The 57,077-nt window shown below is 52.1% G+C and carries 56 protein-coding genes, 3 tRNA genes and 2 pseudogenes (1 of these 61 running past the window's edge); 22 read left to right on the top strand and 39 right to left on the bottom strand.

The window, feature by feature from the left end:
* Together GF617_RS16015 and GF617_RS16010 are read right to left on the bottom strand one after the other, a co-directional pair.
* On the bottom strand, positions 1–282 hold the 5' portion of the coding sequence (locus GF617_RS16015; RefSeq protein ID WP_203452072.1) for a helicase-related protein. Its footprint begins 2,997 nt before the window's first position; only the first 282 of its 3,279 coding nucleotides appear in the window; it begins with the start codon at positions 280–282; its stop codon lies off the left edge, out of view.
* Positions 282–1,187: a YafY family protein gene (locus GF617_RS16010; RefSeq protein WP_203452071.1), complete on the bottom strand. Its 906-nt coding sequence runs from the start codon at positions 1,185–1,187 to the stop codon at positions 282–284. The genes GF617_RS16015 and GF617_RS16010 overlap by 1 nt, the downstream gene beginning before the upstream one ends.
* Before the next feature lie 423 nt (positions 1,188–1,610).
* Here GF617_RS16010 and GF617_RS16005 point away from each other — a divergent pair, with 423 nt between their 5' ends.
* The 10 genes from GF617_RS16005 (at position 1,611) to GF617_RS15960 (ending at position 7,462) form a co-directional block, all read left to right on the top strand.
* Positions 1,611–2,474 carry a GTPase family protein gene (locus GF617_RS16005; protein WP_203452070.1) on the top strand — a complete coding sequence of 288 codons (864 nt, stop codon included), beginning with the start codon at positions 1,611–1,613 and terminating at the stop codon, positions 2,472–2,474.
* Between the two features lie 91 nt (positions 2,475–2,565).
* Positions 2,566–3,387, top strand: coding sequence for a DUF932 domain-containing protein (locus GF617_RS16000; RefSeq protein ID WP_203452069.1), 822 nt, complete (start codon positions 2,566–2,568; stop codon positions 3,385–3,387).
* Positions 3,388–3,603: 216 nt separating this feature from the next.
* Positions 3,604–4,305, top strand: a complete 702-nt coding sequence (locus GF617_RS15995; RefSeq protein ID WP_203452068.1) for a WYL domain-containing protein — start codon at positions 3,604–3,606, stop codon at positions 4,303–4,305.
* A gap of 36 nt (positions 4,306–4,341) precedes the next feature.
* On the top strand, positions 4,342–4,581 hold the full coding sequence (locus tag GF617_RS15990; protein ID WP_203452067.1) for a hypothetical protein: 240 nt from the start codon (positions 4,342–4,344) through the stop codon (positions 4,579–4,581).
* Positions 4,578–5,273: a hypothetical protein gene (locus tag GF617_RS15985; RefSeq protein ID WP_203452066.1), complete on the top strand. Its 696-nt coding sequence runs from the start codon at positions 4,578–4,580 to the stop codon at positions 5,271–5,273. The genes GF617_RS15990 and GF617_RS15985 overlap by 4 nt, the downstream gene beginning before the upstream one ends.
* 21 nt (positions 5,274–5,294) lie before the next feature.
* Positions 5,295–5,765, top strand: coding sequence for a hypothetical protein (locus GF617_RS15980; RefSeq protein ID WP_203452065.1), 471 nt, complete (start codon positions 5,295–5,297; stop codon positions 5,763–5,765).
* Between the two features lie 243 nt (positions 5,766–6,008).
* Positions 6,009–6,488, top strand: a complete 480-nt coding sequence (gene radC / locus GF617_RS15975; protein WP_203452064.1) for a DNA repair protein RadC — start codon at positions 6,009–6,011, stop codon at positions 6,486–6,488.
* A gap of 11 nt (positions 6,489–6,499) precedes the next feature.
* Complete coding sequence (locus GF617_RS15970) at positions 6,500–6,721, top strand: DUF987 domain-containing protein (protein ID WP_203452063.1); 222 nt, start codon at positions 6,500–6,502, stop codon at positions 6,719–6,721.
* Positions 6,722–6,743: 22 nt separating this feature from the next.
* Positions 6,744–7,094, top strand: a complete 351-nt coding sequence (locus tag GF617_RS15965) for a type IV toxin-antitoxin system YeeU family antitoxin (protein ID WP_304605061.1) — start codon at positions 6,744–6,746, stop codon at positions 7,092–7,094.
* A gap of 26 nt (positions 7,095–7,120) precedes the next feature.
* Positions 7,121–7,462, top strand: a complete 342-nt coding sequence (locus tag GF617_RS15960) for a TA system toxin CbtA family protein (protein ID WP_203452061.1) — start codon at positions 7,121–7,123, stop codon at positions 7,460–7,462.
* A gap of 365 nt (positions 7,463–7,827) precedes the next feature.
* On the opposite strand, the gene GF617_RS15955 is transcribed toward GF617_RS15960, so the two are convergent.
* The 3 genes from GF617_RS15955 to proB form a co-directional block, all read right to left on the bottom strand.
* Positions 7,828–7,903: transfer RNA gene (locus GF617_RS15955), tRNA-Thr, on the bottom strand.
* Positions 7,904–8,015: 112 nt separating this feature from the next.
* Positions 8,016–9,269 carry a glutamate-5-semialdehyde dehydrogenase gene (gene proA / locus GF617_RS15950; protein ID WP_181622380.1) on the bottom strand — a complete coding sequence of 418 codons (1,254 nt, stop codon included), beginning with the start codon at positions 9,267–9,269 and terminating at the stop codon, positions 8,016–8,018.
* 10 nt (positions 9,270–9,279) lie between these two features.
* A complete protein-coding gene (proB, locus tag GF617_RS15945; protein WP_181622379.1) occupies positions 9,280–10,383 on the bottom strand; it encodes a glutamate 5-kinase in 1,104 nt (367 codons plus the stop codon).
* Between the two features lie 304 nt (positions 10,384–10,687).
* On the opposite strand from proB, the gene phoE reads away from it, so the two are divergent.
* Positions 10,688–11,740: a phosphoporin PhoE gene (gene phoE / locus GF617_RS15940; RefSeq protein WP_181622378.1), complete on the top strand. Its 1,053-nt coding sequence runs from the start codon at positions 10,688–10,690 to the stop codon at positions 11,738–11,740.
* 124 nt (positions 11,741–11,864) lie between these two features.
* Here phoE and crl read toward each other — a convergent pair whose 3' ends face one another.
* The 3 genes from crl to gpt form a co-directional block, all read right to left on the bottom strand.
* Positions 11,865–12,266 carry a sigma factor-binding protein Crl gene (gene crl / locus GF617_RS15935; protein ID WP_203452060.1) on the bottom strand — a complete coding sequence of 134 codons (402 nt, stop codon included), beginning with the start codon at positions 12,264–12,266 and terminating at the stop codon, positions 11,865–11,867.
* A 57-nt stretch (positions 12,267–12,323) separates the two neighbouring features.
* Complete coding sequence (gene frsA, locus GF617_RS15930; protein ID WP_203452059.1) at positions 12,324–13,568, bottom strand: esterase FrsA; 1,245 nt, start codon at positions 13,566–13,568, stop codon at positions 12,324–12,326.
* A 107-nt stretch (positions 13,569–13,675) separates the two neighbouring features.
* On the bottom strand, positions 13,676–14,134 hold the full coding sequence (gpt, locus tag GF617_RS15925) for a xanthine phosphoribosyltransferase (protein WP_181622375.1): 459 nt from the start codon (positions 14,132–14,134) through the stop codon (positions 13,676–13,678).
* Positions 14,135–14,394: 260 nt separating this feature from the next.
* Between gpt and pepD the strand changes: the two genes are divergently transcribed.
* Positions 14,395–15,852: a cytosol nonspecific dipeptidase gene (pepD, locus tag GF617_RS15920; protein WP_181622374.1), complete on the top strand. Its 1,458-nt coding sequence runs from the start codon at positions 14,395–14,397 to the stop codon at positions 15,850–15,852.
* A gap of 74 nt (positions 15,853–15,926) precedes the next feature.
* On the opposite strand, the gene dinB is transcribed toward pepD, so the two are convergent.
* The 8 genes from dinB to GF617_RS15880 all read right to left on the bottom strand — a co-directional run bounded on the left by dinB (position 15,927) and on the right by GF617_RS15880 (position 23,158).
* Positions 15,927–16,985, bottom strand: coding sequence for a DNA polymerase IV (dinB, locus tag GF617_RS15915; protein ID WP_203452058.1), 1,059 nt, complete (start codon positions 16,983–16,985; stop codon positions 15,927–15,929).
* 129 nt (positions 16,986–17,114) lie between these two features.
* Entirely contained in the window at positions 17,115–17,318 is a 204-nt protein-coding gene (nqrM, locus tag GF617_RS15910) for a (Na+)-NQR maturation NqrM (RefSeq protein WP_203452057.1), read from the bottom strand.
* Positions 17,318–18,541, bottom strand: a complete 1,224-nt coding sequence (nqrF, locus tag GF617_RS15905; RefSeq protein WP_181622371.1) for an NADH:ubiquinone reductase (Na(+)-transporting) subunit F — start codon at positions 18,539–18,541, stop codon at positions 17,318–17,320. The genes nqrM and nqrF overlap by 1 nt, the downstream gene beginning before the upstream one ends.
* Positions 18,542–18,551: 10 nt before the next feature.
* Positions 18,552–19,148: an NADH:ubiquinone reductase (Na(+)-transporting) subunit E gene (gene nqrE / locus GF617_RS15900; RefSeq protein ID WP_181622370.1), complete on the bottom strand. Its 597-nt coding sequence runs from the start codon at positions 19,146–19,148 to the stop codon at positions 18,552–18,554.
* Positions 19,149–19,154: 6 nt separating this feature from the next.
* Positions 19,155–19,793 (bottom strand): NADH:ubiquinone reductase (Na(+)-transporting) subunit D, encoded by a 639-nt coding sequence (locus GF617_RS15895; RefSeq protein WP_203452056.1) that lies wholly within the window; start codon positions 19,791–19,793, stop codon positions 19,155–19,157.
* On the bottom strand, positions 19,786–20,580 hold the full coding sequence (locus GF617_RS15890; protein ID WP_181622368.1) for a Na(+)-translocating NADH-quinone reductase subunit C: 795 nt from the start codon (positions 20,578–20,580) through the stop codon (positions 19,786–19,788). Before GF617_RS15890 ends, GF617_RS15895 begins: the two co-directional genes overlap by 8 nt.
* Positions 20,573–21,811, bottom strand: a complete 1,239-nt coding sequence (locus tag GF617_RS15885) for an NADH:ubiquinone reductase (Na(+)-transporting) subunit B (protein WP_203452055.1) — start codon at positions 21,809–21,811, stop codon at positions 20,573–20,575. The genes GF617_RS15890 and GF617_RS15885 overlap by 8 nt, the downstream gene beginning before the upstream one ends.
* Positions 21,812–21,814: 3 nt before the next feature.
* A complete protein-coding gene (locus tag GF617_RS15880) occupies positions 21,815–23,158 on the bottom strand; it encodes a Na(+)-translocating NADH-quinone reductase subunit A (RefSeq protein WP_181622366.1) in 1,344 nt (447 codons plus the stop codon).
* A gap of 300 nt (positions 23,159–23,458) precedes the next feature.
* On the opposite strand from GF617_RS15880, the gene dpaA reads away from it, so the two are divergent.
* Positions 23,459–24,199 carry a peptidoglycan meso-diaminopimelic acid protein amidase gene (gene dpaA, locus GF617_RS15875; RefSeq protein ID WP_181622365.1) on the top strand — a complete coding sequence of 247 codons (741 nt, stop codon included), beginning with the start codon at positions 23,459–23,461 and terminating at the stop codon, positions 24,197–24,199.
* Here dpaA and GF617_RS15870 read toward each other — a convergent pair.
* Positions 24,170–24,937, bottom strand: coding sequence for a class II glutamine amidotransferase (locus tag GF617_RS15870; RefSeq protein WP_181622364.1), 768 nt, complete (start codon positions 24,935–24,937; stop codon positions 24,170–24,172). The two genes, dpaA and GF617_RS15870, sit on opposite strands and share 30 nt — an antisense overlap.
* 136 nt (positions 24,938–25,073) lie before the next feature.
* On the bottom strand, positions 25,074–25,652 hold the full coding sequence (gene lpcA / locus GF617_RS15865; RefSeq protein WP_028017728.1) for a D-sedoheptulose 7-phosphate isomerase: 579 nt from the start codon (positions 25,650–25,652) through the stop codon (positions 25,074–25,076).
* A 240-nt stretch (positions 25,653–25,892) separates the two neighbouring features.
* Here lpcA and fadE point away from each other — a divergent pair, with 240 nt between their 5' ends.
* Both fadE and GF617_RS15855 read left to right on the top strand, forming a co-directional pair.
* Positions 25,893–28,337: an acyl-CoA dehydrogenase FadE gene (gene fadE / locus GF617_RS15860; protein WP_181622363.1), complete on the top strand. Its 2,445-nt coding sequence runs from the start codon at positions 25,893–25,895 to the stop codon at positions 28,335–28,337.
* 108 nt (positions 28,338–28,445) lie between these two features.
* Positions 28,446–29,216 (top strand): amidohydrolase, encoded by a 771-nt coding sequence (locus GF617_RS15855; RefSeq protein ID WP_203452054.1) that lies wholly within the window; start codon positions 28,446–28,448, stop codon positions 29,214–29,216.
* A 51-nt stretch (positions 29,217–29,267) separates the two neighbouring features.
* Here the strand turns inward: GF617_RS15855 and GF617_RS15850 are convergent, their stop codons facing one another.
* From GF617_RS15850 to dnaQ, 9 genes are all read right to left on the bottom strand, one after another.
* Positions 29,268–30,869 (bottom strand): gamma-glutamyltransferase family protein, encoded by a 1,602-nt coding sequence (locus GF617_RS15850; protein ID WP_203452053.1) that lies wholly within the window; start codon positions 30,867–30,869, stop codon positions 29,268–29,270.
* 9 nt (positions 30,870–30,878) lie between these two features.
* Positions 30,879–31,754, bottom strand: a complete 876-nt coding sequence (locus GF617_RS15845) for an ABC transporter permease (RefSeq protein WP_181622361.1) — start codon at positions 31,752–31,754, stop codon at positions 30,879–30,881.
* 2 nt (positions 31,755–31,756) lie between these two features.
* Positions 31,757–32,698, bottom strand: coding sequence for an ABC transporter permease (locus GF617_RS15840; protein ID WP_181622360.1), 942 nt, complete (start codon positions 32,696–32,698; stop codon positions 31,757–31,759).
* A 21-nt stretch (positions 32,699–32,719) separates the two neighbouring features.
* Positions 32,720–34,234 (bottom strand): ABC transporter substrate-binding protein, encoded by a 1,515-nt coding sequence (locus tag GF617_RS15835; protein ID WP_181622359.1) that lies wholly within the window; start codon positions 34,232–34,234, stop codon positions 32,720–32,722.
* Between the two features lie 2 nt (positions 34,235–34,236).
* Complete coding sequence (locus GF617_RS15830) at positions 34,237–35,319, bottom strand: ABC transporter ATP-binding protein (protein ID WP_181622358.1); 1,083 nt, start codon at positions 35,317–35,319, stop codon at positions 34,237–34,239.
* Positions 35,316–36,329, bottom strand: coding sequence for an ABC transporter ATP-binding protein (locus GF617_RS15825; RefSeq protein WP_203452052.1), 1,014 nt, complete (start codon positions 36,327–36,329; stop codon positions 35,316–35,318). Before GF617_RS15825 ends, GF617_RS15830 begins: the two co-directional genes overlap by 4 nt.
* Positions 36,326–37,045 carry a FadR/GntR family transcriptional regulator gene (locus GF617_RS15820; RefSeq protein ID WP_181622356.1) on the bottom strand — a complete coding sequence of 240 codons (720 nt, stop codon included), beginning with the start codon at positions 37,043–37,045 and terminating at the stop codon, positions 36,326–36,328. The genes GF617_RS15825 and GF617_RS15820 overlap by 4 nt, the downstream gene beginning before the upstream one ends.
* 391 nt (positions 37,046–37,436) lie before the next feature.
* Positions 37,437–37,513: transfer RNA gene (locus tag GF617_RS15815), tRNA-Asp, on the bottom strand.
* Positions 37,514–37,645: 132 nt separating this feature from the next.
* Positions 37,646–38,377, bottom strand: a complete 732-nt coding sequence (dnaQ, locus tag GF617_RS15810) for a DNA polymerase III subunit epsilon (protein WP_203452051.1) — start codon at positions 38,375–38,377, stop codon at positions 37,646–37,648.
* 64 nt (positions 38,378–38,441) lie between these two features.
* Here dnaQ and rnhA point away from each other — a divergent pair, with 64 nt between their 5' ends.
* Positions 38,442–38,909, top strand: coding sequence for a ribonuclease HI (gene rnhA, locus GF617_RS15805; RefSeq protein WP_181622354.1), 468 nt, complete (start codon positions 38,442–38,444; stop codon positions 38,907–38,909).
* On the opposite strand, the gene GF617_RS15800 is transcribed toward rnhA, so the two are convergent.
* On the bottom strand, positions 38,910–39,626 hold the full coding sequence (locus tag GF617_RS15800) for a class I SAM-dependent methyltransferase (protein ID WP_181622353.1): 717 nt from the start codon (positions 39,624–39,626) through the stop codon (positions 38,910–38,912). It abuts the gene before it with no gap.
* A gap of 32 nt (positions 39,627–39,658) precedes the next feature.
* On the opposite strand from GF617_RS15800, the gene gloB reads away from it, so the two are divergent.
* Both gloB and mltD read left to right on the top strand, forming a co-directional pair.
* Positions 39,659–40,417, top strand: coding sequence for a hydroxyacylglutathione hydrolase (gene gloB, locus GF617_RS15795; RefSeq protein ID WP_203452050.1), 759 nt, complete (start codon positions 39,659–39,661; stop codon positions 40,415–40,417).
* A gap of 68 nt (positions 40,418–40,485) precedes the next feature.
* Positions 40,486–41,850 carry a murein transglycosylase D gene (gene mltD / locus GF617_RS15790; RefSeq protein ID WP_203452049.1) on the top strand — a complete coding sequence of 455 codons (1,365 nt, stop codon included), beginning with the start codon at positions 40,486–40,488 and terminating at the stop codon, positions 41,848–41,850.
* A 53-nt stretch (positions 41,851–41,903) separates the two neighbouring features.
* Here mltD and GF617_RS15785 read toward each other — a convergent pair whose 3' ends face one another.
* The 3 genes from GF617_RS15785 to GF617_RS15775 form a co-directional block, all read right to left on the bottom strand.
* Positions 41,904–42,674, bottom strand: a complete 771-nt coding sequence (locus GF617_RS15785; protein ID WP_181622350.1) for a class I SAM-dependent methyltransferase — start codon at positions 42,672–42,674, stop codon at positions 41,904–41,906.
* A gap of 77 nt (positions 42,675–42,751) precedes the next feature.
* Positions 42,752–43,552: an endonuclease/exonuclease/phosphatase family protein gene (locus GF617_RS15780; RefSeq protein WP_042320745.1), complete on the bottom strand. Its 801-nt coding sequence runs from the start codon at positions 43,550–43,552 to the stop codon at positions 42,752–42,754.
* Positions 43,553–43,689: 137 nt separating this feature from the next.
* Positions 43,690–44,865: an MFS transporter gene (locus tag GF617_RS15775; RefSeq protein WP_181622349.1), complete on the bottom strand. Its 1,176-nt coding sequence runs from the start codon at positions 44,863–44,865 to the stop codon at positions 43,690–43,692.
* Between the two features lie 104 nt (positions 44,866–44,969).
* On the opposite strand from GF617_RS15775, the gene yafC reads away from it, so the two are divergent.
* The gene (yafC, locus tag GF617_RS15770; RefSeq protein ID WP_203452048.1) at positions 44,970–45,875 is read left to right on the top strand and encodes a DNA-binding transcriptional regulator YafC; all 906 of its coding nucleotides are present in this window, start codon (positions 44,970–44,972) and stop codon (positions 45,873–45,875) included.
* A gap of 17 nt (positions 45,876–45,892) precedes the next feature.
* Here the strand turns inward: yafC and dkgB are convergent, their stop codons facing one another.
* On the bottom strand, positions 45,893–46,696 hold the full coding sequence (dkgB, locus tag GF617_RS15765; RefSeq protein WP_203452047.1) for a 2,5-didehydrogluconate reductase DkgB: 804 nt from the start codon (positions 46,694–46,696) through the stop codon (positions 45,893–45,895).
* 235 nt (positions 46,697–46,931) lie between these two features.
* On the opposite strand from dkgB, the gene GF617_RS15760 reads away from it, so the two are divergent.
* Positions 46,932–48,010, top strand: a protein-coding gene (locus GF617_RS15760; RefSeq protein WP_203452046.1) for an IS3 family transposase whose coding sequence is annotated in 2 segments (ribosomal slippage) — positions 46,932–47,160 and positions 47,160–48,010 — 1,080 coding nt in all. Because the reading frame shifts where the segments join, the coding sequence is not laid out codon by codon here.
* A 59-nt stretch (positions 48,011–48,069) separates the two neighbouring features.
* Positions 48,070–48,399, top strand: a pseudogene (locus GF617_RS27535) (SymE family type I addiction module toxin).
* A gap of 64 nt (positions 48,400–48,463) precedes the next feature.
* Here GF617_RS27535 and GF617_RS15750 read toward each other — a convergent pair.
* The 4 genes from GF617_RS15750 to GF617_RS15735 form a co-directional block, all read right to left on the bottom strand.
* Positions 48,464–48,841: a hypothetical protein gene (locus GF617_RS15750; protein WP_203452045.1), complete on the bottom strand. Its 378-nt coding sequence runs from the start codon at positions 48,839–48,841 to the stop codon at positions 48,464–48,466.
* A gap of 32 nt (positions 48,842–48,873) precedes the next feature.
* Positions 48,874–49,356, bottom strand: coding sequence for an RHS repeat-associated core domain-containing protein (locus GF617_RS15745; RefSeq protein WP_309228272.1), 483 nt, complete (start codon positions 49,354–49,356; stop codon positions 48,874–48,876).
* 140 nt (positions 49,357–49,496) lie between these two features.
* Positions 49,497–49,898, bottom strand: coding sequence for a hypothetical protein (locus GF617_RS15740; protein WP_203452044.1), 402 nt, complete (start codon positions 49,896–49,898; stop codon positions 49,497–49,499).
* 13 nt (positions 49,899–49,911) lie between these two features.
* Complete coding sequence (locus GF617_RS15735) at positions 49,912–54,069, bottom strand: RHS repeat-associated core domain-containing protein (RefSeq protein ID WP_203452043.1); 4,158 nt, start codon at positions 54,067–54,069, stop codon at positions 49,912–49,914.
* On the opposite strand from GF617_RS15735, the gene GF617_RS15730 reads away from it, so the two are divergent.
* Positions 54,070–55,184, top strand: a protein-coding gene (locus GF617_RS15730; RefSeq protein WP_203452080.1) for an IS3 family transposase whose coding sequence is annotated in 2 segments (ribosomal slippage) — positions 54,070–54,322 and positions 54,322–55,184 — 1,116 coding nt in all. Because the reading frame shifts where the segments join, the coding sequence is not laid out codon by codon here.
* Positions 55,185–55,214: 30 nt separating this feature from the next.
* Here the strand turns inward: GF617_RS15730 and GF617_RS15725 are convergent.
* From GF617_RS15725 to GF617_RS15715, 3 genes and pseudogenes are all read right to left on the bottom strand, one after another.
* A pseudogene (locus GF617_RS15725) lies at positions 55,215–55,367 on the bottom strand (IS110 family transposase); the annotation flags it as partial.
* A 120-nt stretch (positions 55,368–55,487) separates the two neighbouring features.
* On the bottom strand, positions 55,488–56,726 hold the full coding sequence (locus tag GF617_RS15720; RefSeq protein WP_203452042.1) for an integrase domain-containing protein: 1,239 nt from the start codon (positions 56,724–56,726) through the stop codon (positions 55,488–55,490).
* Positions 56,727–57,000: 274 nt separating this feature from the next.
* A tRNA-Asp gene (locus GF617_RS15715) sits at positions 57,001–57,077 on the bottom strand.

The raw sequence follows: 57,077 nt of genomic DNA, 5'->3' as shown, positions 1-57,077 counted from the left end.
CTGAATTTCGAACTCACTCCCGTACAAGCTCCGTTCGCGGTCAGCCTTCGGTATGTGGAATTCTTTGCGTTCCTTGCGAATTTTGTCGGTAACCTCGTTAGCGGTAAACGTCGGCGAGGTAAAGATGAATTGCAGCTCATCGATTTTTTCCAGCTCTGCTTTGAGCGCTTCGAACGCGTACATCGAAAAGCAGGAAGCGGCGATCTTCAGGCGAGCACCAGGTTTGAGCGTCTGCTTTAGGTCGTCTCCGAGCAGGCGGTTGATGTTGTCGATCAGTTCCATTAATAGTCAGCCTTTTTAGTGGCGCTATAGCCTGGTGCCAGTAAGGCATTTTTCACGCCGTAAATTGCGAGATGATCTTTGAGCCATAACCGGTACTCCGGTCCACGAAGGCAATGATCGGGTGAGCAGTCTACCCGCCAGCGCTGCAACATATAGCCCACCACCGCAGCGCGAACGCGCATTCTGATCGAACCATCTGTCATCCCGTAGTCCATCTTGATAATATCGGGCCGCTCAACGCTCGGGTGCGGCACGAAATCCAGCTCGACGATGCGCGTCCACTGGATGTCGTTATCCTGCCGTTCGTTGGCCTGTGGCTCCTCGTCGAGCAATGTTGGTGCTTCGATGCGGGTGACGACGAAATCCCGAAACTCTCTACTCTTGCGATCAAAGGCCCGGACGTGCCAGCGCAGGCCGGTATCAACCAAGGCAAAGGGCACAATTACCCGCTCGGACTCGCCGCCGCTCATCGAGTGGTAGCGGATGGCGACAGGTCGTTTGGCGTGGATGGCTCGGCAAATCGCTGCTAACACATCCATCTTGGGGATGCACAGGGCTGCGGGGGATTCACATGGTAGCAGCGCCTGCATTGAGCCGTTCACGCCATCGCCAAAGCCGAGAGCCAGCGCCGACAGAACACGCTGCGATGCGTGTTTGAACAACGGGGAAAACGCCTGCCCGATGCGATAGATCTTGTTGCTACCATCGAAGGTGATGTTATGCGGCACGATTTCCCGGTACAAAGCCAAATCGCGAGTCGCCCCTGCTGGAGCCACGCCGAAGCGCTCAATCAGATCTGGGCGACCGATCTCACCGAAGAAGTAGAGCCGAAAATCTATGTAGGCCAGCCGCTCTCGCTGAACCAGACTCAAGTCCTCAAGCCGCTTAGATGGGGAACCAAGCATGAATCATCACTATAGGAAAAAATGAATATTTAATATGATAATCCATAAAATGCCATGGTTATAATCAAATTGATGATAATCAGCATTAATACTTATGTAACAGCTAGAATTTATGTATTAAACGTAGGCAGTCATCGTATAGGCTGATGCTTCTATACCGTTATATTTATGCCATCCAACTATAAAACCTTGCTGCCCAATGCCCTATAGCCCCTCAGGCAATTTGCCCTTATCTACTGTTCTGGGGATGAGCGATACCAGAATTACCCAACGACTCAGGGACCGGGAGCACAGGCGGCAGTGGCTCGTCACCTACCTTAATTCAAATTATTTTCAGATATATATCATTCTTCTGAACATACCTGATTAACGGCAGAATCCCACGATTCTGCCGTTTTTGTATTATTTTTCAGAGGAGTAGTAATGAACAATCCTGAAGGTTTGAAGTCATTTCAGCAATCGCTTTCTGGTCTGCCACAATGGGCATCAGAGCGGATTCTGCAGCAAATAAACCAGTTAACAGACTACGAGCCAGCAATAGGCATTATGGGCAAAACCGGTGCAGGTAAATCCAGTCTGTGCAACGCCCTCTTTGCCGGTGAGGTATCGCCGGTCAGTGACGTGGCTGCCTGTACCCGTGAGCCACTGCGTTTTTGCCTGCAGGTGGGAGAGCGTGTGATGACTCTGGTGGATTTACCCGGTGTCGGGGAAAGTCGTTCACGCGATGCGGAATATGCTGCACTTTACCGTCAGCAACTTCCCCGGCTCGACCTGGTACTGTGGCTGATCAAGGCTGATGATCGGGCACTGGCGGTGGATGAGCATTTTTACCGTCGGGTGATTGGTGAAGCATACCGGCATAAGGTGCTGTTTGTTATCAGCCAGTCGGATAAGACCGAACCCACCAGCGGTAACGGACAATTGTCCACAGCACAGAAGCAGAATATCAGTCACAAAATCGGCCTGCTGCATGAACTGTTTCAGCCGGTGCATCCGGTGTGTGCCGTATCGGTCCGGGCCAGGTGGGGATTGCGGATAATGGCCGAACGGATGATCCGCTGCCTGCCCCGTGAAGCCAGCAGTCCGGTAGTGGCGCAACTGCAGTCACCCTTTCGTACGACCGCAGTCCAGGAGAAAGCGCGTAACGATTTTGGTGAAACGGTCAGCGCGGTACTGGACGCAGTAAGTGCTTTTCCACTGATACCGGCTCCGGTGCGGTCCGTAATACAGGCCGTCCGCACCACCGTGGTGTCTGTTGCCCGTGCCGTGTGGAATTTCTTCTTCTGAACATTTAACGCTTGTTTGTTCGTTCCCGAGCCCTGTCGCCTGCGCGACGGGGCTTTCTTTTATTGTTTTTCCCGTTATGAGGAGTCTGCTTATGACCCGTCTGGCTTCGCGCTTTGGCGCAGCAAACCTTATCCGTCGTGACCGTCCGTTAACCCGCGAGGAGTTGTTTCGCGTGGTACCCAGCGTATTCAGCGAGGACAAACACACATCCCGCAGTGACCGCTACACGTATATACCCACTATCTCCCTGCTCGACAGTCTGCAGCGGGAAGGCTTCCAGCCGTTCTTTGCCTGTCAGACCCGTGTGCGTGACCCGGGTCGCCGCGAACACACTAAGCACATGCTGCGTCTGCGCCGTGAGGGCCAGATAACCGGTAAGCAGGTGCCGGAAATCATTTTGCTGAATTCACACGATGGCACCAGTTCGTACCAGATGCTGCCGGGCCTGTTCAGGGCGGTGTGCCAGAACGGTCTTGTCTGCGGTGAATCATTTGCTGAGGTCAGGGTGCCACACAAGGGGGATGTGGTGAGTCAGGTGATTGAGGGGGCGTACGAAGTGCTGGGGATTTTTGACAGGGTGGAGGAGAAGCAGGATGCGATGCAGTCGTTGCTGTTGCCGCCTCCCGCACAGCAGGCGCTGGCAACAGCGGCACTGACCTACCGCTTTGGTGAAGACCACCAGCCGGTAACCGAAGCGCAGATACTCTCCCCGCGCCGCTGGCAGGATGAGAGCAATGACCTGTGGACGACTTTTCAGCGTATTCAGGAGAACCTGATTAAAGGCGGGCTCAGTGGCCGTAATGTCAAAGGCGGACGGACACATACCCGCGCCGTACGTGGCATTGACGGGGATGTGAAGCTCAACCGGGCACTGTGGGTGATGGCGGAAACACTGCTGACACAACTGCAGTAGCCGTTTCATGTTGCCACGTTGTTAATATCGGACACTACCTGTCCGCATTGCGACGTGCTGTCGGGCTTCACTCCATCGGGGATGGCCTGTAACCCCCGCCACACCTCACATTTGCAGAAATGAAAAATAGTTACTGCTGTGTCCATACCCTGACCGTCCCCCTCTTTAAAGTAATCACATCATTTTCAGTCAGTTAACCTTCACGGAGAACCTTTCATGACACAGGCAGAACGCCGCCATGACCGGCTGGCTGTCAGGCTGTCACTGATAATCAGCCGCCTGGTGGCCGGAGAAACACTGAGTGTGCGCAAGCTGGCGGTCGAATTTGGCGTCTCGGTGCGCACGCTGCGGCGGGATTTTCGTGAGCGTCTGATGTATCTGGACCTGGAATATCAGTCCGGTTACTGCCGCCTGCGTACCGCTGGCAGTGAGATGCAGATGGTGCCTGATGTGCTTATCTTTGCTCATCGCAGCGGGCTGGCCGGGCTGTTCCCCGGTCTTGACCGCCGACTGGTGAATGCCCTGCTGATGTGTGATGAAGCGCCCTGCGTTATACCACCGGCTAACCCGGTGTCTTCGCCGTCAGAGCCGCTGTCCTTCTGGCGGCTGGTGCAGGCGATTACTGACCGCAGATGCGTCACCCTGCTTGCTGACGGGCAGCGTTGTGAGCGACTGGCCCCGTGCCGGTTACTTATCCACCTGCAGACCTGGTATCTGGTCGCCGAGCATGGCGGGCATATTGCCGTGTTCACGCTGGATGAAATTCATCTGGTTCAGCCGCTGCAGGAGTCTTTCCGGCGTAATGACAGCCTGTGTCGTCTGGCGGAAGACCCGGTGTTCATTCAGGCCTTGCCCCATTTTCGCTTTATTCAGCAGTCACTGCTTGCGTTTGTTCCGGCGGATAGCAAACCGGAATAACGCAGGGATTTCTCAACTCATCCGCAGGGAGAGCCAATGCCATTCATTGCCATTATCGCCATTGTTGTCTTCGTCATTATTCTGAACAAAACCGGGGTGTCCGACAATATCACCGCCCTGACGCTTGCCACCATCGCCGCCCTGTTGACCGGCGGTGGCACTGTCGGGGCGGCAAGCGTTGCACTGACGCCGTTCATCGGTTTACCGCTGGGCATTGTGGTGGGCATTTACGTCTTCATCAAAGTGGTTCGTCTGATTTCAGGAAAGAAAAAATGAAACTGATTACATTATTACCTCTGCTGGTTATGGTGACAGGCTCAGCCTTTGCGGCCTCACCGGAGACGACGGTAAAATCATCCGGCTGTATGGCCGTCAACGATATGCTGGAAAACCTCAACTCGCGGGAGTCCTGTCTGTCAGTGAATGTCACCCGCACCTTATCCGAAGGACGTTATCTGGCAGTGGCAAACCTGAGCAACGGCAACATCTACCCGGTGCGCATGACCTTCAGTGACGGGGTGATTACCGCCCGTCCGGATACGGATGAAATTGAGCGGCTCAACCAACAACAGGCACAGAAGCGCCGGGAAGAGCAGTTACAGAAAAAGCGCGATTACTACAATACCCACCCGCAAAAAGAGAGCGAGTTTGATAATGCGAAAAAGGCGCATCTTAACCTCACGCAATATCATTCAGCCGCCTGCAGGGCCATTGGTCAAAAAGTATGGGATTCGATTCATGAAAATGTGTCATGCCAGATGATTGAAAATGCGCAGCAGGTCAGTGACAACACTCAGACAGGCACGGCCATTCTGCGGGGACCGGGTGCCAGCACATTTAAAATGCCGGTCAGGTTCAGCGTGATTCAGGAGGATTTTATCCGTGTTGACGCCGATATTGCAGCGTCCGCGCTGGCACAGTTAAAAGCACAGATAGCGGCGTATAACGAAAAACTGAATCAGCGCTAATGACATGAAAAGGATAACTGAATGAAAATCAAACAATGTTTACCAGCACTGTCTCTGCTGGTCTCCTCTTTTACTCACGCGACGGTGACTGAACAGCAGTGGGGCGACTGGTACGGCAATACGGGCGGTATGGAGTTTGCGCTCAGCAGTGACAATCAGGCCGGGGAAAAGCTGACAATCAGTTGCAGCAACAAAAAGATGGTCGTGGCCTGGCAGGTCCCGAAAGAGGATTACCGTGCCACCTCTGATGAGGGGATGAGTGATGTGTATCTTCTGATAAACAATGAGAAATACGCGCTTGAGAATGAATCACTGCTACCCGGCGAGGCCATCCCGGCACAACTGGCATTCGACGCCCTGAAGCAAACCCGTGCGCAAGACAACGTCGCCTTCACCACCTTCCAGTCGGGTGAGTCAAAACCGTTCAGTGCCCGTGGCCTCCATGACGCACTGAAAGACGTCACCTGGCAGGACTGCCTCGACCAGCCCTGACAGCCGTTTTACTCAGGTTATCCCGTCAGCCCTGTTGCATATGCGCATCAGGGCTTTTCTTTATTCTTAACGCATTACACAGTCTGTCCGTCCGCCATTCGCCACATCACGCCCCGAGGCTTCCGCCATGAATACCATTGAACTGTCCCGGCTTGATGTCCTGTGGGATTTGCCGACACGCGTCACTGTCGTCGCAGTAACCCCTGTCACGTTTATCGCCTGCCATTGACCAGAGAGAACACTATGCCCATATCTTCTTTCCCGACATGCAACACCCTGCCGTTAACCACTCAACGAACGGTTAAGCGGGCGTTATCGTTACTTGAGCACCACCTGCGGGAGCCGGGCGTGCCCTTTACGTCCACTGCGGCAGTCAGGGACTGGCTGCGCCTGCAACTTGCCACGCTGGAGCGCGAAGTGTTTATGGTGCTGTATCTGAATCAGCAGCACCAGCTGATTGCCCATGAAACCCTGTTCACCGGCTCCATCAGCAGTACCGAAGTCCATCCCCGTGAAGTGGTAAAACGTGCCCTGCACTTCAATGCAGCGGCAGTGATAGTCGCTCACAACCATCCTTCCGGTGCCCCCACAGCCAGCCAGGCAGATAAAACCATCACGCAGCGCCTTATGCAGGCACTGGCCCTGGTGGAGGTCCGGCTGCTGGACCATCTGATTGTCGGCGGGATGGATATTGTATCGTTTGCCGAACATGGCTGGCTGTAAGGAGAAACACCATGAAAATCATCAGTAAACGTCAGGCGATGACGATATACCGCCAGCATCCGCAGTCCCGCCTGTTTCGCTTCTGCACCGGGAAATATCAATGGTCCGGCAGTGTCTGCCACTACGCTGGTCGCGAGGTACAGGATATCAGTGGGGTACTGGCCGTCTTCGCGGAACGTCGGCAGGACCGTAACGGTCCGTATGTGGCCCTGCGTTGTGTCACGCTTAATTAATTCACGTTTGAGGAGCACAACATTGCGGAAGACAACATCACTGACAAATCAAGACATTGCCGAATGCTGGTGGGGACTGAAACGCGATATCGCGCCCTGCATTGGCGCACGTCTGGTGCAGGATGGCAAGCGTCTGCACTATCTGGCTGACCGGGCCAGCATCACTGGTCAGTTCAGTGACATCGAATGTCTGGCGCTGGATGAAGCATTCCCGCTTTTTATCAACCAGATGGAATCAATGCTGACTACGGGTGAACTGAATCCTCGTCATTCGCACTGCGTCACGCTGTATCACAACGGTTTCACCTGCGAAGCCGACACTCTGGGTTCACACGGTTACGTCTATATCGTGATTTACCCTGTGCAACGCTAACCCCTTAAATTCACACGAGAGAAAAAATGAAAACCTTACCTGCAAAAAACCGGCGGGCGGCAACGCCATGCCTGTCGCCTGTGGCTGTCTGGCAAATGCTGCTTACACGCCTGCTGGAACAGCACTATGGTCTGAGCCTCAACGACACACCATTCAGTGAGGAACGAGTTATACAGGAACATATCGACGCCGGGATCACGCTGGCTGATGCCGTAAATTTTGTGGTGGAAAAATACGAACTGGTTCGTATCGACAGGAAGGGATTTTGCTGGCAGGAACAATCCCCTTATCTTCGGGCCGTTGATATTTTGCGAGCGCGGCAGGCAACTGGCTTGTTGCGACAAAACCGTGACAACTCAGTACGCTGAATATTGCGTACCACCTTCCTGATTTACATTCCTGAACTTTCTCCCTTGCTTACTTATTGCATAATGCGCCTGCCATTACCTGGTGGGCGCTTTTTCATTACGGTGAAGCTTTACTGCACACAACGAACTGAATTGTTCAGCGAACATTGTTCGATGCAATTTATTCAGAGAAGAGATGAAGGTAGTGACCTACTCATCAGGCTATATCTTTCGATTGACAACCAATATTGATGTGAAGCCAAGATGGCTGCAATAGCTATTTTTTTGTTGATATACGTTGATAAAAACCACTTACACATACAGTTACACGGAAAATTTTCGTGTAATAGGCAAGAGTGATTTTCATCATAACTGATTGATTTAACTGGTGCCGATAATAGGAGTCGAACCTACGACCTTCGCATTACGAATGCGCTGCTCTACCAACTGAGCTATATCGGCCCTGAGAGGCCGGTTACGAGTGTAACCACGGGGCAAGAGAGTAGATCTAACGGGGTGATGCGTCAATAGGCTTATGAATCAAGTGCCTACTTTTGCATCACCCTCGATTTATTTACGCACGAATCGTATCATCGCCGAAGCCGATCCACTTGTAGGTAGTCAGCGCTTCGAGGCCCATCGGACCGCGCGCATGCAGCTTCTGAGTACTGACAGCAACTTCTGCCCCCAGGCCAAACTGCCCACCATCGGTGAAGCGCGTCGAGGCGTTCACGTATACGGCAGAAGAATCCACTTCGTTCACAAAACGATCAGCATTGCGCAGCGTTCGAGTCAGAATGGCGTCGGAATGGTGTGTACCATGTTCACGGATGTGCGCAATGGCGTCATCCAGGTCTGCAACCAGCTTCACGTTCAAATCCAGTGACAGGAACTCATCATCGTATTGTTCGGCTTTTACTGGAACAACAGACGCCGGGCCGTCTTTCAACAGTGGCAATGCATTAGCGTCCGCATGTAACGTCACGCCACTCTCCGCCATCTGTTTACTCAATGCAGGCAGGAAAGTATTCGCAATGTCCTGATGCACCAGCAGCGTTTCCACCGTATTACAGGTGCTGGGACGCTGAGTTTTGGCGTTAACGATAATCTTCAGTGCGGGGGCAATCTCTGCGGTATCGTCCACCACGATGTGACATACACCGATACCGCCGGTGATCACCGGAATGGTTGACTGCTCGCGGCATAATTTGTGTAAGCCTGCGCCGCCACGCGGGATCAGCATGTCGATGTATTTATCCATGCGCAGCATTTCATTCACCAACGCACGATCCGGGCTTTCAATTGCCTGAACCGCACCCGCCGGTAAGCCACACTCTTCCAGCGCCTGCTGAATAACGTTCACCGTCGCGGCGTTGGTACGCCATGTCTCTTTACCACCACGCAGGATGGCGGCGTTACCCGTTTTCAGGCACAAAGAGGCTACATCGACTGTCACATTCGGACGGGCTTCATAAATCACACCAATAACGCCCAGCGGAACGCGACGACGCTCAAGACGTAAACCGCTGTCGAGCAGCCCGCCATCAATCACCTGCCCAACAGGATCGGCCAGGTTGCACACCTGGCGAACATCATCAGCAATGCCTTTAAGACGTGCAGGCGTCAGCGCCAGACGGTCGAGCATAGCTTCACTCAGACCGTTAGCACGGGCCTCGGCTAAGTCTTGCTCGTTGGCACGCAAAATCTCAGTGGACTGCGATTCCAGGTAGTCAGCGATTTTTTCCAGCACACGGTTTTTCTCGCGGCTGGAAAGGAGCGCCAGCTTGTAAGAGGCAGCTTTGGCCGCTGCACCCATTTGTTCCAGCATTTTTGGCTCCTTAGCGAATGATCATATCGTCACGATGAACAGCAACCGGGCCATATTCATAGCCCAGAATAGCGTCGATTTGCTGCGAGTGATGGCCTGCAATGCGGCGTAGCGCATCGCTGTTATAGCGGCTCACACCGTGAGCAATATCGCGGCCTTCAAGATTACAGATACGAATCACTTCACCACGGGAGAAGTTGCCTGTCACGCTTTTAATTCCTTTTGGAAGTAATGAACTCCCTCTTTCCAGAATTGCGGCCGTCGCCCCTTCATCCACGGTGATTTCGCCTGCCGGTGGCGCGCCAAAGATCCAGCGTTTACGGTTCTCAAGTGGGGACTCTTGCGCATGGAACCGCGTGCCCACAGAGATTCCTTCCATCACATCACCAATTACGCCAGGACGGCTTCCTGCGGCAATGACGGTGTCAATCCCCGCACGGCACGCCACATCAGCCGCCTGCAGTTTGGTTCCCATACCGCCCGTACCAAGGCCAGACACGCTGTCGCCTGCAATGGCACGCAACGCATCATCAATGCCGTGAACATCTTTAATCAGCTCCGCTTGCGGATTCGTACGTGGGTCTGCGGTAAACAGCCCTTGCTGGTCCGTCAGAAGCAGCAACTTGTCAGCCCCCGCCAGAATCGCGGCCAGCGCTGAGAGATTGTCGTTATCACCGACTTTAATTTCCGCTGTCGCGACCGCGTCGTTTTCGTTGATAACGGGAACAATATTGTTGTCCAGCAGCGCACGTAGCGTATCGCGCGCATTCAGGAAGCGTTCACGGTCTTCCATGTCAGCGCGCGTCAGCAGCATCTGCCCGACGTGGATGCCATAGATGGAAAACAGCTGTTCCCACAACTGAATGAGTCGGCTTTGACCAACAGCCGCCAGCAGCTGTTTGGAAGCGATGGTGGCGGGGAGCTCGGGGTATCCCAGGTGCTCGCGACCGGCGGCAATTGCTCCGGACGTTACAATCACAATGCGATGCCCTGCGGCATGCAACTGAGCACACTGACGTACAAGCTCAACAATATGGGCGCGATTTAGGCGGCGCGATCCGCCTGTTAAAACACTGGTACCGAGTTTTACCACCAGCGTCTGGCTGTCACTCATGATTCTCTGCCGTTCAACAATAAGGGAAAATGATGTCAATCAGACGTTTTAGCAGGAGTCAGCCTCGTTGCCAACTGCCTTAGCACAAAGCGAAACACTTTATTGCGCGGGATCAGGAAGCGTAGCGGCATATTTTGACAGTTTTATTACTGAAATAATAAATCACAGTTTTTTAAAATAATTCTTAGATTGTCATAAAACTTTAATTCCAGAACGTTAAAACCCTTCCTGTTTTTTCACGGGACATAAGCATGAGCTTATCGTTCAGCGAATTTTAGCGCGTTTAAAAAAATCAGGATCGAAAATGAAAAAGAGTACTCTGGCATTAGTGGTAATGGGCGTTGTTGCTTCTGCATCTGTTCACGCGGCCGAAGTTTATAATAAAGACGGCAATAAACTGGACGTGTACGGAAAAGTAAAAGCAATGCACTACATCAGCGATGATGCCACCAAAGACGGTGACCAGACTTACGTTCGTTTCGGCTTTAAAGGCGAAACGCAGATTAACGATCAACTGACCGGTTATGGTCGCTGGGAAGCAGAATTTTCCGGCAACAAAGCCGAAAGCGATTCTACTCAGAAAACCCGTCTGGCATTTGCTGGTCTGAAACTGAAAAACTTCGGCTCCTTCGACTACGGTCGTAACCTAGGCGCACTGTATGATGTTGAAGCCTGGACGGATATGTTCCCGGAATTCGGCGGTGACTCTTCTGGTCAGACCGACAACTTCATGACCAAACGTTCAAGCGGCCTGGCAACCTACCGTAATACCGACTTCTTCGGCGCGATTGATGGCCTGGACATGACCCTGCAATATCAGGGCAAAAACGAGAACCGTGACGCGAAGAAACAGAACGGTGACGGTTTTGGTACATCTCTGACCTATGATTTCGGCGGCAGCGATTTCGCGATCAGCGGCGCGTACACCAACTCTGACCGTACCAATGATCAGAACCTGCTGACTCGTGGTCAGGGTGACAAAGCAGAAGCCTGGGCAACTGGTCTGAAATACGACGCAAACAATATTTACCTGGCAACAATGTATTCTGAAACCCGCAACATGACCCCTATTTCAGGTGGCTTTGCGAATAAAGCACAGAACTTCGAAGTGGTTGCACAATACCAGTTCGACTTCGGTCTGCGTCCATCCCTGGGCTATGTCCAGTCTAAAGGCAAAGATATCGAAGGTATCGGCGATCAGGATCTCGTGAAATATATCGATGTTGGCGCGACCTATTATTTCAACAAAAATATGTCTGCGTTTGTTGATTATAAAATCAACCAACTGGATGACGACAACAAACTGGGTCTGAGCAACGATGACATCGTTGCACTGGGTATGACTTACCAGTTCTAATGTTGTCCAAATAAAAAAGCCTGGCGATTCATGCCAGGCTTTTTTTTTACCGGAGAAATGAGAGAGGTCTTATACCTTCACTCCGGTGCTCTCCCGAAGGAAGAAGAAGGAGAAAAGATGACGATCAGGCCGTCAGTTTTACCGACTCGCTGGAAAAGTTGTCCGCAGGCTCCAGTTTCAGTTCCAGGCTTACCAGTAATGCCTGCGCTTTTTCATGAAACTCTCGCAACGTATGTTCCAGACGGTCGATCACTTCCTGGTCTTTGATGGTGGCCGATTGCCAGTAGCCATCTTTATTGAACAACCCAAACTGGTAGCTGTAGGTGAAGCGTTTTTCCTGTGCTTCCATCTCCATCCACCATCCCCAGAACTCACGTTTTTCGGGTGCAGGCTTCACGTTGACGCATACAGCCAGGCAGTCGAAAAAAAAGCGATTCTCTTCACACTGCTCTTCTCGAATATACGGGCCAAGAGCCATGAACTTCTTAATCAGTCTACTTTTCGGGTGTCCACTCGGTAACGTCATTGCGATCTCCTTTTGTGAAGCCACTGTTTTACCAAACCATCAAAATTTAGCAATCTATTAACACAATCTCTGATAGATCCAACGCGTAATCTCTTTTAACGCTTTGTCAAAATTCTGATATACGGGACTGAACGGTATCTCCAGCAGCTTGCCATCAGAAGATGACGATGTGATTAAGCGCGACTCCTCCTCCGGACTGAAAGGATCATTTTTCCAGAAACCGGACAGCATCGGCGTAGGACAACGACGTCCCAGCAGACCTTGCGTTTTTAAAGAGTAGCGATTGAGTTCCACGCGCAACGCTTCATCTGATGCATCATGCATGCCAAGACGACTCGCCAGGACATCCAGATACATCTCCGGCACACTGGCCTGCCGAGCCGGTTCGCTTAACAGAGCATGAACGACGGGGCCAAGACAGGCGACGGCTTTCAGGCGTGACGACTCCAGATACGCCAGACGCACCGCAACATTCGCGCCAAAACGGAAGCCAAAGGCCGCCACCCGCGTATGGTCGACCCACGGAATATTTTCCAGTGCTTTCAGCGCATGCTGGTGCAGTAAGCTGGAATCCTGCGTCAGCTTCCATTTAGAAGAGAAACCAATGGATGGCATATCAAGCGTCAGCATCGCGATCCCTTTTGGTGCGAAATAGCGCTCATAAAGGCTGTAATAGTCGATTTGTAGAGAGTCCAGACCGCCGCACATCAGGACCGTAGGGAACGGACCTTCACCCTCAGGCATGTGCAGAAACCCGGTCACGGACGAGCCGCCTGGAATAGTAAACTCAAGTTCACGCATGCGACCAGGTAAGCGTTGAGCCGCTTCTTCATAGGCACGATTCGCCAGAGCCTGCGCCTGTTCAGCCAGCTCGTCGCCTTTAAGATGAGGATAAGCCGCAATACTGTAGAGGTTAGAGGCATGCAGCCAGTGTTGGCCACTCAACACGGCGTTTTCTTCCTGGCTGGCTTTCTGCTGCCAGAGCATCGCCTGTTTGGCCCACTCATAAATCCAGTTGCCACCACGATAACCGACCACGGTGTCGTAAAGTTCACTGTCAGTACGATCGGCCTCGCTCATGACGATGCGCGCCTGTACATCCAGGATTTCACGAGGATCAATACCGCGCCAGATCCACATCAGGCGGTTGATCATTCGATACCAGTGCGGCACATTTTTACCATCCAGCGCAGACTGCACATCGGGCAACGAGCCATGATTAAAGCGACGCACCAGCGTCGACGTTTCGGGGTGCTTGAAACGGGGTTTGAACAGGGTCTCAGAAAGGTTCGCCTGAGTCATTTCGCTGCCTCCATGGATACGACATATAGAGGCTATTGTAACGCGGCACAGGCTAAAAAAAACAACGCCCAGTTGAACTGGGCGTTAAAAATAATTTCTCTGCGGAATTAGCGAGCAGAAATTGGCGGGACGAAAACAACCCCCATATCCCACGGCTGTTCAATCCAGGTATCCTGTGGGATATCAATCACATAATCATCCACCAGCGGACGGCCAGCCGGTTTAGCGAAGATAGTGACGAAGTGCGCTTTCGGATACATTTCGCGAATCGCAACGGCAGTACCACCAGTATCAACCAGATCGTCAATAACGATGAAGCCTTCACCGTCGCCTTCAGCGCGTTTCAGCACGGTCAGCTCACGTTGGTTATCGTGGTCATAGCTGGAGATACATACGGTATCGACATGACGAATACCCAACTCACGTGCCAGCAGCGCTCCGGGGACCAGGCCACCACGGCTAACGGCAATAATGCCTTTCCACTGCTCGGAAGGCATCAGGCGCGCAGCCAGTTTGCGTGCATGAATCTGCAACATGTCCCAGGTGACGACGTATTTTTCGCTCATGTGAAGTGTCCCAGCCTGTTTGTATACGGCTTAAAAAGTGTTCAAGGGGGAAATAGGTTGCGCGAGATTATAGAGATCTGACGCACTAAAAACCAGTGTTTAGCGGCTCAGGGCTGAGTTTTTACATGCTTTATGCTACCAGCAACCAGAGAAAGTGGTATTCTCAGTTGCATCTCGCAAGCCTGTCTTGTGGTAACTATTAACCTGCTAACCCTGTGACCTGCATGAATCTTTGCAGCGCATCGACAAGGAGACTTATCGTGTCTGAACTGTCTCAATTATCGCCACAACCACTGTGGGATATTTTTGCCAAAATCTGTTCTATTCCTCACCCGTCCTACCACGAAGAACAACTTGCCGAACATATTATTGGCTGGGCAAAGGAAAAAGGCCTGCACACTGAGCGTGACCAGGTTGGCAACATTCTGATTCGCAAGGCTGCGACTGCAGGTATGGAAAACCGTAAACCGGTTGTACTGCAAGCGCACCTGGATATGGTTCCACAGAAAAATAACGATACCGTTCATGACTTCACCAAAGACCCTATTCAGCCGTATATCGATGGCGAGTGGGTGAAAGCTCGCGGAACCACACTGGGTGCAGATAACGGTATCGGTATGGCATCCGCCCTGGCCGTGCTGGCTGATGACAGCGTTGAGCATGGCCCACTGGAAGTGCTGCTGACCATGACCGAAGAAGCTGGTATGGATGGTGCATTTGGTCTGCAGGCAAACTGGTTGCAGGCAGATATTCTGATCAACACCGACTCTGAAGAAGAAGGTGAGATCTACATGGGTTGCGCAGGCGGTATTGATTTTATCTCTACCCTGCCGCTTTCTCGTGAAGCCATTCCTGCGGGCTTCCAGACTTTCAAGCTGACGCTGAAAGGGCTGAAAGGCGGTCACTCTGGTGGTGACATCCACTTAGGCCTGGGCAATGCCAATAAACTGCTGGCACGCTTCCTGGCAGGCCATGCCACTGAGTTGGATCTGCGTCTGGTTGATTTCAACGGCGGTACACTGCGTAACGCTATCCCACGCGAAGCATTCGCCACCGTCGCCGTTCCGGCAGCAAAAGCGGACGAGTTAAAAACCCTCTCCGGCGTTTATCTGGATATCCTGAAAAACGAACTGGCTGTTAAAGAGAAGAACCTGACCGTGGTTCTGGAATCAGTGTCGACAGATAAAGCCGCGCTGACCACACTGTCTCGCGACAGCTTTGTGCAGTTGCTGAACGCGACACCAAACGGTGTGATCCGTAACTCTGACGTCGCAAAAGGCGTGGTGGAAACCTCCCTGAATGTGGGCGTAGTGACCATGAGCGACGACAGTGCTGAAATCATCTGCCTGATCCGTTCACTGATCGACAGCGGTAAAGAGTATGTTGTGAGCATGCTGGAATCACTGGGCAAACTGTCCGGTGCGAAAACCTCCGCAAAAGGCAGCTACCCAGGCTGGCAGCCGGATGCAAGTTCTCCTGTGATGGCGCTGGTGCGTGAAACTTATCAGCGTCTGTTTAACAGCACGCCTAACATCCAGGTAATCCATGCGGGTCTGGAATGTGGTCTGTTCAAAAAACCATATCCTGATATGGACATGGTCTCTATTGGGCCAACCATTACCGGACCACACTCCCCGGATGAACAAGTTCATATCGAAAGCGTTGGCCATTACTGGACGCTGCTGACTGAGCTGCTGAAAGCCATTCCAGCTAAGTAATTCCGTCAACCAGCCCTTTCCCACAAAGAGAGGGTGAAAATACCGCCCGGTAAGCATAATGCTACCGGGCTTTTTTATAACCCAAGAACGAGTTGCCGCTCAAGTTGCGGATCCAGCAGCGTAACGTGCAATCCTACCAGTCGAACGCCTCGTCCACCCCTGCGCTCTTCCCAGGCTTTTTTTGCCGTGGCGATGAGATCGTCTTTATTCAGGCGCGACCAGACATGCTCCTGCGTGGTCTGCTGGAAATCGTTAAACTTCAGTTTGATGCCCTGACGGGCGATCAGCAGGTCCGGTTTTACTTTGGCTAAGCGCCGTTCCAGTTCGGGGTAGAGTTGTTCAGTAATAATGATTTCGCAGTCGACCCAGTCATGAATATCTTCAATCAGTGTCCGCTCGACACCCACCGATTTGCGCAGACGTTCATTATTTACACTGCGCTCATCAATCCCCTGGCTGCGCTCCCAAAGCACGCGACCAAACTTGCCGAAGCGTTTGAGCAACATTGCCAGGTCACTGCGTTGAACATCTTCGCAGGTACGCAGCCCCATGCTTTCCAGCTTTGCGGCAGAGACTTTACCGACACCGGGTATTTTCCCCAGCGGCAGCGTTTTCAAAAACGCAGGAACCTCTTCCGGTGTAATCACATACTGCCCATCTGGTTTATTCAAATCTGAGGCAATTTTGGCAAGGAATTTAACCGGCGCGACGCCCGCAGAGGCCGTCAGATTTAGTTCATTACAAATAGTCTGCCGAATTTCTTGAGCCATCAGCGTCGCGGACCCGTGGCAGTGCACGCTATCGGTCACATCAAGATAGGCTTCATCCAGCGACAGCGGTTCTATCAGGGACGTGTAGCGAGAAAAGATCTCCCGGATATGTTGAGAAGCCTCTTTGTAAGCGTCAAAACGACCAGGCAAAAGCGTGAGATGAGGGCAGAGTTTTAGCGCCATTGCCGTTGGCATGGCACTGCGCACGCCAAATTTGCGAGCCGGATAGTTGGCAGTACTGATGACACCACGCTGCACACGGCTGCCGCCAATGGCAATAGGGATATCCCGCAACGCGGGATTATCACGCATCTCCACTGCTGCAAAAAAGCAGTCCATATCCACATGGATTATTTTGCGCATAGTAAACCCTCACTCATCACTGGATAAGTATACAGTAAAAAAGTCAGAGTTGAGAAGTGAGCGCAGAAATTGCCGGGCTGGATGTTATTTATCGGGCCTACAGGATCGTAGACCCATAGCAGAGCCGATTTACAGGATCCGTCGTGCTTCGCGCGCCATCCGTTTTTTACGAGCATCACACGGTTCCGGACAATCGCAGACTTTGTCTATCCCCAGTGAAGAGATACCGCCACAGCTACCCTGAATACTCTTTCGCTTGATGAGCCAGCCTAAAGACATACCGAACACCACCAGCACGAATATTGAGAAGGTCGCCAGAAACGTCAACATCATCAGCCTCCAAAATCATCCAGCATAATGTTTTCATCTTCCACACCGAGTTCACCGAGCATCCTGATGACTGCCGCATTCATCATTGGCGGACCACACATATAGAACTCACAATCTTCAGGTGCAGGATGCTGCTTCAGATAGTGTTCATACAGAACATTGTGAATAAAGCCGGTGTAGCCCGTCCAGTTATCTTCCGGCTGCGGATCTGACAGGGCCACATGGAAGGTAAAGTTTGGATTTTCACGTGCCAGTTGCTCAAATTCTTCGCCGTAAAACATCTCGCGCAGCGAGCGTGCGCCGTACCAGAAGCTGATCTTACGCTTGCTGCCAAGCCGTTTAAGCTGGTCAAAGATGTGCGAGCGCATCGGAGCCATGCCCGCACCCCCCCCAATAAAGACCATTTCCGCGTCAGTCTCTTTAGCAAAGAACTCACCAAACGGCCCGGAGATAGTGACTTTGTCGCCTGCTTTCAGTGACCAGATATAAGATGACATCACGCCCGGCGGGGCATCTGGCACATTCGGGGGCGGCGTTGCGATACGGACGTTAAGCATTATTATGCCCTTCTCATCCGGGTAGTTCGCCATAGAGTAAGCGCGCAACGTCGGCTCTTTGACCTCAGAAACAAAACGGAAGAGATTAAATTTGTCCCAGTCGGCACGATACTCGTCCGGCACGTCGAAATCTGCATACGCGACGGTATGTGCCGGACACTCTATCTGGATGTAGCCACCGGCACGGAATGGAACATCTTCCCCTTCCGGCACGCGTAGCTTCAGCTCTTTGATAAACGTGGCTTTGTTATCATTGGAGATAACCTCGCACTCCCACTTTTTGACGCCAAAGATCTCTTCCGGCAACGCAATTTTCATGTTCTGGCGGACGGCAACCTGACACGCCAGACGACAGCCCTCTTTTGCCTCACGTCGGGTAATATGCGCCAACTCAGTCGGCAGGATTTCCCCGCCCCCCTCTTTTACCGTCACGCGGCACTGGCCGCAGGAGCCACCACCACCGCACGCCGAAGAGACAAAAATCCCGTTACCTGAGAGGGTATTCAGTAGCTTATCACCCGCCGGAGTGCGGATCTGGTTTTGCGGGTCATTATTGATATCGATAATGACATCTCCGGAATTCACCAGCTTTGAACGCGCCGCCAGAATGAGCCCCGAAAGCACCAGAACAATGAGCGTGAACATCACCACGCCAAGAATAATTTCCATCTATTTGCCCTTATAGCTGCACACCGGAGAAGGACATAAAACCCAGTGCCATTAATCCGGTGGTGATAAAGGTGATCCCTAAGCCGCGTAAGCCTGCCGGCACATTGGCATATTTCATTTTTTCGCGGATCCCCGCCATGGTTACGATCGCCAGCATCCAGCCGATACCAGAACCAAAACCATACACAACGGATTCACTAAAGTTGTAGTCACGCTGAACCATGAATGATACACCGCCGAAGATGGCGCAGTTCACGGCAATCAAGGGTAGGAAAATCCCCAGCGCGTTATAAAGTGACGGGAAATACCTGTCGAGGATCATCTCAAGGATCTGAACCAGCGCCGCAATCACACCGATGAAGGTGATGAAGTTAAGAAAGCTGAGATCGACCCCTTCAACCAACGCACCGTCACGCAGCACAACGTTGTACACCAGGTTGTTAATCGGTACAGATAACCCGAGAACAACGGTCACAGCGACGCCAAGACCAAAGGCTGTCGACACTTTTTTAGATACGGCAAGAAATGTACACATGCCAAGGAAGAACGCGAGCGCCATGTTTTCTACAAATACGGCGCGCACAAATAAACTCAGGTAATGAGCCATTGTCGGTTACTCCTTTTCCTGCTGTTCAGGCTTCAGCGTGCGAATTGCCCAAATCAGCAAACCGATAATGAAAAATGCGCTCGGGGCCAGAAGGAACAACCCGTTAGGCAGATACCAGCCACCATTTTGTACGGTATCTAATACGGTGATACCAAACAGCTTGCCGCTGCCGATTAGCTCGCGCAGGAACCCCACTGTCAGCAAAATCACACCGTACCCCAGGCCATTGCCGATACCATCCATAAAGCTCGCAAGCGGCGGCATTTTCATGGCATAAGCTTCAGCCCGCCCCATGACAATACAGTTGGTAATGATCAAACCAACAAATACCGACAGCTGCTTTGAAGTCTCATAGGCAAAAGCACGCAATAGCTGATCGACCACGATCACCAGCGAGGCGATGATCGCCATCTGCACAATGATCCTCACACTGTTCGGAATGTGATGGCGGATCATGGAGATAAACATGCTGGAAAACGCCGTGACCAGTGTTACTGCCACCGTCATGACCAACGCCGTTTCCAGTTTGGTCGTCACCGCCAGCGCAGAACAGACGCCAAGCACCTGCAGGGTTATCGGATTATTGGCAAATAATGGGCCAATCAGCACCTTTTTAACTTCTTTCATTTCGCCCACATCAGCCATGGTTCAACGCTCCTTCACGTACATTTTTCAGGAAGGGACCAAAACCCAGCTCCCCCATCCAGAAATCAAAACTGTGCTGCACGCCGTTTGACGTAAGAGTTGCACCGGAAAGCCCGTCAACCGCGTACTGATCGCCAGGACGCGCGGCGCCTTTAACCACTTTCAACGCAGGCTGCCCGTTATCGTCGAGGACTTTCTTGCCGACAAACTGTGCCCGCCAGCCTGGGTTCTCAATCTCGCCCCCCAGACCTGGAGTTTCCCCGTGGTCGTAATACGTAATGCCTTTTACGGTACGGCCATCCGTGTCGAGCGCAACAAAGGCGTACATTACCGACCATAATCCGTTGCCATAGACCGGAAGCACCATCTCCTGAACACGTTTTTGCTCATCGCGAACCAGGTATATTTCGGCAATGTTAGCGCGCCGTTTGATACCTGCCGGATCTTGTGCGGCTTCAAGCGCCTGACTCATCTGCGGATCTTTTAATGCCTGTGACGGGTTAAATTTCGCCGGATCTTTATCCAGCAAGATGCCCGTTTTTAAATCCACCAGGCGGGCCGAGATACGTTCAGCAAAGATTTTAGATACGTCATCAGCGTTCATCCCCTCCCGCATAAGCCCGGCAACCGCCAGAATATTGCGTTGCTTATCCAGGGCGCGTTGCTCTTGCTGTAAAGGTTTTAACCCTACGGCAGAGCCGGCAACGACGACAGAACAGACCAGGCAAAGCACCAGTACCACCAGCAATGTTTTGCCGATGCTATCGTTATTTTTGATGTCAGCCACGCGCCTTCCTCCGCTTGATGTTGGCGCGCACTACCAGATAATCGAACAGCGGCGCAAACAGGTTGGCAAACAAAATGGCCAACATCATCCCTTCCGGATAAGCCGGGTTGACCACACGAATCAATACACACATCACGCCGATGAGCACGCCGTAGCACCATTTCCCTTTGTCGGTAAATGAAGCCGAGACGGGGTCGGTCGCCATAAACATCATCCCAAAAGCAAAACCGCCCAGAACCAGATGCCAGTACCACGGCATAGAGAACATTGGGTTAGTGCTGGAGCCTATTAGATTAAAGAGTGACGCGGTTAACGCCATACCGAGCATAACGCCAGCAACGATTCGCCAGGAAGCGACGCGTCCGAACAAGATGATGGCTCCGCCAATCAGGATCATCAGCGTGGACACTTCCCCGATAGAGCCAGGAATATTGCCTATAAAGGCATCAAACCAGGTGACGGGCTGGCCTGTCGCATTATTGACCAGCGTTTCACCGCCGTGTGCAGCCCACTGAGAGAGGGGCGTCGCGCCTGAAAATCCGTCTGCCGCCGTCCAGACCAGGTCGCCGGAGATCTGCGCAGGATAAGCAAAGAACAGAAACGCACGCCCAGCCAGAGCTGGGTTAAGAAAGTTACGCCCGGTCCCGCCGAATATCTCTTTGGCAATGACCACACCAAAGCTGATCCCAAGCGCTGCCTGCCACAATGGTAGTGTCGGGGGCACTATCAGGGCGAAAAGAATGGAGGTGACAAAGAAGCCTTCGTTGATCTCGTGTTTGCGCACAATGGCAAACAGGACTTCCCAAAAGCCCCCGACAATAAAGACCGTGAGATAAATCGGCAGAAAAAAGACCGCGCCGAGCGTCATCAGGCTGATCCAGCCGGCGTCAGAGGCAAAGCTAACACCCAACGACTGCGCCAGACGATAATGCCAGTCTGACTGAATCACCTGCGCGAGCTGTGGGGCATCATAAAGATGGTGTAACGCCGGAATGGTCTGTAACCCTACGTTATACATTCCCCAGAACATCGCCGGGAATACCGCAAACCAGACCAGAATCATCATGCGTTTGAGGTCGATGGCGTCGCGTACATGCGCCGCCCCTTTTGTGACTTGCCCCGGCGTGTAGAAAATGGTCACGGTTGCTTCAAACAGCGGGTAATACTTTTCCAGCTTGCCGCCCTGCGTAAAATGCGGCTCCAGTTTTTCAAAGAGGTGTTTTAAGCCCATCAGTTATCCTTCCTGCTCAATGCGGGTTAACACCTCGCGCAATACGGGTCCATATTCGTATTTTCCTGGACATACATAGGTGCAGAGCGCCAGGTCTTCTTCATCCAGCTCCAGACAACCCAATGCCTGCGCACTTTCCGTATCTCCGGCCAGCAAATCGCGCAGCAGTGGGGTTGGCAAAATATCGAGCGGCATAACGCGCTCGTAATTCCCAATGGGAACCATTGCACGCTCGCCACCGTGTGTGCTGGTGGAAAAATTAAACAGCCTGTGACGCAGAAAATGACCCAGTGTTGTACGGGTGATAGAAAATTTCTCCGCTCCCGGCATCACCCAGCCAAACAACTCTTTATCTCGCCCTTCCTGCACCACACTGACCTGCAGATGAAAACGCCCAAGGAATGCCACTGCGCCAGCAGCATGCCTGCCACTGAGCACCGAGCCGGAAATCAGGCGGTTTTCGCCCTCTTTCGTCTCCGTTGCCAGCAATTCATTAATGTCCGCCCCCATAATCGTGCGAACCAGTCGCGGGTGAACTGCCTGAGGGCCGCCAATGGCGATCACGCGGTCCGGGCGCAACTCGCCTGTCGTAAAGAGATGGCCAATAGCAATCACATCCTGGTAATTAAGATGCCATACCTGTTTTGTCAGGCTAACCGGTTCAAGAAAATGGATGTGAGTCCCGACAAGCCCTGCCGGATGAGGGCCGGCAAACTGATTGAACGTCACCTGACCTTGTGGATGACCGCCCAGTTTGCCGCCGCTGGCCTGACAGACATGCACTTTCCCTTCCGTCAGACGAGTTAACAGAGTCAGCCCGGCGTCAAAAGCCTGGCGTTGCTTCAGGATTATCGGCTGCGGATCGGCACTGAGTGGGTTGGTATCAATGGCGGTGACAAAAATGGCTGCAGGTACAGAACCGGGAACCGGGGATTGGCTAAAGGGCCGCGTTCGTAATGCCGTCCACAACCCGGACACCAGCAACTGAGATTGCACCACGTCCCGAGGAAGTGTTGCGAGATCTGCGGAGTCAAAGCGGGCAAACTCACGCTGCTCGTTGCCTTCAATACGGATAACAACTGACCGCAATACACGACGTTCACCACGGTTAATCGCCACGATTGTGCCGCAGGCAGGCGCAGTGAACATCACTCCGGGATTTTTTTTATCCTCAAACAGCGCCTGTCCTTTAACGACGCGATCCCCTTCCTGCACCATCATGGAGGGCCGCATTCCCACATAATCGTCGCCCAGTATCGCAACATGACGAATATTACAGCCTGCCGAAATGTGCTGTTCCGGCACGCCTGAGATCGGCAGGTTAAGTCCTTTTTTTATTCTAAACATGGGGTTAACAAGTATCCATGAACAACAAACCAAGATGCGCAAAGTGTAACATTTTCGCCCTTTCGGGGGCAGGGAATACGCTCCAGCAGACGCCAAAATGCGAGCTATTACGCAAAGTTCCTGGAGCCAGCGTCTTCTTGATGGGTTATAACGTAAAACTAATTTGTAAACTCAAAGGTTGGCGCTTGCGAAAATCTATGGCGGTGCTAATGTGAGCGCTCCTAATCCAGATAATTCTGATTTCGGGTCTCTTTTGCCGTCCTGGCAAGTTGGTTTTAGCTTTATCAAGGAACTAGTAGTATGCGTAAAATCGCATTGTTCATTGCGATGCTTCTGATTCCGTGCGTATCGTTTGCCGGGCTGCTTAGCAGCAATAGTGCAACAACGCCGGTCAGCAAAGAATATAAGCAGCAGTTAATGGGATCACCGGTTTATATTCAAATCTTCAAGGAAGAGCGCACTCTCGATCTATTTGTGAAAATGGGCGAGACATATCAACTGCTTGATAGCTACAAAATTTGTAACTATTCCGGTGGACTGGGGCCTAAACAGCGCCAGGGCGATTTCAAAAGCCCGGAAGGGTTTTACAACGTTCAGCGTAATCAGCTCAAACCCGATAGCCGTTTCTATAAAGCGATTAACATCGGCTTCCCTAATGCCTATGACCGTGCTCATGGGTATGAAGGTAAATATCTGATGATCCACGGGGCTTGTGTGTCTATCGGTTGTTACGCAATGACAGACACCGGTATTGATGAGATCTTCCAGTTTGTGACCGGGGCATTAGTCTTTGGCCAGTCCAGTGTTCAGGTCAGTATCTACCCGTTCCGCATGACCGATGCCAATATGCAGCGTCATAAATACTCCGTCTACGCGGATTTCTGGAAACAGTTAAAACCGGGTTATGACTACTTCGAGCAAACGCGCAAACCGCCGGTGGTCTCAATTGCGGATGGACGTTACATCGTTAGCAAACCGCTGAGCCACGAAGTTGTCCACCCACAACTGGCATCAAACTATTCGGTCCCCGAGACAAAATAGCGCCCACTCGCCTGGCATAATCTTCTGCCAGGTTTCGTTGCCCGTCAGCGGCTGCGTCGCAATCAGAGTGACCACATCATTAGGTGTGGTCTCTGTCTGAAAATCAATTTCCACATCCTGATCGAGTAATTTCGCCACCCCAAACGGCGCACGCCGTGTGATCCAGAAAAGATTCGTCGAGCAAAACGCCATCACATAGCGTCCATCCGACAATAGCATGTTGAATACACCCTTTTCGCGAAGCTCCAGCGCCAAAGACGCGATGTATTTAAACACCGCCGCCATATTGCCGGGCGTGCGCGGGTAACGCTCTGTCAGCTTATGCAGCAACCAGCAAAAGGCTTTCTCACTGTCGGTTTCACCAACCGGGCGGAAATTCCCCGTCTCCAGTGACTTATACCCTGTGAGTTGCCCGTTATGGGCGTAAGTCCAGTTACGGCCCCACAGTTCGCGGGTAAACGGGTGCGTGTTTTCCAGCGCCACCTCTCCGCGATTCGCCTGCCGGATGTGCGCAACAACAGAACAGGACTTTATCGGGTAATCCTGTACCAGTTTGGCGATGGGTGAATTGAAGCTAGGCTGAGGATCTTTGAACGTGCGACATCCTTTGCCCTCGTAAAAGGTTATTCCCCAGCCATCTTTATGTGGCCCGGTTCCCCCACCGCGCTGCACCAGCCCGGTGAAACTAAAGCAGATATCGGTTGGCACATTGGCGCTCATCCCGAGCAATTCGCACATACATCACCTCCACAACAGCGAGGGCAACTCCCGTCGTCTTTCAGGTTGCACTTTTGTTGGCCGTTTTCGCTCTGATGCAAGCTCCCACACCGCAGTGCAACTCGAAATCCCTTGGGAATATGCCCCCAGCGAAGTCTTACTTAACCATCTCTTTTTCGATCAGCTGGATCAGGATATGGATCACTTTGATGTGAATTTCCTGAATGCGGTCAGCGTAGCCAAAATGCGGAACACGGATTTCGATATCCGCAGTACCGGCCATCTTACCGCCATCTTTACCGGTCAGGGTGATGACTTTCATCCCTTTTTCACGCGCAGCGGCAATCGCTTTAATCACGTTGCCAGAGTTGCCAGAAGTCGAGATACCCAGCAGAACGTCACCTTCACGACCAACCGCTTCAACGTAACGGGAGAAGACGTAGTCGTAACCAAAATCGTTGCTGACGCAGGAGATGTGGCTGACATCAGAAATCGCAATCGCCGGGTAGCCCGGGCGGTTCTCGCGATAACGTCCGGTCAGCTCTTCTGCGAAGTGCATTGCGTCACAGTGAGAACCGCCATTACCACAGGAGAGCACTTTACCACCGGCTTTGAAGCTGTCTGCCAGCAGGACCGCCGCGCGCTGAATAGCGTGAATATTGGCATCATCTTTCAGAAAGTTGGCCAGCGTTTCCGCCGCTTCGTTCAGTTCGTTACGAATAAGATCCTGGTACATGAGGATAATCCTTCAGCATTAATGAAAATAACACTATGCAGTGTACCGGATAGGGGCAAAGGCGAGAAGTTAAAGCCTGCCGAATCTGTTGCTGTTTTGATTTTTCGTGCCTGCAAAAATCTGAACAATGTGAACCAGGTTGTAATTATTTTGTGAACGCATTGCTAAAAGAAATAACATCCACTACAACCATATCATCACAAGTGGTCAGACCTCCTACAAGACAGGGAGCTTTTCTTTATGATGATTTTGAGCATTATCGCAACCGTTGTTCTGCTCGGTGTGTTGTTTTATCACCGCATAGGTTTATTCCTGAGCAGTCTGATTTTGCTGGCCTGGACAGCGGCGCTGGGTGTCGCTGGCCTCTGGAATATCTGGCTGTTAGTCCCGCTGGCAATCATTCTTTTGCCGTTCAACTTCGCGCCAATGCGTAAATCGATGATTTCTGCACCGGTATTCAAGGGCTTCCGTAAAGTGATGCCTCCGATGTCGCGTACGGAGAAAGAAGCGATTGATGCAGGCACGACCTGGTGGGAAGGCGATCTTTTCCAGGGGAATCCAGACTGGAAAAAACTGCACAACTATCCGCAGCCGCGCCTGACAGCAGAAGAACAGACATTCATCGATGGTCCGGTAGAAGAAGCGTGCCGCATGGCAAACGACTTCCAGATCACCCATGAAATGGCCGATCTGCCGCCAGAGCTGTGGGCATTCTTAAAAGAGCATCGCTTCTTTGCGATGATCATTAAAAAAGAGTACGGCGGACTGGAGTTTTCCGCTTACGCTCAGGCTCGCGTCCTGCAAAAACTGGCAGGTGTCTCCGGGATCCTGGCGATCACCGTCGGCGTGCCGAACTCTTTAGGTCCGGGCGAACTGCTGCAACATTACGGTACTAAAGAGCAAAAAGATCACTATCTGCCACGTCTGGCTCGTGGTCTGGAGATCCCTTGCTTCGCACTGACCAGCCCGGAAGCCGGTTCAGATGCGGGGGCAATCCCGGATACGGGTGTCGTTTGTATGGGCGACTGGCAGGGCGAACAGGTATTGGGAATGCGCCTGACCTGGAACAAACGCTACATTACGCTGGCCCCGATCGCGACCGTACTGGGTTTGGCCTTCAAACTCTCGGATCCGGAAAAACTGTTGGGTGGTGAAGAAGAACCAGGGATTACCTGTGCGCTGATCCCAACCTCTACACCGGGCGTTGAAATTGGTCGTCGCCACTTCCCGCTGAACGTTCCGTTCCAGAACGGTCCGACACGCGGCCAGGATATCTTTGTGCCGATTGATTTCATCATCGGTGGACCGAAAATGGCCGGTCAAGGCTGGCGTATGCTGGTGGAATGTCTGTCAGTTGGCCGTGGCATTACGCTGCCGTCAAACTCCACCGGTGGCCTGAAATCTGTCGCTATGGGGATTGGCGCTTACGCTCATATCCGCCGTCAGTTCAAAATTTCGATCGGTAAGATGGAAGGGATCGAAGAGCCACTGGCACGCATCGCAGGCAACGCCTACGTGATGGATGCTGCCGCATCGCTTATCACCTACGGCATTATGCTGGGTGAAAAACCGGCTGTGCTGTCAGCGATTGTGAAGTACCACTGTACCCACCGTGCACAGCAGTCCATCATTGACGCAATGGATATTGCGGGCGGTAAAGGCATTATGCTCGGAGAGGGCAACTTCCTGGCGCGTGGTTATCAAGGCTCACCGATTGCTATCACCGTGGAAGGGGCAAACATCCTGACCCGTAGCATGATGATCTTCGGTCAGGGGGCGATTCGCTGCCATCCGTATGTGCTGGAAGAGATGGCTGCCGCGCAGAATAACGACGTAGATGCCTTCGATAAACTGCTGTTCAAACATATCGGGCATGTCGGGAGCAACAAAGTGCGTAGTTTCTGGCTAGGTCTGACCAATGGCCGCACCAGCGCAACACCAACCGGCGACGCAACCCGTCGTTACTACCAACAGTTGAACCGTCTGAGCGCCAACCTGGCGCTGCTGTCTGACGTCTCAATGGCGGTGCTTGGCGGTAGCCTGAAGCGTCGCGAGCGTATCTCTGCCCGTCTCGGCGATGTATTAAGTCAGGTCTTCCTTGCCTCAGCGGTCCTGAAACGTTACGACGATGAAGGCCGCCAGGAAGCCGATCTGCCGCTGGTTCATTGGGGCGTGCAGGATGCAATGCATAAGGCAGAACAAGCTATTGACGACCTGCTGGCTAACTTCCCGAACCGCTTTGTGGCTGGCGCTTTGCGTGTGGTGATCTTCCCGACCGGCCGTCATCATCTGGCGCCGTCTGACAAACTGGATCATAAAGTGGCTAAGATCCTGCAAGTCCCGAGTGCAACCCGCTCGCGTATTGGTCGAGGCCAGTATCTGACGCCAACAGAGCATAACCCGGTAGGTCTGCTGGAAGAGGCGCTGCTGGATGTCATGGCTGCCGACCCAATTCACCAGAAAATCTGTAAACAACTGGGCAAAAATCTGCCGTTTACACGCCTGGATGCACTGGCAAAACAAGCCCTGTCAGGCGGTATCATCGATAAAGATGAAGCGGCTATCCTGGTGAAAGCGGAAGAGAGCCGTTTACGTAGCATTAATGTGGATGATTTCGAACCAGACGAGCTGGCGACACAGCCGGTAAAGTTGCCGGAGAAGGTCCGTAAACCTGAAGCAGCCTGATGCATCACTCGCTTACAAACCCCGCCGCGTGCGGGGTTTTTTATTGCCACATTTTCTTTTTCCATCGTGCTACAGTGTCAAAAAGCTGTCCTGCGAGGAGTCTTAACTGTGCCTGGTTTGAAGATTACGATTTTACAACAACCTTTAGTGTGGATGGATGGCCCGGCTAACCTGCGCCACTTTGATCGTCAGCTGGAAGGTATCTCCGGGCGCGATGTCATCGTATTGCCTGAAATGTTTACTACCGGGTTTGCCATGGAAGCGGCAAAACAGTCGATGCCGCAGGCAGAGGTTGTCGCCTGGATGCAGAGTAAAGCGCAGCAAACTAATGCGTTAATTGCTGGCAGTGCCGCTCTGCAAACCGAACGTGGGCCGGTAAACCGTTTCTTGCTAGTTGAGCCTGGTGGTCAGTTGCATTTTTACGATAAACGTCATCTGTTCCGCATGGCCGACGAGCATCATCACTATGAAGCCGGTAATGAGCGGGTGGTATTTGAGTGGCGAGGCTGGCGCATTCTGCCGCTGGTTTGCTACGACCTGCGCTTCCCGGTCTGGTCACGCAACCGCAACGATTACGATTTGGCGCTGTATGTCGCCAACTGGCCTGCGCCGCGTTCACTCCACTGGCAGTCTCTGCTGGTTGCACGCGCTATTGAGAATCAGGCGTATGTGGTGGGTTGTAACCGTGTAGGAACTGACGGCAATGGGCATCACTACCGTGGCGATAGCCGCGTCATTAATCCGCAGGGCGAAATTATCGCCACCGCAGAACCACATCAGGCAATACGCATTGACGCTGAGATATCGCTGACGGCGCTGAAAGAGTATCGGGAGAAGTTTCCTGCGTGGCAGGATGCAGATCCGTTTAGCATTGAATAAATGTTTCCCCTCACCCGGCCCTCTCCCAAAAAGTGAGGGCCGGGTAAAGCATTAACTCACTAATGCCTGCCCGTCTTTGCGGCTTTCCGTCGCGGCGACGTAATGCCCTTCCGGCAGACGGTAAATCACCTGTGCACCACCGAAGTTGTAATCCTGCAACGGATCTTCCACTACAATTTTATGTCCGCGCTCGCGCAGTGCCGCAATAGTGTTGCGATCAAACGAAGACTCAACAATCACTTCCCTGCCCTGCACCACGCGCCAGCGCGGGGCGTCGATAGCCGCTTGCGGATTTTGCCCATGCAACATAATACGCAATGCCATCTGCATGTGCCCCTGAGCCTGCATTGGCCCCCCCATCACACCGAAAGACATCAGCGGCTTGCCGTTACCGTCCATCGCAAAACCTGGAATAATGGTGTGGAATGGGCGTTTATTGCCTGCCAGAGCATTCGGGTGTTTTGGATCAAGCACAAAGCCACAACCCCTGTTTTGCAGGCTGATCCCCGTCCCCGGGACAACCACGCCTGAACCAAAGCCCATATAGTTCGACTGAATAAAGGAGATCATCATACCGCTCGCGTCCGCAGCCGCAAGATAGACAGTGCCGCTTTGCGTCGGAGATCCGTAGGTGAAATCAGAGGCGCTATCGTGGTCGATAAGCGCCGCCCGTGACTTCAGATAGGCATCACTTAGCAATTCTTTCGCCGCAAACTCCATATGCTCTTCATCCGCCACATAGCGATCGAGATCGGCCAGCGCCAGCTTCATCGCTTCGATGGAAAGGTGTAGCGCTTGCACAGAATCAGGATGATGCTTCTCAATGCCGCACTGCTCCAGAATCCCGAGCGCAATCAGCGTGGCAATCCCCTGACCATTTGGAGGCAACTCCTGAACCGAACCACCCGCAAAGTCGCGCGACAACAGCTCCACCCACTCCGCACGATGATTTGCCAGATCCTCAGCCGTCAGGTGCGCTCCGTGCTCTTTCGCGAAAGCAGCAATTTTTTGTGCCAGCTCGCCCCGATAGAATGCTTCGCCGTTGGTTTTCGCGATCAGCTCCAGCGAGTTGGCCTGAGCCGGGTTACGGAAGATTTCACCCACGCGCGGCGCACGGCCTTCCGGAGCAAAACAGGCGCTAAACCCGGGTTGATCTTTCAGCTTGTTGTAACCACGCTGCCAGAGATGGCCAATCAGCGGAGAGACCGGGAAACCGTTGCGGGCATACTCAATCGCTGGCTGCGCAAGCGTCGTAAGTGGTAATGTGCCAAACCGTTCAGCCAGTGCGACCCAGCCTGAAACTGCACCTGGTACGGTCACTGCGTCCCACCCCAGCTCTGGCATGACCGTTTTACCGGCAAACAGATCCGCATGCCAGCTCGCCGGAGAGCGACCAGAAGCGTTAAGCCCGTGAAGTTTTTCCCCGTCCCAGACAATGGCAAAAGCGTCACTGCCTATGCCGTTGCCAGTCGGTTCAACCACCGTCAGCACCATAGCCGTGGCGATAGCCGCATCAACGGCATTCCCACCCAATTGCAGCATCCGCATACCCGCCTGCGCCGCCAGCGGCTGAGAGGTAGCAACCGCGTTATGGCCCATCATCGGCGGGCGTCGAGAATCGTAACCGGAGGTAAAATCAAGCGCTTTGGTCATCATGACTCCTTAGTCGTGGCGCGGATCGAGCGCATCGCGCAGCCCGTCGCCAAGTAAATTAAAGCCTTGTACCGCCAGGAAGATGGCGATACCGGGGAAAACAGACATCCACGGCGCTTGCTCAAGAAACCCTTTCGCGGTGTTGAGCATAGAGCCCCAGGACGGATTCGGCGGCTGCTGGCCAAGCCCCAGGAATGAGAGGCTGGCTTCGGCAATAATTGCCGACGCGATAGCAAGCGTGGCCTGCACCAGAATCGGTGACATCACGTTAGGCAGCACGTATTTCAGAATGATCCAGCGATCCGGCAAGCCAATCGCTCGCGCACCATCGATGTACTCTTCATGACGAATAGCGATCACCTGGCCGCGCGTCAGACGAGCGAAGATCGGCATGGCAGAGAGACCAATGGCGATCATTGCATTGGTCAGGCTCGGGCCTAAAAACGCCCCCAGCGCGATCGCCATGATCAGGAATGGGCACGCCAGCAGCGCTTCGATAAAGCGAGAGATCACACCATCCCACATTTTCTGGAAATAACCGGCCACCAGCCCTAATGGCACACCAATCACAACGGCAATCACCACCGACATACAGCCCGCCATCAGCGACGTTCTTGCCCCCCAGACAATACGGGAGAGGATATCTCTCCCCAGTTCATCAGTGCCGAACCAGTACATTTCTGATGGGGGTTTGCGCACTGCAAGGAAGTTGGCTTTCACCGGATCAAAGGGTGCAATCCAGGGTGCAAGTAATGCAAGCAGGACAAAGAAGCCCACCACCACCGCACCAATCACTGCGCTTTTGTTGGCGAGGAATTTCTTCAGCACCCGGTTTTGCGTGTGCGGTAGTGCTGGCACAACATGTGAAGTGGTCAGTTCTGCCATGATTAGCCTCGCATTTTCGGGTTGATGAGGACGTACAGCACGTCAGCCAGCAGGTTAAGGAGCAGGAAGCCGATCGCCACGATCAGTACCACGCCCTGCACTACGGCATAGTCACGGTTAAAAACGGAATCCACGATCATCTTGCCAAAGCCTGGAATAGTGAAAACCTGTTCGGTCAATACCGCCCCGCCCAGCAGCTCGCCAAACAACAGCGTAGTAAGCGTGATGACCGGTACAAGTGCGTTGCGAAAGGCGTGTTTTAAGATCACGGCCTTAGGCAACAGCCCTTTTGCACGCGCGGTACGGATGTAATCGGCTTTTAATACCGCAATCATCGAGGCTCGCGTATGGCGCATCAGCGTCGCTGCCAGTCCTGTTCCCAGCACCGAAGCAGGCAGCAGCAGGGTCCGCAAATTCTGGATAGGATCTTCGCTAAACGGCACGTAACCGGATGCAGGCAGCCACTGCAAATTGACCGAAAAGACCAGTATCAGCAGGATCCCAAGCCAAAAATGCGGTATTGAGATCCCCGATATCGCAACAAAGTTTGCCCCGTGATCAACCCAGCTGTTTTTATTCACCGCCGCCAGAATGCCCATGCTGATACCAAACACCAGGGCGATGATCATCGCCAGCAGCGACAACTCCATCGTGACCGGAAGTTTGCTGGCAATCAGCGATGTCACGGGTTCATGAGTACGTAAGGAGACGCCCAGATCGCCCTGCAACGCACGCGTCAGCCAGTGGAAATACTGCACGGGGATTGGCGCATCCAGGTTTAGCTCCGCACGCAGTTGAGCAATCACCGCCGGATCGCGCTCCTCTCCAGCCATGGCGATCAGCGGATCGCCGGGAAGCAGTTTTTGCAGCCCAAACACCATCATGCTCACCAGCAGCAGTGTCGGGATAGCCAGCAGCAGACGTTTGCAAATCAGTTCCAGCATGGTTTCTCCTCACGCCTTTATTTATTTCGCCAGCGTCAAACCGGCCAGACGCACAATGCCATCCGGGTAAGGTTTAAAGCCCTGCACACTCTTGTTCAGACCAAAAATACGCGGTTCAAAGTAGAGGTAAGCGATAGGCATATCGGTCTGCAGCTGTTGAACAACCTTGTCATACAACGGCTGACGGGCAGCAGGGTCCGTGCTCAGTCGCGCCTGCGTCAGCCATTCGTCCACCTGCGCATTGCTGTAGCGGCCATCGTTCAGCGTTCCTTTGCTGTTGATGAAGCCGTAGATGCTGCCATCCGGGTCCGGGCGACCAGACCAGCCAGAGAAGCTCAGTTGGTAATCACCGCTTTGCTGGCGATCGAGCAGCGTGGCGAATTCTGTCATTTGCAGATTGAGGTTAAACCCGGCTTCGGCCACCATCGCCTGAAGCACCTGGCCAACCTGCTGCGACGTTGGGTTATTCGGAACCAGTAAGTTAACGTTCAGTGGCGTCGTCACACCGGCTTGTTTCAGGAGGGCTTTTGCTTTCTCCACATCACGCGCGGGAACCGGAACATTAACGTGGTAAGGGCTCACGGTCGAAAACGCCTGATTAGCAGGAGTGTAGAGCCCTTCGAAGACCACCTGGTTAAGCGCATCGCGGTCGATGGCCTGAGAGAAAGCCTCACGAACGCGGGCATCTTTGAACGGGTCGTTAGCCGGGACGTGGCCGTTATTGATATTGAACGTAATGCCCTGATAACCCAGACCCGTCACTTTCGCCAGCGCCAGCTTGCTGTCTGCTTCCACCGTTTTCACGTCGCTTGCAGCAATGCCTTCGGTCAGGTCAAGATCGCCTGCACGCAGGTTAGCCAGACGAACAGAGGCATCCGGGATCGGCAGGTAGATAATTTTGTCAAAGTGGTAGGCGTCTTTGTTCCAGTAGTTGTCAAAACGACTCAGAACAATGCGGTCCTGCGACACGCGACTGTCGAACTTGTACGGACCGGAACAGACCGGATGCGCGGCAAAATCCGGCTTTTTCGCCGCTTCCGGGGCCATCATCGCTCCAGCACGATCGGTGAGCTGCATCAGCAACGCGGCATCCGGGTTTTTCAGGTGCAAGGCAATCTGCATCGGGCCGGTCACATCCACCGACTCGACTGAAGAGATTTCACTTTTACGCAATGAACCTTTTAAGGTCAGGGCGCGGTCGAGGTTGTATTTAGCAGCGGTTGCATCAAATTTTTCGCCGTCGTGGAACGTCACGCCTTCGCGCAGATTCATGGTCAGGGTTTTGCCATCGTCGCTCCAGGCCCAGTCTTTCGCCAGCCCTGGGACAACGTTCAGATGTTCATCGACATCCACCAGCCTGTCACACAGCGACGCGAAGACAAAACGGCCATAATAGGTCCGCGCCAGATGCGGATCGAGCATATCCGGGTCGGCCCCCAGACCAATTCGCAACACACTTTCCGAATGCGCGGGCAACGCCGCACCCAGCAACATAACACTTCCCAGTACGGTCAAAAGAGAATTACGCATTGTCATTATCATGAGTTCCTTGCAGGAAGGGAGGAGTGAGATGCCGCGTGTTCAAACAGCGCGCGGCGACGCAGAAATGCGGCAGAGGGCGGTGCTATCTGAATAACACTGCGATCGCGATTAATCTCCTGCCAGCGATGGCAGGCAACCTGACGTCCGCCATCCAGCACCTGATTGATTGGCTCAACCTGGCGGCATTCATCAGAAACATAGGGACAGCGTGTGTGGAAACGACATCCGGTTGGCGGGTTTGAAGGGTTCGGTAAATCGCCCTGCAACAGAGGCGTATCCCGTTGTGCACCAGGCTGCATCTGCGGGGCAGAGGCGATAAGTGCCTGGGTATAAGGATGCAATGGCGCATCAAAAATTTCGTCAACGGTTGCCAGTTCAACGATTTGCCCCAGGTACATCACCGCAACGCGGTCGCTCATATGCCGAATAACGGCAAGACCATGCGCGACGATAATCATCGTCAGCCCCAGTTGATGTTTAAGGCTTTCCAGCAAATTCACTACCTGCGCCTGTACGGACACATCCAACGCCGAGACCGGCTCATCACCCAGCAGCAGTTTTGGGCCGGAAGCGAGAGCTCGCGCGATACCGATACGCTGGCGCTGACCGCCAGAAAACTCATGCGGATAGCGCCCAGCCCAGGCGGCAGGCAGCCCGACTGTTTTCAACAGTTCGGCAACCCGATACTGGCGGTCTGCTTTTTTCATATTCTGGTGTAACCACAACGGCTCGCCGACAATTTGCTCTACCGTCATACGCGGGTTCAGTGAGGCAAACGGATCCTGAAAAATAATCTGCAGTTCACGCCGGAGTTGATTCAGGCGCGCACCCGAGGCATGGGTGATCTCTTCGCCCTGATAAAACACGCGTCCTTCACTTGCCGCCAGCAAGCGCAGCAGCAAACGACCAAGTGTGGATTTTCCGGAACCAGATTCGCCGACAATCGCCAGCGTTTCGCCTGGCATAACAGAGAGCGAAACCCTGTCAACCGCCGTCACAAAGCGGGCGGGGGTAAAAAGTTTTTTGGGGCCGGGAAACAGTTTACTGAGGTCGTGAGCTTCAAGGATGGGCGTAGTCATGCGATTTCTCCCAGCGCAATATGTTGTTCCAGCGGCACACGGAAACAGGCTACCTGATGACCAGCGCCAAGCGTGTTAAGTGACGGTTTTTCATCATGGCAACGCGTCTGTGCGAAGGGACAGCGGGTCGCGAAACGACAGCCTTTAGGCATGGATTCTGGCAGAGGGACAGAGCCCGGAATGGTCGAAAGCTGACCTTTACGCGCGCCAAGCGAAGGAATGGAGCCCATCAGACCAATGGTGTACGGGTGCTGAGGATCGGCGAAGATAGCGTCGACACTCCCCTGCTCAACCACCTGCCCTGCGTACATCACCGCTACCTGTTGCGCCACTTCTGCCACGACGCCTAAGTCGTGTGTGATCATCAACACCGCAGTGCCTGTCTCTTCCTTTAACGTATTGAGGAGAGCCAGAATTTGCGCCTGAATTGTCACATCGAGTGCAGTCGTTGGTTCATCAGCAATCAACAGCCGGGGACGGTTAATGAGCGCCATCGCAATCATCACACGCTGGCGCATCCCGCCGGAGAGTTGATGAGGGTAAGATTTCAGGCGCATCCCGGCGGCCGGAATTTGGACCTTTTCCAGAATGTTCAGCGCAGCAGTCATGGCATCACTACGTGACATATTCTGGTGGCGCATTACAGCCTCGCTGAGCTGATCGCCAAGCGTAAATGTCGGGTTCAGCGAGGTCATCGGTTCCTGAAAAATCATCGCCAGCTCATTACCCCGGAGGTCGGCATATTCCCGCGGGGAGAGTTTGCGCAGATCGTGACGGCGAAACTGCATTTCACCACTCACGATCTGAGCGCTGGCAGGTAGCAATCCCATCAGCGCTAAGGATGTGATGCTCTTTCCACAACCAGATTCACCTACCAGCGCCAATGTTTCGCCCCCTTTCACGGCAAGCGAGATCCCATCCAGTACGCTTACCGGCGAGCCTGCGAATTTTACGTTGAGGTTTTGCAGGCGCAGTACCGGCGCCGCTTCCTTGAACGGAATGGTCGTCATAACGTGAAATCGTCCTCAAGATGAATAGCCTGAATTAAGGCTGCTTGCAGGCTTAGCAGGTGTTCGCGCATGGCGGTCGCTGCTTCGTTAGGCTGGCGATGGATGATCGCAGACATGATTTTTTCGTGATGGTCGTTGTAGTGATCAACACGCTCGGGTGTACGCGCTAATTCACGGAGGTGCTGCCAGCCTGGCTCGCGTCTGACGGCGTCGATGGCATCGAATAAACCGAGCATCAGACGATTACCCGCGGCCTCTGCAATCGCACGGTGAAAGGCGCTATCCCACAATTCATTCAGATCGCGGTCATCCGGGCTGACCTTATTAATGCGTTCCAGCATGCGCTGCATGAGCGCGAGGTTTTCCCTGGTGGCACGCAGTGCCGCAAGCCGGGCTAAGCCGGGTTCGAGCTGTAGACGAGCTTCCATCACTTCCAGCAAATTGGTTTGTTGTACCAACCCCTGAAGTGCCAGCGGCTCCACCGGAGCAGCAGGACCAATAAAGGTTCCTTTGCCCTGTTTACGCCAGATCCGGCCCTCTTCCTCCAGCACGTCCAGCGCACGACGAACTTCACGTCGTCCTACGCCGAGAGTTTCCGATAACTCACGTTCAGTGGGCAACGGAATGCCTGGTGTTGACTCGTGCTGATTGATAAGGCCGCGCAATTGCTCAAGCGCAGTGCTGGAATTTGCCAGAAACCGTGACGGTTTTTCCATATTGGTTCGCTCGCTTTCATCATCACTTTATTTTTATTAACAATAAGTTATAGATATAGTTAATAACTTATCGCCCTAATGATTAAGCAATTAATGAACCAATAATTCATTGGTTCGTGAGCTTTCACGAAAATGGTGGATAACTGGATGATTTACAGTGAATTATTTTTACATAATTGTTACACAAAGAAATGACAAACCAGGACAAACGGAGATTATTTGCACAACAAAAGTGCAAATAACGCACCAAAACTGCGCAATTGTTAATTAATTGCACTATTGTAATTAACTTTTTGTTAACACACTAAAGGAGGGGAGAAAGGGGTATAAGAATATGCAGACATAAAACGACGAAAGCCTGAATCATTTCTGATTCAGGCTTTCTGAATAGTGGCGGAACGGACGGGACTCGAACCCGCGACCCCCTGCGTGACAGGCAGGTATTCTAACCGACTGAACTACCGCTCCACATTGTGTTCCGTTGGGAACGAAGCGGATATTACGGATTGCCTCTGAACTCGTCAACGCTTTTTCTCAAGTTTTGAATCGTTTGCTGTAAAAATCACCCAAGCGGCGATTTTACACGCATTGCTGCGCGCATTATGCGCGCCATAGGCAGCTTCCGCCCTTCTTCTGTACCAGATCCAGACGTGATTCATGTGCAGCCATTTCGTCATCGTTGGCTAAAACCACCCGTAAACGGTTTGCCTGACGCACAACACGCTGAATTTCTGCATCCCCCTGCATCTGCTGTGTATCACCTTCCATACTAAACGCCATGGAGGTTTGCCCACCCGTCATGGTCAGATAAACATCAGCCAAAATCTGGGCATCGAGTAACGCGCCGTGCAGCGTACGTTTGGTGTTGTCTATTTCATAACGCGAGCAGAGCGCATCGAGGCTGTTACGCTTGCCGGGGAACATCTTTCTGGCCAGCGCCAGACTATCGGTGACTTTGCAAAAGGTATTCGTTTTAGGAATGCCACGATTGAGCTTGCTGAACTCATAGTCCATAAAACCGATATCAAACGATGCATTATGGATGACCAGCTCAGCGCCGGTAATGTATTCCAGGAATTCATCTGCCACATCTGCAAATGTCGGCTTATCAAGCAAGAACTCATCAGCAATACCGTGAACGCCAAACGCCTCTGGCTCCACCAGCCGGTCAGGTTTGAGGTATACGTGGAAATTGTTCCCCGTAAGACGACGGTTCACGACTTCAACAGCACCGATCTCAATAATCTTGTGCCCTTCGTAGTGCGCACCGATCTGGTTCATACCGGTGGTTTCGGTATCGAGGACAATCTGGCGTGTAATTGCAGTGCTCATAGCGGTCATTTATGTCAGACTTATCGTTTAACTGAACGTTTCAAATACAGGAAGTCTACCAGAGATGCGTAAACAGGTAGAAATTTTCACCGATGGATCATGTCTCGGCAACCCAGGCCCCGGTGGATATGGCGCGATCATGCGCTATCGCCAGCACGAAAAAACCTTTAGCGAAGGTTATCACCTGACGACCAATAACCGAATGGAGCTGATGGCTGCCATTGTGGCACTGGAAGCTTTAAAGGAACACTGTGACGTGGTATTGAGCACTGACAGTCAGTATGTTCGCCAGGGGATTACTCAGTGGATCCACAACTGGAAAAAGCGTGGCTGGAAAACAGCAGATAAAAAACCGGTCAAGAATGTCGATCTCTGGAAACGCCTGGACGCAGCTATTGGTCAGCACGAGATCAAATGGGAATGGGTGAAAGGCCATGCCGGTCATCCTGAAAACGAACGCTGCGACGAGCTGGCTCGCGCTGCCGCGTCTAATCCCGTTCAGGACGACGTGGGTTATCAACCCGAATCCTGATTACGGTTTTTTGTATTGCCGCGTTGCACCTACGGTCTGGCGGATCTGTGTTTTTGATTTGCTCTGCTTCATCGGATTGAGCGTAAGAGGAATTGTTCTTTTACGCGCCACAATAAACTGCATGCAGCCTAATGCTGGCAGATGCGTACTGAGTAAAACGCCCCCCTTACGCGCCCAGGGCACAACCTGAAAGCCGCCATAGCAGAGCACTTCAAAGTTTAGTAATGACAGCCAGTCTAGCTGGCGCATCAGAGTAAACATACGGCTGTTATACGGTGGCGTGCGGCGTAATACAGGAACAAGTTTACGTAACCCCATCAGGCTCAACGGATTGAAGCCACTGATGATTAGCCAGCCGTCGTCGATTAACACCCGATCAACTTCCCTCAGCAGGCGATGCGGGTCGCTGCACCAGGGTAATGTATGCGCCAGCAGGCATGCATCAACCGATTTTTCGGCAAACGGCAAATGCAACGGATCGGCCTTTACCTGCACAGGAGAGCCATCAAGAGAGGCATTAACCTGATGAGAAATGGCACAACTTTCGGAGTTGATTTCCGCGCTGAGATTGCCAATCTTAAGCAGGTGAAAACCATACATTTTCGCGAACCAGGGCTTAAGCTGTTGCTCTAACGCTTCGCGATAGTATTCACCCCAGGGCAATTCCGCCCAACGTTCCGGTGCTGCGACAGTCTGAGGTATCCTTGCCGGTTTCATCAACACATCCGCCACGTTGTAAGAGGTAATATATGAATCTTATCAGTATTCCTGCCTTTCAGGACAACTACATCTGGGTTTTAGTTAACGATGATCGTCGGTGCATCATTGTCGATCCCGGTGAGTCTGCCCCTGTCTTGAACGCTATTGCGGAAAATGGCTGGCAGCCTGAAGCCATTCTCCTCACGCACCACCATAACGATCATGTCGGTGGTGTTCCGGACCTGCGGGATCAATTTCCGCATCTTGTGGTATACGGCCCGGCGGAAACACAAGATAAGGGGACAACGCAAGTAGTCAAAGAGGGCGAAAACATCCTCATACTCGGGTGGGATTTTTCCGTATTTGCCACTCCCGGTCACACTTCAGGACATATTTGTTTCTACAGCACACCTTATCTTTTTTGCGGGGATACGATGTTTTCTGGCGGTTGCGGAAGATTATTTGAAGGAACACCAGCACAAATGTATCAATCTTTTCAGAAGATTAATGCGCTCCCAGGTGACACCCTCATTTGTTGCGCACATGAATATACATTAGCAAACATGAAGTTTTCAGCGAGCATCTTACCTGACGATCGGGCGATTCAAGATTATTACCTGAAAGTGAAGGAGTTACGTGCAAAAAACCAAAAAACACTGCCAGGAATTCTGAAAAAAGAGCGGGAAATTAATTTATTTTTAAGAACGAATGATATTGATTTAATTGAAAAAATAAACAAAGAAACAAATTTGCAACAACCTGAAGAACGATTCGCATGGTTAAGGTCAAAGAAAGATAACTTCCGATAATTCCGGGTTGCCTTTTCAAAAATTCGCCGTTATCATCGCTCGTCTTTTAAGCAACTATTGACACACACATGAAGGCAAAAGCGATATTACTCGCCTCTGTCCTGCTTGTAGGTTGCCAGTCACAAAACGGCAGCAACGTACAACAGCACGCACAGAGCCTTTCTGCAGCTGGTCAAGGGGAAGCAGGGAAGTTTACAAGTCAGGCGCGATGGATGGACGATGGGACATCATTCGCGCAGGATCAAGGCTTGTGGGCCTCTATTGGCGACGAGCTAAAGATGGGAATTCCGGAAAACAACCGGATTCGCGAACAGAAACAGAAGTATTTGAGAAATAAGAGCTATCTCCACGATGTAACTTTACGGGCAGAGCCGTATATGTACTGGATAGCAGGGCAAGTTAAGAAACGTAACATGCCCATGGAACTGGTACTACTACCCATAGTGGAGAGCGCTTTTGACCCGCACGCAACGTCTGGAGCCAATGCCGCAGGCATTTGGCAGATCATTCCGAGCACAGGGCGAAATTATGGATTGAAACAGACCCGCAGCTACGATGCGCGTCGTGATGTAGTCGCTTCAACGACTGCCGCTCTCGACATGATGCAACGTCTGAATAAGATGTTTGACGGCGACTGGTTGTTAACTGTCGCTGCGTATAACAGCGGTGAAGGTCGTGTACTGAAGGCAATGAAAACGAACAAAGCGCGTGGTAAACCCACCGATTTTTGGTCGCTCTCTCTGCCTCAGGAAACCAAGCTTTATGTACCGAAAATGCTGGCTTTGAGCGATATACTCAAAAATAGCAAACGCTATGGCGTACAACTGCCAACACCAGACGAAAGTCGTGCGTTAGCGCGTGTTCGTCTCAGCAGCCCAGTTGAAATACAACAGGTTGCTGATATGACGGGTATGTCGGTCAGCAAGCTTAAGACCTTTAATGCTGGCGTTAAAGGCTCTACGTTGGGTGCAAATGGCCCACAATATGTAATGGTTCCGCAGAAACACGCTGAACAGTTACGTGAGTCTTTAGCCTCAGGTGAGATCGCAGCCGTTCAGTCAACGCTGATCGCGGATGCCTCATCAGTCAGCAGCCGTAGCTATAAGGTTCGTTCGGGTGATACCCTTTCAGGCATTGCCTCACGCCTTGGTGTGACGGCGAAAGATCTGCAGCAGTGGAATAATCTGCGTAGTTCGGGTCTGAAGGTAGGTCAGAATCTGACAGTGGGTGCGGGTAGCAGCGCACAGCGTCTTGCCAACAACAGCGACAGTATTACCTATCGCGTACGTAAGGGTGATTCGCTGTCCAGTATCGCTAAACGTCACGGCGTGAACATCAAAGATGTGATGCGCTGGAATAATGGTACTGACAACCTGCGACCTGGCGATCAACTGACGCTGTTTGTAAAAAACAGCACAACGCCAGATTCCTGATTACAGACTCTGAATATAAAAAAAGGCACCGATTCCCCCGGTGCCTTTTTTATTTATCCTGCTTTCTGCACTTCAGCCATAATCATGTCGCTTGTAAATGACCCATCTTCCTGCAATTCAAAGTAGGCTTTTACCTCCGCAGATGCGCTCTCCTGATACAACCTGATGGCCTGACTCAATGCTTCAGGTGTGCGCATACGTGCAATCCAGGAGCTAAATTCCAGAGGCAAACGGTCAGTAATTAACGAGCGTGAAATTAATCCAGCTTCCGCAGTCAGCGATAACCACTCCCCGCAGGAATAATTACGCACATGTGATGTATCACGCAGCGCTTCAACCGTTTGCAACCAGATATCACGCACCGGATGTCCCGGAGACATAACATCCATAATGATAAAGATACCTCCGGCTTTCAGCACGCGCCTCACTTCTCTTAACGCTTGCCCCACATCGTGCCAGTGATGGGCAGAGTAGCGGCTGATGACAACATCAAACGACCGATCCTCAAAAGGTAATGACTCAGCATATCCCTGGCGTGTGGTGATGTTGTTCAGACTTTTTGCTTTTGCCGCCGCCACAACAACGTCCAACATCTGACTGGATAAATCATACGCGGTGACCTGAGCAACCTGCTGTGCAGCCGCAAAACTTGCATGCCCTGCTCCGCAGCCTAAATCCAGTACGTGCGCCTCAGGGACTGCGGAGAGCCTTTCGCTCAGACGAACTAAATCTCGTCCGGACGCATGCACAGCACTGCTCAGGTAAGCACTGGCCTGCGAGCCAAACTGTTTTTCGACATTGTCGTGATGGGAGTGTGTTGTCATTGTACTGTCCTTTGGTTGATTGAAAGATAAAGGGCAGCACCACCACAGGCCTGCCCCACGGCAGACCTGACACACCATTATTTATCAGGCTTGCCGGGACTGAATTCGACGAGTAGAGGATTATGGTCAGAGGCGCGTGTCACCAGCACAGAAGCATCATGCACGCTCAAACCACGATAGAAGACAAAATCGAGAGGACGACCGAAGGCTTTCTTACGCTGGTCATCACTAAAACGGACTTCACGCAGCGACATTTCACGTGCGAAGCGATACAGCGCATTCATGCGCGGACGACTCCAGGCATTGAAATCCCCTGCCATAATGATCGGCCCACTGTGGTGCGCTATCTGATCGCCAATAGGAAGTAACTGCTTACTATACACATCCACACCCAGACTGAAGTTCACGGCGTGAATATTAACGACCATCAACAGGCGGGTGTCAGGCAATGGATACACCGTCACCAGTGCCGATTTTGCCAGGCGCAGAATGGGCTCACGTTCACGCAGTGGGCAGCAATACACCGGATGTGCGGCTGATAAAGTCATCACGCCAGAAGGGTGTTGCGGCAAAACAAATGCCGGAACCTGATCGGCGGCCAGATAGTTCGTCGTTGCGAATCTGACCAGCTCAGGTGTGGTTTGTGCCTCTTGTAAGAGGACCAGATGAGCATCCTTACCAAAGTTTTTCAGTACAGATAACCATTCCGCACGTTGTTGTTTAAAGATATTCCAGACCAGTACGCGAATTTTTTCATCACTGCTTAACGGTGTACCAGCGGGCAATGCCTGGCTGAGGCTCGCAAACGACCCCGGAGGCAAAATTCTCTCCGCTGGCATTCCGGCAACATAGCGCATGGCATAGGTATTTTTTCGCACTTTTGGATACGACCTCTATAACATGAACCAGCCCGGAAAACGGACTGGTTCTACTGTTATAGGGATTTTAGGTCACACTTTCAACGCAATTACTGAGAAACCGCTTTCTGGTTTTGTAAGCAAGCACTTACTGCTACTTATTCAAATGCCACGCGATCAGGTTTATCAAGACGTCCACTCAAGCCAATCAGCAGGAAAGCCGCAAGAACGATAACTGCACCAATCCACGGTGTTTGTGCCAAACCAAAGTTCTCTACAACTTGCCCGCCAATGATAGAACCGATCGCAATCCCAATATTAAATGCGGCAATATTAAGACCTGAAGCAACATCAACTGCGTTAGGTGTATAGAGCTCTGCTTTTTGTACAACATAGACCTGCAAGCCAGGTACGTTGCCAAAAGCGAAGATCCCCATCACCAGCACTGTTGCCAGGGCAGCATACTGAACTGAAGCCGTGAACTGGAACACGACCAGCAGGGCCGCGAGCGCCGCAAAAATGAACTTCAGAGCAGGCACAGCGCCATGTTTGTCCGCAAGCTTCCCGCCCCAGATGTTGCCAATCGCAACGGATACACCATACCCCAGCAATATCCAGCTCACCGTACCCGGGGAGAAACCTGCGAGATCCTGCATCATTGGTGCAAGGAAAGTAAAAGCGGTGAAGACACCACCGTATCCCAGCGCCGTAATTGCGTAGATGATCAGCAAGCGAGGATGAGTCAGCACTTTAAGCTGATCGCTCAGGGTGGCGCTTGCCCGGCCGGGAATATTCGATGGAACAAGTACTAAACTCGCCACCAGAGCAATCACGCCCAGCATGGATACAGCCAGGAATGTTTCACGCCAACCAAAATGCTGACCAATGAACGTCCCCAGCGGAACACCTGTCACTAGCGCGACGGTTAAGCCGCCAAACATGATAGCAATGGCGGATGCTGCTTTCTCTTTTGAGACAAGGCTCGTAGCAATGGTAGATCCTATTGAGAAAAACACGCCATGTGCAAGACCGGTCAAAAGTCGCGCCACTACCAGTGTGGTGTAGTCTGGCGCTTGCCAGGCCAGAACGTTCCCAGCGGTGAATAAGACCATCAGAGCCATCAACAGCTGTTTACGCGGGAATCGTCCGGTAAGCGCCGTCAGCACGGGCGCGCCAACAGCAACCCCCAGGGCGTAAATAGAAACCAGCAGCCCTGCTGAAGGCAGCGAAATCGCTAGCTGGTCGGCAATAGTAGGCACGAGTCCTACAATAACAAATTCAGTCGTGCCAATAGCAAAGGCACTGATTGTCAGGGCGAGTAGCGCCAGTGGCATAAAATACTCCGTATCATCAGGATTAAGATGACACGAAGTATGCGCCAGTGCTTAAATAACAAAAATGGTCAAAATCTCAATAGAATTTTGCGAGTGATGCAACAATGAAAGCAACGTCGGAAGAGCTGACAATCTTTGTCGCTGTAGTGGAAAGTGGCAGTTTTAGCCGAGCCGCCGAGCAACTTGGGCAGGCAAATTCGGCAATCAGCCGCTCGGTAAAGAAGCTGGAAATGAAGCTTGGGGTCAGTTTACTTAACCGGACAACGCGGCAATTAAGCCTGACCGAAGAGGGTGAGCGCTATTTTCGCCGCGTACAGTCCGTTTTGCAGGAAATGGCGGCCGCAGAGACAGAGATAATGGAAACACGCAGTACTCCGCGTGGGTTGCTGCGCATTGATGCGGCAACACCAGTTGTTCTGCATTTTTTGATGCCACTCATTAAACCTTTCCGGGAACGCTACCCTGAGATGACCTTGTCGCTTGTCTCCTCAGAGACATTTATCAATCTGATTGAGCGAAAAGTAGATGTCGCGATCCGGGCAGGAACATTAACTGACTCAAGCTTGCGTGCCCGACCATTGTTCACAAGCTATCGCAGGATTATTGCCTCACCACAGTATATTGTCCAGTTTGGCCGGCCAGAGACGGTGGAAGACCTCAGGCAGCATATGTGCCTCGGATTTACTGAACCGTTATCGCTAAACACCTGGCCTGTCGCCTGCCATGATGGGCAGCTTCATGTTGTTACCAGCGGTTTATCTTCAAATAGCGGGGAAACTCTCAAACAACTGTGTCTTGAAGGCAACGGAATTGCGTGTTTATCCGATTATATGATTGATAAAGAGATTGCCCGAGGTGAACTCGTAGAATTAATGGCAGATAAACGTCTACCGGTAGAGATGCCGTTCAGCGCGGTGTACTACAGTGACAGAGCTGTGAGTACGCGAATAAGGGCATTTATTGACTTTCTTAGTGAGCATGTAAAAACAGCCCCCGAAGGAGCTGTGTGAGAGGTAGGGTACTAATCTTAGTCCCAGTCAGGGGCTAAACCTTCTGGGCTGACAAGGCGGTCGTTGCACTCCAGTGCAGCGATCGCTCTTTTGTCTTCTTCATCCAACTTGAGGTCTAACGCAGCCAGATTAGTTTCCAGATTTTCACGTTTCGTTGACGACGGGATAACCGCATAACCTTCATCCATCGCCCATGCCAGGATCACCTGTGCTGCTGTGGCATTATGCTTACCAGCGATACGTAAGATAACGTCATCTTTCAATGCATTACCATAGGCCAACGTCATGTAAGAGGTAATATGGATACCGTGCTGTTTTGCCCAGTCGACCACTTTACGGTTTTGCAGATAAGGAGAAAGCTCGATCTGATTGGTGGCAATATTCTCCGCCCCAACGGCCGCAATTGCCTTTTCCATCAGAGGGATGGTGAAGTTGGAGATACCTATCTCGCGGGTTAAACCCTGCGTCTTCGCATCCAGCAGTGCCTGCATAAACTCTTCAACAGAAACAGCATCATTCGGTGATGGCCAGTGGATTAATGTCAGATCAACATAGTCTGTACGTAGTTTTTTCAGGCTTTTCTTCAGGCTTGGGAGTAGCTTGTCCTTGCTGAGGTTTTCAATCCAGATTTTCGTGGTGATAAAGAGCTCATTGCGGGGAATAGCACTCTCTTCAAGTGCCAGGCCAACAGCGGCTTCATTTTCATAAATCTGTGCGGTATCAACGGCACGATAGCCCAGTTCAAGTGCGGTTTTTACAGATGCGATAACAACGTCGTCTTTCAGGCGGAAAGTGCCAAGACCGAATGCAGGGATAGCCATTTAATTCCTCGTTAATCATAGTGTTCGTTGACTGAGGAGGATTATCTCTGCTGAAGTTATGCAGAAAAAGAGAGTAAAAAGCAGAGGATTTTTGCTAATTTAGCAATAGACAGTAAAAGACCACCTTCTGAGAAGGTGGCTTTTGAGAATGCCCCCTGTAAGCATCCCGGTAAACCGGACCATTCACATTTAGAGATCTTCCGGCATACTGAATATGTCCCCGGAGGAGATCGCCATGCGCAAAGCCCGATTCACCGAACACCAGATCATCGCCGTTCTGAAGTCTGTCGAAGCCGGTATTTCCGAAGCCAGCTATTACAACTGGAAAGTGAAGTTCGGCGGTATGGAAGCCTCTGATATCAAAAAGATGAAGGACCTTGAGGATGAAAACCGCCGGCTGAAACAGATGTTTGCGGACCTGAGTCTCGAATGCCGCGCCCTGAAAGACGTTATTGAAAAAAAGCTTTAAAACCAGCGATAAAGCGTGAGCTGGTCAGCTATCTGACCGCACAGTTTGCCATGAGCTTACGTCAGGCCTGCAGGACGTTATCGCTGAGCAGGACGGTATTTCGTTATCAGCCGGATACGCGACGTGATGAGCCGGTGATTATGGCGCTGACCGTGGCGGCTGAACGCTATCCGCGATACGGATTTAAAAAGCTTTTTCAGGTACTGCGCAGGCAGGGCAACGCCTGGAACCATAAAAGAATTCACCGTATTTACTGCCTGCTGAAACTGAATTTTCGCCGTAAGGGAAAACAGCGCCTGCCGGTGCGCAATCCGGCTCCGCTGGCTACACCAGAGGCGATGAACCAGAGCGGGTCCATCGATTTTATGCACGATGCGCTGGTGTGTGGCAGACGTTTCAGGACCTTCAACGTGGTGGATGATTATAACCGGGAAGCGCTGGCGATCGAAATTGACCTGAATATCCCGGCGCAGCGGGTTGTCAGAGTGCTGGACAGGATCGTGGCAAACCGCGGATATCCGCTGAAGATGCGGATGGATAACGGTCCGGAGCGGGTCTCGCTGACGCTGGCACAATGGGCAGAAGAGCATGGTGTGATGCTGGAATTTATCAGGCCCGGCAAGCCAACACAGAATGCCTTTATCGAACGATTCAACCGGACGTACCGGACAGAAATACTGGATTTTTATCTGTTCAGAACCCTGAACGAAGCACGTGAAATTACAGAGCGCTGGCTGGCTGAATATAACAGCGAGCGCCCCCATGAATCCCTGAATAACCTGACGCCGGAAGAATACCGGCTGATGGCTGAAACCCCGGAAATCTCAAAAAGTGCGTGGAACTAAAACGGGTGCGCTTACAGTAACAGCCGCTGACCACAAGCAACTAACAGAGGTAGTTAATCATGGCTGAACACGATATTACGCCAGAAATCGCCATTTCCAAAACACAGCGCCGCTATAAAGTCGGCTATGTTAGAGCCCGCCACATAAACAGCAAAACCTACATGACCACGTACTACTCACGACACCCCAGCCTGAACCTTAAGGGCGACTGGCTCGCTGAGGCGGGATTTGATACCGGACGGGGTGTCACGGTGAAGATTTCGGAGGGGTGACTGACCATCATCGCTGACAGTGACGAGGTACAGGAACTGCGGGAGGAACTTTATCTGGTTAAACAGTCGGTTAAGGGAATGAAGAACCGGATATCCGGCGTATTGCGCGAGGTATAAAAATAAAAGCCGGGAATATCACGGAGATGTTTCCCGGCTTTTTATTTAACTTTCATGCTATAGATTAATAATTATCCTTCATCAATTTAACCTCCCATGAGGTACTATCTGATATAGTTATTAAAGCCAAACAATGTGATAAATCACCATTGTCTAGTACGCTATATTTAACTGGCTTCACTAATGCAGCTAAAAAGCAATTCTTTATGTCACTTAATGAGTTGGAAAAATTTTTAACCTCATCCCATGATAATTTAAATCCGGTATCCTTGGATAAAACTCGTTGCTCAAAATCAGGCATTGACATGTCTCGCGGCGCAATACCAATCGCTTCTATTTCATATAGATACCAGTCCCATTCATTAGTTGGTACTTTATCTAATAAATGAGATAAACGGACCTTTTCTCCATTGTTCCACATCGACCCTTTACTCACATTCATTATGGGATCTCCAGATCTTTTGCAGGACCATGTTACGGTGTTCCTCCTGTAGAGTTAGGAATATAATCATGCTGATGAGGATTGGGATGTTCCTTAGGCCTTCCATGATCTGTAAAATCAATATCTCTTTTGGGAACTAAATTACCATTTTCATCATATCCCCATTCTCTGGCCTGAGTATAATCTCCTTTTCTTCCTGATTTAGTACCTAATTGAGTATGTGGCGCATTAACATCAGGGATTGGATTTCCATTTTTATCACGAGGTAATTGCCGAGCAGGTCGGTAAGTGCCATAAGGATTTTTATTTTCAACATCCGTTTTGCACAACCCAAGCGGATCTATATATTTGAGAGGATTAGGTACATAAGCATATAAGTTTAACCCGCCTCTTAGCCCTATCGGGTCTGGACTGATATAGGTCCCGCTCTCCGGATTATAGTAGCGAAGCCGTTTATAGTGTAACCCTGTCTCCTCGTCATAATACTGACCCTGGAACCGCAGCGTGTTGTTCACCCTGTTGTGCCACAAACTACGATAGGAACTTTATCATGTTAAACGGCTAGTTAATGTGATGCCTAACGGGATGTTTATTGTGCTGAACGAGAATTAAATAGTAAAAAGCCGGAAAGATTTAATTCCCCCCCGGCTTTTAATTAGTTATAGTAAGTGAAACCAAAAAAATTATTAGGGTCTAAAAACAACTGCCTTTCATTTTCCCCATCCTTGTAATCAATCTCAATCTTAGTAAAAGGAATTGCTTTGTAGTCAATTTTAGTTACTTTTATCTCCTGTTCAGTCTTAAATAACTGTTGATATATAGACATCAAAGAAAATTTGTCATCTACATCCACATCAAACCATTCATTTATATTTTCCAATTGATAATATCGAATAACCCCATCCTCAATATATAATTCAAAGATATCGTCACTTATGATGAAGTATATCCTCTCATACATCGGATGAAATACTGGTGGTGTTTCGGCATCTGAATAACCAGAAACCACAACATCATTTACAGTGCCTTGTAACATACGATTAAATAATTTTTCCATAACACACCACTCTCTAGGGAGAAAAAATAATTCCAATATCCATACCTTTCCCAGACTCAATAAGCGTTACAAATTCCTCTAAACCATCAGTTAGTTTTTTGGATATGTAAGTCATCCCTTCCCCTCTATATATTTCCATCAATGGCTGGCCTTTTTTTATTGTTCCCTGACCGATATGGACTAGCTTCCCACTATCTCGCAGAATTTCAATATCTTTTAAAAACTCAGCCCCCTCATCAACCTTCCACTTTGGATATTTTTTGCCTAAATAATCTTCAAGGAGACCTTTATGTCGAATAAAATGATCTTTGAAATTTTTACCGGGTTTTACACTACACCCAGTAAGTCCCAGTGGGTCAATGTAATTTAGTGGATTTTTTACGTAAGCATAGAGGTTTATTCCACCCGCCAGCCCTATCGGATCTGCCGAGATATACCGCCCACTCTCCGGCTCATAATACCTGTACCGGTTATAATGTAAACCACTCTCTTCATCAAAATACTGTCCCTGAAAACGCAGCGGATTCCTCACCGAACCTGATCGCTCGCTCCACGCCCCCCACGGCCCGGCACTCTGCGACCACGCCACTCCGCCTCGCTCATCCGTCAGCCTCAGCGGGGCACCGTTCACGTCGTTATGATAAAAATATATCCGCTTCTCCGGCTCGCTGAATCCGTCCTTTTCGTTCCAGCGCTGCCCGTACCTTATCAGCCCCAGTGGCTCAAAACTCCGCGGATAATATACGTACTCCTGCACCGCCTGCCCGGTGACCAGACCCTTCAGCCTCGCCTCCCGCTCTTCGCTGCTGCCCGGCCTGCGCATGTCGCACGCCGCCGTCAGAGTTTCCTCCACCGGAGCCGTATCCTGCACTTCTCCCGCCAGCGCGTCTCCGTCCCACCAGAACCACGTCAGGCTGGCCGTCACCTCTCCCGCCTTCGTTGTCTTTTTAAACACCCGGCGGCCCAGACCGTCATAACCGTACTGCGTCGTCCCGCTCTCACTGCGCAACGCCGACAGCCTCCCGCTGACGTCCCACTCCAGCGACTCGCTGACAACCTTCTGTGACCACAGGTACGGCGTCCGACGCTTACGCCTCACCAGCTGACCGTTCCGGTTATACCCGTGCTCCAGCGTCACCAGCCGCTCTTCTTCCACACGGCCATAACACTGCCACTCCTCCCCGCTGCCGCTGATGTCTTCCCGCAGCCGATTACCCGCCGCGTCGTACACAAAATTCGTTACCCGACCCAGCACGTCAGTGTGCTCTGTCAGCCTGTCCATCACGTCATGGCTGTAAAACTCCCTGCCTGCCAGACTGTCATTGCGCGACCGCACGTTACCGTTCAAATCGTAATGCCACTCGGTGGCAAACAGCGGTCTGGCCTCCCTGCTCACCCGCTGTGCGCTCAGCCAGCCGTTTTCGTTGTAGCTCAGCTGGCGCTTCAGCTCCGGCGCAAGCTGCTCTTCACGCAGCCGTCCCAGCGCGTCATACGCCAGCGCACTCGCCGGTTCGTCGTTTATCTGTATCCGGCTTAGCTGCCCCGCGTCGTTGTAGCCCAGCTGCACGCGGTTACCGCTGTCGCTCTCCCGCCCTGCATACTGGCCGGACGCCGTAAAGCTGTGCCGTATACCGAACCCGTCCTGCACCTCTTCCGTCAGCCTGCCGCCGCTGTCGTAACGCCAGCTCAGTCTGCGGTACGGGTTGTCGCAGGCCGTCAGCTGCCCCCGGCGGTTATACTCGTAGCGCGCCAGCAGCGTGTCATTGTGATACTGCCCAGTGATGCGCCCCTGCTTATCATGCCACCAGGTCAGGGTCGTCCCGTCCGGTCCGGTTCTGCCGTTCAGCAGGCTGTCGGCGCTCCACCGGTAGTGTGTGCTCTGCCCCCGCCAGTCCCGCTCTTCCGTTATTCGCCCCAGACTGTCGCGGATTATCTGCCAGCGCTGGCTCATCTGGTTGATGACGGCCACCAGCCGGTCTTCGGTGTCATACTCGTAACCAATGCGGTTACCGTCCGGCAGGGTACAGCCGGAGACCTCGCCTGTGGCGGTATAGTCCAGCCGGGTGACGCGCTGGCCGTCGTCATAAGCCACAAGCTGACCCTCTGCATCGTACTCCAGCCGGATGGCGTTACGGCACGGCAATCTGGCTTCCGTCAGCCTGTTGGCATTGTCGTAACGGTAGTGCCGCTGCTCTTTCAGCACATTCATTTCCGACAGCAGGTTGCCCCGGTTATCATGCACGTATGTCGTTTTCGCCCCGGTGCGCGCCGTCAGCGCGCTGACAAACCCAAGGCGGTCATACTCCAGCAATTCGTGGCCCTGTCCGGTCGTATCGCGGCGCACCATCTGCCCCAGCTCATCGTAGCGATAGTGCTGCTGTACGCCTGCCGGGTCCGTCACACCGGTCAGATTGCCTCGCTCATCATGCCCGAACCGCCAGCAGGCTTTTTCCGGGTCGCGGGCTTCTTTCATATGCAGCCCCTGCCAGACGGTCACAAACTCGCTGTCGTCCGGCGCGATTTCCCGGCAGATATTGCCTGCCTCATCATATTCAAAGCGGGTGGTCCTTCTGTCCGGCGTGGTGATACTGACCGTCTGCCCAAATTCGTCATAGAGGAAAAACGTCGCGCCGCCCTCCGGGTCAATTTCACACACCGGAAGCCGGTCTTCACTGAAACGGATAATGGTGGTATGCCCCAGCGAATCCGTCATCTCCAGCTCATGGCAGAAATCATTCCAGACAAAGCGATAGTCATACCAGCCACCATCGCCCCAGGCGTGGATAACGCGCCATGCATCATCGTATTCATAGTGGAAGCGCTGCCCGAGGCGGTCAGCGTGATACTGCATGTAAACCCGCTCCCGCCAGGCGAAATGGCGGCGGTGGCCACAACTGTCGGTCTGGCCTGCCAGCTGGTTATCCTGGGTATAGTCGTACTGCGTCAGGTCCCATTGCGCCTCATCACTGCCCGGCCCCATATCAGCATGACTGTCGCACAGGCGAATGCGGACAATGCGCAGGTGCAGGCAGTCCGCTTCCACCCTGCGCCCGGTCAGCGCCTGCGAAGTGTATTCCGTCAGGGTGATACGCCCGGTTTCATAGCGAAAACGCCAGCCGTTGCCGTTGTTGTCTTCCAGCCTGTCCGGGCGCAGGACAGAAGCCGGAGACGCAGTCTCCTGACGAAAGCACCATCGACGGTTTTCCTCCGTTTCTGCATGCCAGTGGCGAACGCCCTCTTCTTCCTCATACCACAACAGCGCACCACCCGGCAGACTGCTTACGGCATGGGCCTGACCTGCCTGTTCGGGGATGTCTGCAAAAAACAGCGAGCCGTCAGCCAGCACAAGTTCATGGTAATCGTCTTCTGTGTGATGGATAAGGCGGGTATCTGCCAGCGTTTTCCAGCCATAACCGGGCAATCCCTCTTCCTGTACATCCGCAGAACGGTAGTAACGTATCCAGTCCAGCGGCACACGGCCCGGCAGCAGAAAATCTCGTTGTTCCAGTCTGACGCTGCCGTCACGAATATCGACAGGTTCAGCGCGCAGTACCTTACACTTGATGAAACTGGGATCCATGTTTTTAAAGAGTTTCTGGCGGAACTCCTTAAATTTCCCCATGAACTTTTTATAAGCCTTGCTTTTCCCGATGCGTTTAAAGGCGGCAAACCCCGCTTTGCTCAGCATCGACATCATGCTGATGGTCTGTGGTCCACCGACAGAAACATGATGCGGTAACGCCATATTGAGCGTAAGGGGAGCCGTCAGGGAGAGAATGGGCATTTTTTTTGCCCGCCTCAGACGAAACGGGGGAATGATGCCCACAACGTTGCAACTCAGCGTGGGGGACAGTCTGCGTGACAGCGGATCTCCGTCAACAATAACCGTTTTACTCCCCATAAACACTTCATCATCGGTCTGGGGGCCGCCGGGGACTTTTGGGGGAGGAACCGGAGCACCAATCAGAATATGGAAGGCCTTTCCCTCTGTACCGGCAACGGTGCGCCTCAGTCCGTGGATTTTTACCGTCGCGCCAATAATGGGCGCATAGTCCCATACGTCAAAAACAATGGCGATATGCGGCGTGGGCCAGACTCCCGGCGGCAGGGCATAAGAATGAAAATCGATCCCCAGCATCGGATCAAAGTGTTTACTGGCGTTGACAGCCATATGACGGTTTCCGACGAACAGATCATCAGTATTCTTCGCGAAGCGGAAGCCGGAGTTTCTGCCCGTGAGCTCTGCCGTAAGCACGCAATTTCCGATGCCACTTTCTACACCTGGCGCAAGAAGTTTGGTGGCATGGAAGTTCCTGAGGTGAAGCGGCTTAAATCTCTTGAAGAGGAGAACGCCCGCCTCAAGAAGCTACTTGCCGAAGCCATGCTGGATAAGGAGGCACTTCAGGTGGCTCTGGGGCGAAAGTACTGACGACAGGCCAGAAGCGGGAAGCCGTTGAGTTTATGTGTGATGCGACCGGTCTGTCGCAACGTCGTGCCTGCAGGCTTACGGGTTTGTCCCTGTCGACCTGCCGCTATGAGGCTCAGCGTCCGGCAGCTGATGCGCATTTATCAGGGCGCATCACTGAGCTGGCACTGGAGCGCAGGCGTTTTGGCTACCGCCGCATCTGGCAGTTGCTGCGTCGGGAGGGCCTTCACGTCAATCACAAGCGGGTATACCGTATTTACCACCTTAATGGACTGAGCGTAAAACGCAGACGACGCCGTAAAGGGCTGGCAACCGAACGGTTTCCGCTTCTGCGCCCGGATGCGCCGAACCTGACATGGTCGATGGATTTCGTTATGGACGCACTGGCCAACGGTCGGAGGATCAAGTGCCTGACCTGTGTGGATGATTTCACGAAGGAGTGTCTGACGATCACCGCTGCTTTCGGTATTTCAGGCGTTCATGTCACGCGTATTCTGGACAGCATCGCGCTGTTTAGGGGCTATCCGGCGACAATAAGAACCGATCAGGGCCCGGAATTTACCTGCCGCGCGCTCGATCAATGGGCCTTTGAGCATGGTGTGGAACTACGGCTTATCCAGCCTGGTAAGCCAACGCAGAACGGATTTATTGAGAGTTTTAACGGACGCTTTCGCGATGAGTGTCTGAATGAACACTGGTTCAGCGATATTCTTCATGCCCGGAAAACGATTAATGACTGGCGGCAGGATTATAACGAGTGCCGTCCCCATTCATCGCTGGATTACCAGACACCAGCTGAATTCGCAACGGACTGGCGAAACAGGAAATATGAAGAAAAACCAACCGACATTACTAACTGAAGGTTGTATCTAATCCTGGGGGCAGGTCAACGCCACTTCACAAATCGCTTCGGTGTCAATGAAATCGTTCTTGTTGCTCTTGATGAAGGGGCGAACAAACTACGGTGAAATCAACTTTGCCTGAAGACCAAACGAGGCTAGTTGACGAGCCAGAAAATAAGCTCCAGCACAGTTTTTCATGATAGTTCATTTTGAAAGAAAAACACCCTGCTAGCGTACCGCTCACAGGGTGGGGATGACCATTTCATTAGAGCCGGTGAATAGGTCACACCGACTTTTTATTTATATTTCATAGGAAGATTATCACGCAGCATCTCTACTCATGGTTGCCCGCAGTGCAACACTTTGCATCGACTCACTGATTTTTTGTCCCCACCACGCCATTAGCTCCACACGTTGTGTCAGATAGGCATCACGGTTATAGGGTCGCATCATCTTCTTACCTTCGACATGAGCTAATACCGCGTCAACAACATCGGACGGAAAACCCGCATCAATCATAGACGTACAACCAAGGGCCCGAAAACCGTGCGAAACAAGCTCGCCCGTATACCCCATCCGGCGCAATGCCTTATTGACAGTTTCTGAATTCATGGGCTGACTGTTTTTAACCCGGCCCGGAAACAAAAACGACGTATGCCCAGTCATGGGCTTCAATTTCTCAATAACCCACAACATTTCGGGAGACAAGGGAACTTTATGGATACGGCGCTTCTTCATACGTGCAGCAGGAATGATCCAGAGTTTTTCCTGTTCATCGATTTCGTTCCATCTGGCTCCCGCTGCCTCACCGGGACGCACCAGTGTCAACAATTGCCACAGGATCATATAACGGGTTAATGACGCCAGACTCGCGGCTTCAATACGCTGAACCAGTTCATCCAGTCGCTTAGGACTGATGGAGGGCATATTTGTCACTTCCGGCGATGCGAATACCTGACTGACACGATAGAGAGGGTTCATATCCATCAGCCCCAGATTAACAGCATATTCCATAACATTATTGACGCGTTGAACAATGCGACGGAGGGTTTCCAGCGAACCGCGCACTTCGATGGGTTTCAGGGCAGCAATCAGCATCGGCGCTTTAAGCTCTGTCACAGAAATATCCCCAATAGAGGGAAGCACATGGTTTTCCAGCGAAGACCAGATTTGAGCAGCGTGCTCTTTGGTGACTTTTCCCTGTTTCTGGGTTTTAAACCATTTTTCTGCGACGAGCTGAAAACGGCTTTCCTCTGCCAGCCTTACCTGTTCTTCGGCTTCGCGCTCCAGTTCTTTTGGATCAATACCTTTTTTCAACAGAGTTAATATTTTCTGATGTTCTTTACGGGCATCTGCGAGGGAGACTTCCGGATACGATCCCAGACTGATTGTTGTGTTACTTCCGGTTGCAGGCCGTTTGTAACGACAGTGCCAGTATTTATTGCCACTGGGTTTGATTTGCAGGCACAGACCACGACCATCAAACAGGTAGTAAGCACTGTCGCGAGGCTTCGCTTTCTGGATCTGAGTTGCAGTAAGAGGGTTGGTAACAATCGCCATGATAGCTCCTTATAAAGGCTGGCCCAGAGGCCGGATTTCACAAAGTTTTCATGGCTGCATGTTGCTGAAACTAAAACTGTTTCGCCGCATAAAACTAAAATTGAGCGTACTAAAATTTCCCCTTTTGAGTGATCCACTCCTTTATGCACTCATTATCTTTTGCTTCCCCAAGACAACATCAGAAAGCATCAGACGAAAAAAAACCGCAAGCCATTGTATGACCTGCGGTTTCTTAACTCATAAGGATGTATAAAAACACCCTCGAACAATGAGTTGGCGGAACGGACGGGACTCGAACCCGCGACCCCCTGCGTGACAGGCAGGTATTCTAACCGACTGAACTACCGCTCC

The sequence above is a fragment of the Lelliottia sp. RWM.1 genome (assembly GCF_016859735.1).
Classification (GTDB): domain Bacteria; phylum Pseudomonadota; class Gammaproteobacteria; order Enterobacterales; family Enterobacteriaceae; genus Enterobacter.
The sequence above is the reverse complement of the archived record's forward strand: the minus strand, read 5'-3'. Positions and strand labels throughout refer to the sequence as shown.

Excerpts from the sequence above, each read along its gene's own strand:
- proB (WP_181622379.1), bottom strand. The coding sequence starts at position 10,383 with ATGAGTGACAGCCAGACGCTGGTGGTAAAACTCGGTACCAGTGTTTTA.
- GF617_RS15735 (WP_203452043.1), bottom strand. The coding sequence starts at position 54,069 with ATGGCTGTCAACGCCAGTAAACACTTTGATCCGATGCTGGGGATCGAT.
- GF617_RS15830 (WP_181622358.1), bottom strand. The coding sequence starts at position 35,319 with ATGACTACGCCCATCCTTGAAGCTCACGACCTCAGTAAACTGTTTCCC.
- GF617_RS15870 (WP_181622364.1), bottom strand. The coding sequence starts at position 24,937 with ATGTGCGAATTGCTCGGGATGAGCGCCAATGTGCCAACCGATATCTGC.
- GF617_RS15845 (WP_181622361.1), bottom strand. The coding sequence starts at position 31,754 with ATGGCAGAACTGACCACTTCACATGTTGTGCCAGCACTACCGCACACG.
- GF617_RS15840 (WP_181622360.1), bottom strand. The coding sequence starts at position 32,698 with ATGCTGGAACTGATTTGCAAACGTCTGCTGCTGGCTATCCCGACACTG.
- GF617_RS15740 (WP_203452044.1), bottom strand. The coding sequence starts at position 49,898 with ATGGAAAAATTATTTAATCGTATGTTACAAGGCACTGTAAATGATGTT.
- nqrF (WP_181622371.1), bottom strand. The coding sequence starts at position 18,541 with ATGGAAATTATTCTTGGCGTGGTGATGTTCACGCTCATTGTTCTGGTG.
- lpcA (WP_028017728.1), bottom strand. The coding sequence starts at position 25,652 with ATGTACCAGGATCTTATTCGTAACGAACTGAACGAAGCGGCGGAAACG.
- GF617_RS15850 (WP_203452053.1), bottom strand. The coding sequence starts at position 30,869 with ATGACCAAAGCGCTTGATTTTACCTCCGGTTACGATTCTCGACGCCCG.
- GF617_RS15750 (WP_203452045.1), bottom strand. The coding sequence starts at position 48,841 with ATGAATGTGAGTAAAGGGTCGATGTGGAACAATGGAGAAAAGGTCCGT.
- GF617_RS15990 (WP_203452067.1), top strand. The coding sequence starts at position 4,342 with ATGCCATTCATTGCCATTATCGCCATTGTTGTCTTCGTCATTATTCTG.
- GF617_RS16005 (WP_203452070.1), top strand. The coding sequence starts at position 1,611 with ATGAACAATCCTGAAGGTTTGAAGTCATTTCAGCAATCGCTTTCTGGT.
- gpt (WP_181622375.1), bottom strand. The coding sequence starts at position 14,134 with ATGAGCGAAAAATACGTCGTCACCTGGGACATGTTGCAGATTCATGCA.
- frsA (WP_203452059.1), bottom strand. The coding sequence starts at position 13,568 with ATGACTCAGGCGAACCTTTCTGAGACCCTGTTCAAACCCCGTTTCAAG.
- mltD (WP_203452049.1), top strand. The coding sequence starts at position 40,486 with ATGAAGGCAAAAGCGATATTACTCGCCTCTGTCCTGCTTGTAGGTTGC.
- yafC (WP_203452048.1), top strand. The coding sequence starts at position 44,970 with ATGAAAGCAACGTCGGAAGAGCTGACAATCTTTGTCGCTGTAGTGGAA.
- dnaQ (WP_203452051.1), bottom strand. The coding sequence starts at position 38,377 with ATGAGCACTGCAATTACACGCCAGATTGTCCTCGATACCGAAACCACC.
- GF617_RS16000 (WP_203452069.1), top strand. The coding sequence starts at position 2,566 with ATGACCCGTCTGGCTTCGCGCTTTGGCGCAGCAAACCTTATCCGTCGT.
- radC (WP_203452064.1), top strand. The coding sequence starts at position 6,009 with ATGCCCATATCTTCTTTCCCGACATGCAACACCCTGCCGTTAACCACT.
- dinB (WP_203452058.1), bottom strand. The coding sequence starts at position 16,985 with ATGCGCAAAATAATCCATGTGGATATGGACTGCTTTTTTGCAGCAGTG.
- GF617_RS15835 (WP_181622359.1), bottom strand. The coding sequence starts at position 34,234 with ATGACAATGCGTAATTCTCTTTTGACCGTACTGGGAAGTGTTATGTTG.
- GF617_RS15880 (WP_181622366.1), bottom strand. The coding sequence starts at position 23,158 with ATGTTTAGAATAAAAAAAGGACTTAACCTGCCGATCTCAGGCGTGCCG.
- GF617_RS15995 (WP_203452068.1), top strand. The coding sequence starts at position 3,604 with ATGACACAGGCAGAACGCCGCCATGACCGGCTGGCTGTCAGGCTGTCA.
- rnhA (WP_181622354.1), top strand. The coding sequence starts at position 38,442 with ATGCGTAAACAGGTAGAAATTTTCACCGATGGATCATGTCTCGGCAAC.
- dpaA (WP_181622365.1), top strand. The coding sequence starts at position 23,459 with ATGCGTAAAATCGCATTGTTCATTGCGATGCTTCTGATTCCGTGCGTA.
- fadE (WP_181622363.1), top strand. The coding sequence starts at position 25,893 with ATGATGATTTTGAGCATTATCGCAACCGTTGTTCTGCTCGGTGTGTTG.
- GF617_RS15985 (WP_203452066.1), top strand. The coding sequence starts at position 4,578 with ATGAAACTGATTACATTATTACCTCTGCTGGTTATGGTGACAGGCTCA.
- GF617_RS15980 (WP_203452065.1), top strand. The coding sequence starts at position 5,295 with ATGAAAATCAAACAATGTTTACCAGCACTGTCTCTGCTGGTCTCCTCT.
- GF617_RS15785 (WP_181622350.1), bottom strand. The coding sequence starts at position 42,674 with ATGACAACACACTCCCATCACGACAATGTCGAAAAACAGTTTGGCTCG.
- GF617_RS15800 (WP_181622353.1), bottom strand. The coding sequence starts at position 39,626 with ATGAAACCGGCAAGGATACCTCAGACTGTCGCAGCACCGGAACGTTGG.
- nqrM (WP_203452057.1), bottom strand. The coding sequence starts at position 17,318 with ATGATGTTGACGTTTCTGGCGACCTTCTCAATATTCGTGCTGGTGGTG.
- GF617_RS15775 (WP_181622349.1), bottom strand. The coding sequence starts at position 44,865 with ATGCCACTGGCGCTACTCGCCCTGACAATCAGTGCCTTTGCTATTGGC.
- gloB (WP_203452050.1), top strand. The coding sequence starts at position 39,659 with ATGAATCTTATCAGTATTCCTGCCTTTCAGGACAACTACATCTGGGTT.
- GF617_RS15895 (WP_203452056.1), bottom strand. The coding sequence starts at position 19,793 with ATGGCTGATGTGGGCGAAATGAAAGAAGTTAAAAAGGTGCTGATTGGC.
- nqrE (WP_181622370.1), bottom strand. The coding sequence starts at position 19,148 with ATGGCTCATTACCTGAGTTTATTTGTGCGCGCCGTATTTGTAGAAAAC.
- dkgB (WP_203452047.1), bottom strand. The coding sequence starts at position 46,696 with ATGGCTATCCCTGCATTCGGTCTTGGCACTTTCCGCCTGAAAGACGAC.
- phoE (WP_181622378.1), top strand. The coding sequence starts at position 10,688 with ATGAAAAAGAGTACTCTGGCATTAGTGGTAATGGGCGTTGTTGCTTCT.
- GF617_RS15885 (WP_203452055.1), bottom strand. The coding sequence starts at position 21,811 with ATGGGCTTAAAACACCTCTTTGAAAAACTGGAGCCGCATTTTACGCAG.
- GF617_RS15960 (WP_203452061.1), top strand. The coding sequence starts at position 7,121 with ATGAAAACCTTACCTGCAAAAAACCGGCGGGCGGCAACGCCATGCCTG.
- GF617_RS15820 (WP_181622356.1), bottom strand. The coding sequence starts at position 37,045 with ATGGAAAAACCGTCACGGTTTCTGGCAAATTCCAGCACTGCGCTTGAG.
- GF617_RS16010 (WP_203452071.1), bottom strand. The coding sequence starts at position 1,187 with ATGCTTGGTTCCCCATCTAAGCGGCTTGAGGACTTGAGTCTGGTTCAG.
- GF617_RS15825 (WP_203452052.1), bottom strand. The coding sequence starts at position 36,329 with ATGACGACCATTCCGTTCAAGGAAGCGGCGCCGGTACTGCGCCTGCAA.
- proA (WP_181622380.1), bottom strand. The coding sequence starts at position 9,269 with ATGCTGGAACAAATGGGTGCAGCGGCCAAAGCTGCCTCTTACAAGCTG.
- crl (WP_203452060.1), bottom strand. The coding sequence starts at position 12,266 with ATGACGTTACCGAGTGGACACCCGAAAAGTAGACTGATTAAGAAGTTC.
- GF617_RS15720 (WP_203452042.1), bottom strand. The coding sequence starts at position 56,726 with ATGGCGATTGTTACCAACCCTCTTACTGCAACTCAGATCCAGAAAGCG.
- GF617_RS15970 (WP_203452063.1), top strand. The coding sequence starts at position 6,500 with ATGAAAATCATCAGTAAACGTCAGGCGATGACGATATACCGCCAGCAT.